Genomic DNA, 54,581 nt, shown 5'->3' on the forward strand with positions numbered 1-54,581 from the left:
CCGCCCTTGAAACGGTGTTCGGTCAGGCAGGTGCCGTTGAGGTCGATGGCGATCAGCGCGCCACCGCGGGCGTGGCGGTAGTCGAGGGTGCTGCGGTCGGGCAGTCGGCAGTGAATCAAGCGACCGACGCTGTCGTAGCGATAACGCAGGGTCGCCCAGCCCTGGTGTTCGGCAACTAAACGGTCCTGGTTGTCGTATTCGTAGGCCAGCGGCCAATGCCCGTCGTCGACGCTGACCAACCGCCCAAGGGCGTCGTAGCGGTAGTCGATGGTTGTGCCGTCTGGCAAGGTCTTGCGCAGCAGGCGACCGGCGCTGTCGCGCTGATAGGCGGTGATCAGTTGGCTGCCATCGGCGCCAAACTCGGTCTTTTCCAGCAGGTGACCGTTGAGGTCGTAGGCATAACCGGTGCGCTGGCCGTCGAAGCCGGTTTCCTGTCGGATCAGTCCGTTGGGCGTGTAGTCCAGCCGATAGTGTTCGCCGGATTCGTTCTCGATGTCCGTCAGCAACAGCCGCGCCGAGTCGTAGCGATATTTCAGTTCGCTGCCGTCGGGGTTGAGGCGACGGCTGATCAGGTGCAAATCGTCGGCGTATTCGTAGCGGGTGGTGCGGCCCAGTTCATCCCGCTCGGCGATGACCTTGCCGTAGGCGTTGTAGCTCCAGGCGCGGGTGGCGCCACCGGGCAAGGTGGTTTGCAGCAAGCGGCCCACGGCGTCCCATTGGTAATGGGTGGTGGCGCCGTGTTCGTCCTGGCGGCTGGCCTGCCGGCCGAGCGTGTCGTAGGTGTATAGAAGCTGACTGCCGTCGGGCAGGCCTTCTTCAACCAATTGACCGAGGTTGTTCCAGGCCAATGAGTGAGAGCTACCGTCGGGGTGGCTGATGAGCCTCAGGCGCCCCTGGTCGCTGTAGTGGTAGTAGGTAATGTTTCCGTCAGGATCGATCTGCCGGGTTATGTCGCCCTGCCGATTGCGGCGGTATTTCCAGCTGGCTTTGCCGCGATGTACATCGCTCACGAAGCCGTTGATGTGTTCGTAGACGACCGCTTCGTCTTCCGGCGGGATGACGGCTGTCAGCAAACCGTCCTCGTCGTAGCGGTATTCGGTCACGGCGCCCAGCGGATCTTTTTCTGCGATCAGCTGGCCTTTTTCGTTATAGGCCTTGCGATGCTGCGCGCCGTCCGGATCGGTCTTGCTGATGAGCCGGGCCTTGTCGTCGTGGGTATAGACCTCCACGCTGCCGTCGCCATGGGTCACGGTGACGCTGCCCTTATCGTCCCAGGCATACCTCGCATGCATTTGCGAGAAACTGGCCCAGTGACGAACGCAACGGGCCTGCTTTCCTTCGTTTTCCCATTCCCAGAAAAAACTGGCGCCACCGGCTAGCTGTCGCTCGATGATGACGTGTTGCTCGTCGTAGCGATAACGCTCGGTCTCCCCGCTGGCGTTGGTCGCCTCGACCAGACGATGCTGGGCGTCATAGTGGTAGGTGACCAGCGTCTGGACGGTCGTCCAGCGCCGTTCCAGCAAGTTCTGAGCATCAAGTTGTTGGTAATCGACCGCGACGATGCGACTGCCGTTGTAGCGCAAGAGCAGCCCGCGCCCGGCACCGTTGTCCAGGCGCTTGATCTTCCCAAGCACGTCGCGGGTAACGCGCAGCCTGTTGCCATAGCTGTCGCTGATGGCAACCAAGCTCGCGCCATCGTTGTGCAGATGAAAGTGATAGAACGAGGGCCGTTGGCCTGCTTGAGCCACGATCAGCTCGTTGGGGACGTCACCCAGATAAATAGCCGCACGGGATAGACTGTTGGTAATTGCTGGACGCTGCTTGGTCGGGCGCGGAAAGGGAATGGAACGATTTTCATGATCGGTCCAAACGACTTCTTCACCGGTGATTTCAAGCCGATGGGCCAGCGCGTGGCTCCAGCCGTAACCCAGGCCGCAGTCGATTTCCACTGCGCTGGTTCGGTAGAGGCGAGTCCACTCGAATGGCAACAGGCCGTCGAGTTGGCCATCGTTGAGCGTCAACAACTCTTCGCCGCTCACCATCGAGACCGGGCATTTGTCGGTGCAGGTACGGGCGGCGGGCTCGGCGCTCTTGCCGGTCGGCGTCGTCGCCTGCTTCGAAGCATCGTCGACCGTCTTGCCAGCGGCGATCCTGGCGTTCCTCTTGCCGTCGATGCGCAGCTCGACCGCGCCTTTTTTCATGGGCGCCGCCGTGCCCCGCACCGCAACCGGAATGTACTTGGCGACGTACCCCATGAAGCCGTCGATGATGGCAAACACTGACTCTACGAAACCGATCACCGCCTTGAGGATGATTTCCCCGTATTTTTTCAACCGTGCCGCGAGATAGATGACTCCGGTGCCCTCTGCCACCACGGTCAGGACAATTGCCAGCACAATGTCGATCACGATTCCCATGACCGCGGCGGTGGTCATCCTTGCGGTATCGCCGACCGTTTGCATCGGCGGCAGGCTTGCCAGCCAGATCAACGCACAGCGCATCATCAGGAAGAGCGCAGCCTCGTCGCTGGCCAGCAGCATGGCCTTTTTCATGACCTCGGGTGTTTGTCTGGCGACTTCTATGAGGCGATCAGCCCCTCCGCCCAGCTCATCCATGAACTTCGCCGGGTTTTTCAGCATTTCCAGCACCAGGCTGATGCCGTCCCACACCCCCTTGATGGCTTCCCAGCCGCCTTCGAGGATGCCGCTGCCCACCGCCATGGCCGTGCCGGATAAAGACAGGCTCGACCATTGCTGCCTGTGCCCTGCCGGGCCTTCCCATTTATTGCGCAGGAATTTTTCCAGCTCGCCCGTCAGCCTGTCATAAGTGCTGAACAACGCGTCGATCTGGGCGGGCGTGACTTTGCTGTGCACGCGTATCTGGTAGTACTTTCCGGGTACACCGTCGGTCCAGCTGGCCTTTCCCTGGGCGTCGAGCCTGACCTTGCTGGTGGCCCCACTGTCGACGTCGACGATTTCAAGCTCGATGTCGCCGATCGGGATGTCATAGACCGACTCGAATTTGCTCTCGATCAGCAACGGCCCCTTCAGCGGACACCGCGCTACATTCGAGTTGAATTCGCCGTCAGTCATGGCCACGGTTTTTTGGCTGTCACCGACCTTGATGACGCGCTCCATGCCCGTGAGCGAAGGCAAGTCGTTGAGTCTGCTGACATCATCGGCCCACTGTGAATACCAGGCTTGGGTCTGCTCTTGATAGCGCTTCAAACTGTCTTTGAATGTCGCAAGTTCCTCATCGACGAAAGCAATGTGATCCGTTGCGGACATCAACATTGCTCCAGGATCAGCTCGTTCAGTAGGGTTGCCTGCAGTGTTTCCTGAACCTTTGCACGGCTTACGCAGCGGCTGACTTTCAATCTCAGATTGTCCGTGGGCCAAGCGCTATAAAGATCCAGGCGCTCCTCCTCAAGCCACTGCATCAGGCCGTCCACCCGTGCCGAGGGGTTCTGCTCCGCCAGTGCGTCCGACAGCTCCTTCGGCACCTCCCACCACGGCCAATCCTTGACCGCCGGAACCTTTCTCGCAGGGTTCTCCAAGCATTTGCCGTTGATCAAATAACGCTCAAACACCGGCAACATATCCCCGGCGGCTTCACCGAGGTGTTCGAGGATCGGATGGATGAAGCGCCCATCCCAGAACCGGAAGAAGACCTCACTGCTGTCCGGCATCTTCACTTGCGTGAGGCTGCGCAGGTGCGCCAACACTTCTTTCGGATCACACCGGGAAACGGCCAGCCAGCCCCAGTCGAGGCTGTCGGTTTCGGCAATCCAGGACAGGAATGCCGAGCCGGGGTCGAGTTCGGTCACGTAGGGCATCACGGCTTGCCAAGTGGCGTAGGGGGTGTCGCTCCAGACGGGTTGCAACGGATGGAGCGGGACCGAAGTGCGAAGGGCTTGCAGCGCATCGGCCTCGCTCGCCGCACTGATGATCAGATAAAGGTGCTCGTTTTCCTGCAATGGCTGTTGCGCCAGCCATGTCCTGGGGTCGAGTGGTATGAACGTCGGGGTGGCCATTGGGCTCTCCTTGCCGAAGGTGCGAGGCCGGGGATTGCCCCGGTGAGGGCCGCACATCTATCAAGGAATGAGCCAGGTTTCAGGAAGGCCCGTGAACAGCCGGGCTGAAGCGTTTTTTGGATGTTTGAAGGCAAGTCGTGCGGGGCGAAAACGCCTAGTAAATTGCGCAGTGCTGCGTCACTTCTTGCGCAGTTAGGACAAAAACGAAATTCGCCGTCGCTCACTGCAAAAATGACGTCGCAAACGCGTCTTTCCGTGCAAAAAAGTCGTACTGACGAAACTTTTTGTACCGTTTCAAGTACGGCTTGAAATGCTTCAAATACTTTCTCATGGACGCAAATCCTGCACCTACTAGATTAGTCCGCTCAATGCAGTGGAGACCTTTGAAAAATGATCGTTCTGAACAGGGAAGTGGGCGAAGCGCTACGACGAGACAAATACGTCAACGTCCGCGGTGGAGACTTCAATCTCTACGGTCATTTCGGCGACTTTGTCCGGCTGACCAAAAGCTGGGAAAACATGGAGCCCGACAGTTATTACGGCCAGGCCGAGTCAGGCATGCGTTTTCGCCGCTACAGCGACTTCGAATACAACCCCGCGACCCGTGAACTCAAGCAGCTCGAACACCGGGCCTACGTCCAGTCCAAGGCCAACAACAGCTATGTCGGCGGATTGGAGCGGCACTTCCAGGACTTTTCCAATGAAGTGATCAACTCGCCAGTGATGCGCAGCCTGATCGACACGGACTTCGAGGTGTACAAGAACGTCCTGCCGCCGGAGTTGCACGATGAAGTCTGGCAGTGCCAGATCCATCAGATCCGCATCGAGATCAAGCCGGGCAAGCAATTGGAAATCACCCCCGAAGGCATCCATTGCGATGGCTACCCGTTCAGCGGCGTGCACTTCTGGGGCCGCAACAATGTGGCAGGCGCCGAAAGTCGTTTGTACAGCGCTCAGGAAGAGCAACTGGCGGCAACCACTTACGAGGATATCCTCGATACGACATTCTTCCTCGACCGCGACATGCGCCACTATGTGACCCCTGCCCGCAATGTCCATAGTCATGAGATGGCGTTCAGGCAGATTCTGGCGATCTCCTTTTCGCGGCCCGGGACCGCTTTCGACATTGTTCGCTGAGCAGCTCGAGCCCTTGGATGATTCGGTGCAACAAGTGCTGTTGCGCCGGGCCATGGTCAGGGATGCCGAACGACTGGAGCAGTTCTTTCGCGGTTTTGACGAAGTGTCATTCTGCGAGTGGCAGGATGCCCGGTTCTTGCGTGGGGTGTTGTTGCAGGAAACCACGACCGCCTACATGGCCTTCGATGCCCAGGGTGAAGTCGTGGGTGCGGTGATCGGCGGTATGCTCGGCACGCGCGGAACGATCAACCACCTGGCCGTCAGCCCCAGGCACCGAACCCAGGGCCTCGGGCAGCGCCTGGTGGAAGCGGCATCGGCCGACATGAAACGGGTAGGCGTGCTGCGCATGTTCCTGTTTGTCGACGAAAGCAACCTGGCCGGCAAGCGTTTCTGGGCTGCCCAGGGGTTCTGCGAGCCCCGGGGCGAAATCACTTTCGAGAGGGATTTATGAACAAGACTTCCAGCCAGCCGCTGGCGGTCGAACCACAAGCCTCACGAACCTTTGCTGAAGCCAGTCCGGTGGTAGCAGGTTATTTCACGGTTTCGTTTGTGTTCGGTCTGATGGCAGTCAACGCCGGGTTGCCCTTGTGGCTCCCGGTCGCGATGTGCCTGTTCGTGTACGCTGGCGCTTCGCAATTCGCGGCGCTGGCGTTGATTTCCAGCGGCGCGTCGTTGACCACCATCGTGTTGACCACGTTTCTGATCAATGCCCGTCACATGCTGATGTCGGTCTACATGGCCAAGGCACTGCGTGCGCTGGGGCTTAGTCGTTTCGAGCGCTGGTGCTATGCGGTGGGGCTGACGGACGAGTCGTTCGCCTTTCACAGCGTCAAGCTAGGCAGCGGCGCGCCGGTCAGTGTGCGGTACCTGATCGGTTTCAACCTGTTTTGCCATACGTCCTGGGTGCTCGGCGGTTTGCTGGGCGCTGTTTGCGCCCAATATGCGGCGCACCTGATCAAATATCAGCTCGACTACGCCCTGACCGCCATGATGCTTTATGTACTGGTTTCGTTGTGCAACACGCGCAACAAACTGATCGCGGCGATGGCGGCAGTCATCTGCATGGGTGCGCTGAGCCTGGTGGGCAGTTCGCCGTTCAATGTATTCATCGCCACGTTCGTTGGCTGCGGGGTAGGCGTATGCCTGACCAAACGTTCCTGATCCTGGCCGTTGCCCTGATGATGGCCGTGACCTTCCTGCCACGGGCCCTGCCGCTGCAGGTCAATACCGAAAACTGGCCACCCTTCGTCGCCCGTGCGCTGGAATATCTGCCGGTGGCGATCGTCGCCGCGATCAGCCTGACGCCGCTGTTGATCAAGGATCAGCACATCCAGCTCGACCGCCCCGAATTTTATGCCGCGATTCCGACCCTGCTATGTGCGTATTTCAGCCGCAACCTGTTTCTCAGTGTAGCGGTGGGCACGGCGGCGTATATCGCGCTCGGCTCGTTCCTGTAGCGTCAGGTCGACCACGTCGTGCAACGCCTGGTCGGAAAGTTCGGGATTGTTCACCGCCAGGCGGACTTCAAGGAAGTCCTCGAAATCCGGGAAAATAGCCAGGCCGTTGCGAAGCGCCGCGTCGCGGGACACAAGCCCCAAGCCATCGAGCTGGGTGATCAGCGACAGCGTCAGCGTTTCGCTGCAGGAATAAACCATTCGCTGGCTTGGCCCATATTCGCCGAGACCCGCGTCGAGAAAGCGAAGAAAGCTGTGGGAATAAGGACATTCCTGCGCAGGACGCACCTGGAATTTGTCGCCCAGCAGACCCAGGGAATCGTCTTCGTCACCACAGTGGGCGCCAACCACCTGCACCTGTACATCCGGCATCGGAATGCTGGAAAAACCGCTCTGTTGTCCGATCAGGATCGCCAGGTCAAAGTCTTCGTTCTTGAGTTTGCTCAGGTTCTCCATCGATTCGGCGTAGCTGAATTCCAATTGGTAATGAGGAAAGACAGCGATCAGGCGATCGATCATCCGTCGGTTGAACTCGCCAGGCAGGGTGGTATTGAGCGCCACTTTCAGGCTGCGTTGCCTGGGCGTCTTGAGCGCCGTGACTTTCTCTTCCAATTGTCGAGTGGCCGCCAGGACCTGGTCCATGAAGGGCGTCAGTTCCGAGCCTTGGCTCGTCAACGTCAGGCCTTTGTTCGAGCGTCGGAACAACCTGAACCCGAACTGCTCCTCGACCTTGTTCAACTGCGCCGCCAATGCCTGCACCGTAAGGCACGACTGCTCCGCCGCCGCCGACAACGAACCGGTCTGAACGATGCGCATGAGGTTACGTAAGGTTCTGCTATCCATGAGGTAATGCCCTCTGCTCAAGTGGGCTCGCTATTTGTTGTGCACCCGGCCCGGGCCCGGCGGTGCGATGGTGGCTATCATCAAGCACCTTGCCACGGTTGTCGCGGTTTTGTAGCGAAAAGCGCCGGCAGGCGATAACTGGAGCTTAAGTGGGATTTCAGCTTTTTGCTGGTTTGGCTTGCAGGTCGGTCTTATCAAAACAATCACGCCGAGATGAATGAGCCGTTACAGGTCTTTTATTTGTCCGCTTGCGAATTAAAACTTAAATTTTATCCATATGTGTACTACTCTCTAGGCAACAGTCAGCAACAAGGGAGCCAAGACTCATGGCGATTTCCTCCGTCAGCCTCAACGCACAGCAACAATTGGACTCCCCGGATGCGGGTCGAGTCGCGTTGAAGTTTTTCTTCAAGCTCATGGAGCTGTGGGGTTGCAGCGTCGAGCAGCAGCGAACTTTGTTGGGCAAAGTAGGAAACACGACCTTCTACAAGTACAAACAATTGCCCGATAACATCAGGCTGCCGCGAGACACCCTCGAGCGCATTTCCTATCTCATGGGAATACACAAAGCGTTGAGCATCATCTTCAGTAACAGCCGGGACCGTGCGTATCAATGGGTCAGCAGTCCTAACACTGCTGCGCCGTTCAATGGCCAGTCGGCGTTGTCCTATATGCTCGCGGGTCGGGTAGTAGATATCGCCGATGTGCGGCGATACCTCGATGGAGTGCGCGGCTAATGACGCCACCTTTGGCGGACCCGCAATGGAAACGGGCCTATCGGATCGTCAACAGCAGTTTTCCGCCGATCACGTTGTTCGAAGATGTGCTCGATCCTGAAGACTTGCCAACAGCCTATGCCCTGGAAGCATTGACCAACGACCGGCTCATGGAAGAAGCCGGCGTGCTCTCCCGGGTGCGTCCCGAAGACCGCGTCTCCGGGCCGGGCTCCTCACCGGTGATGGCTGCATTTACCCACATCGGCAAAAGCAGCCGCTTCAGCGATGGCACTTTCGGCGTCTATTACGCCGCCAGCAGCCAGGAAGCCGCAATTGCCGAGACGTGTTATCACCAGGCCCGGTTCCTGGGGGCTACCAACGAACCGGATCTGGAACTGACGATGCGCACCTACGTCAACCAGGTCGTCAAACCCCTGCACGACATCCGTCACGATTATCCACATCTGCACAACCCCGACCCCGCCGCCTATGGCCCGTCGCAGGTGTTCGCCCGGGACCTGCGTGAAACCTTGTCATGGGGCCTGCTGTACAACAGCGTCCGCCTGCCCGGTCACGAATGTGTGGCCGCGTTCCGCCCGCCGGCGGTGTCGATCCCGGTGCAGGGCAAGCATATTCGGTATGTCTGGAGCGCCCAGAAGCGGGAGATTTCGTTTGTGTTCGAGGTGAGTCAGGTGTGAGCGAGTCAGCAACGCACCTCACTTCGCCAATAGCCCGTGGCGAGGGAGCTTGCTCCCGCTGGGCTGCGTAGCAGCCCCCGGCTGTCAAATCTTGAACTGCTGCACCGAAGCCTGCATCGAACCCGCCGCGTCGTTCAACTGATCCGCCGTTTGCGTCAGGTTGTGAATCGAACGGGTGTTCTCGCGGGATTGCTCGGCAATCGACTCCACCCGCTGGGCCATCTCATCACTGGCTTTGGATTGCTCGGCAATGGTCTGGGAAATTTCTTCCACCACCTCGGCCGCATGTCGGGCGCCGGTGCGGATTTCGCTGATGGACACCCCGGCCTGCTGCGCCAGGTTGACGCCTTCGTCCACGCGGCTGACGCATGCCTGCATGTTCGCTACCGCGTCCCGGGCGCTGGACTGGATGCGTTCGATCATCGCAGTGATTTCCTGGGTGGACTGCGTCGTGCGCGCCGCCAGGTTGCGCACTTCGTCGGCCACTACCGCAAAACCACGCCCCGCCTCGCCGGCGCGGGCGGCCTCGATGGCAGCGTTGAGTGCCAGTAGATTGGTCTGTTCGGCGATGCTCTTGATCACCTGGATGATGGAATGAATGTCCTCGGATGACGCGTCCAACGCCGTGATCTTGCTGGACGATTGGTTGACCACCTCGGCGATCCGGTTCATGCCTTCGACCACCCCGAGAATCACCTGGCCGCCGCTACTCGCCAAGTGCTCGGATTGCGCCGAGATAGTCCGGGCGCTGTCGGCGTGCTGATGGATCTGGCTGATGTTTGCCATCATCTGCTCCATGCTCGCCGCCATGCTGGTCGCGCTCTGGGCCTGCTGATCGGCGCTGGACACGATCTGCCGCGCCGTATCGCCCAGGTTCTGGGACGTGCCGTGCAACTCATCGCTCTGGCTGCGGATCGTGGCGATCATCTTCCGCAGGTTGCTCTGCATCTGTTCGATGACGCCCTGCAATTGACCCAGCTCATCCTTGCTTTGGGCACCCATGGAACGCTGCAAATCGCCTTGGGAAATCGCCTGGGTATTTAGGATGATCTTGTTGAGTGGCGTGAGCACGGCCTTGAGCAGGCTCCATGACAACAGCGCCAGGGCGACACAGGTCGCCAGCAAGGTCACGATCAGCCAGCGTTCCGAGGTTTGAATGCTGCTGTCCTGATATTCGCGGGATGACTGCGCCTGGTTTTCGATCAGTTCGCTGACGGCCTCGTTGCGTTCTTCCAGCGCTGAGAATGCGCTGTCGAACTCTGCCCGCAGCGCATGGGCATCCTGGGCGCCGCCCAGCGCCTTGCCGATGATCTGCTTGGCTTTATCGATGTAAGTTTCGACCTGGGGTTTGAGCTCGCCAATCGCCTTGGCGACATCCCCCGGCAACTTCGCTTCGGCATTCTCGGCGATGACCTTGCGCATCCGCTGCGTATGCTCATCGAACCCCTCCAGCACTTCTTTCCCCGCCTGCGCATCCCCCGGTGCCACCAACAGGGCGGCCAGCACATCGGCACGAATGGCGTCGTGCATCATGTCCGCCTCCATGTGCTTGCGCATGGCCGAAATACTGGTTTCGTTCTGCACCAGCGCCTCGGTCATGGAGTGATAACCCCACAGCCCGATTCCACCAAGCAGCAGCGCAAAAGAAAGACTGACCAACCCCGAGCCTATGACCTTGGTGCGGATCTTCATTGCTAACTGCTCCTGGAGCGAGATGTCTGGGCAAGTGTAGTCGAGCGCCAGCAGAGCCTTGGGATAGTCCGGACTCATATCTGAAGCTATCGGCGGAGGAAAGGATTAGATGAGCTTGTGGCGAGGGAGCTTGCTCCCGCTGGACTGCGAAGCAGTCCCTTTTTCGGAAGCAAGCCTTTTAGAGTGGGTTCAGAGTGCCCTTTGCAACGATCTCATCCCACACGGTAGGAGTGGGAAATAGCTCATTCAGAAAACCCACGAATGCCTTGACGTTCGGGCTTCCCCGGCGACTTTCCGGCCATAACGCCGTAATGGAGGAGCGGTCGACGGCAAATTGTGGAAACAACGGCGTCAGTTCACCCCGGGCGACATAGGGCGCCGCGACATAGGTCGGTGAAATGCCAATGCCACCGCCCGCGGCGAGCACCGCAGCCACTGCATCGCTGGCGTCGATGACGATGGGGGCGTCGGGCGCGATCTCCACCAGTCTGTCTTCCACGTGGAATGGCCAACGCAACGCTTGCCCCGAGCTCTGATAGCGAAAATTCACGCAATCGTGATCGGCTAGGTCGCTCAGTTCCAACGGCGTGCCGCGTTTGGCCAGATAGGCTGGCGAGGCAAAAGCGCAAATTCGATGCGGTCCCAGCGTGCGAGAGATAAGCCGCGAGTCGGCCAGGTTGCCCACGCGCACGGCCACATCGATGCCTTGCTCGACGATATCGGCAAACTGATCGCCCAAGCGCAGGTCGATGGCGAGCTTGGGGTAGCGCTCCCGAAACCTGGGAATTGCCGGCGCCAGAATGTTCAGCCCGATAGGCGGTGGCGCTGTCACTTTCAAGGTGCCGGAGGGCTCGGCGCGCGAGGCCACCGCGGCCTGCTCGATGTCTTCCACCTCCCGCAAAATCCGCAGCGCCCGTTCGTACAGATCCCTGCCTTCGACGGTCAGGGTCAGCGAGCGAGTGGTGCGGCTGAACAGACTCAGTCCGAAATGCTGCTCCAGCCGCTGCACGCTCTTGCTGATGGCAGACGGCGACACCGACAAATCGCGCGCCGCAGCGGTATAGCTGCCCAAAGAGGCGGCGCGGGCAAAGGCAATGAGACCGGTCAGGCGGTCCAACCCTATTTGTTCCTTCATGGCATTAGTAAAGCGACTTGCACCCCAATTATCAACGTTGGCTCGGATCTTTAATCTTTGCCCATCGACGCAATCCAGGCGACCAAGGAGATAGACCGTGAGCCATTCATTTACCCAACCATTGCCCGCCCAACTGCAGGACCGCACCGTAGTGATATTCGGCGGCACCTCCGGCATCGGTCTTGCCGCCGCGATTCAAGCCAAGGCCGCCGGCGCATCCGTCATCGTGATCGGTTCCAACGCCGAGCGCGCCGAGCAAGCCGCCCTGGAACATGGCCTCGCCGGCTGGCGCGCCGCCGACGTCACCCAAAGCGAAGCCATCTACGCCGCGTTGGCGGACATCCCGCACGTGGACCACCTGGTTCTGTTCGCCGGCACATTCGTGGCAGGCAAAGTGCTCTACGCAGAAATCGACTACCTGCGCCGGGCGTTTGAAGAGCGCATGTGGGCCTCCATCCATGTGATCCGCGCGTTCGGGGATCGCTTGTCCAAGGATGGCTCCATCACGTTTATTTCTGGCTGCTTGGCCGATCGACCCAATGCCCATGGCACCGCTGTAATCGCTGCAGCCTCGGCTGCAATGGAAGCATTGGCCCGTGGCCTGGCCTTGGAATTGGCGCCCATCCGCGTCAACACCCTGTCTCCAGGCCCAATCGATACGCCTATCTTCAGCAAAGCCCTGGGCGAGGGGCGCGATGCGTACGTTCGCGCATGGGAACAAGTGCTGCCGCTGCATCGCGTAGGCACTGCCGCTGAAGCAGGCGCGGCTACGGTTTTCTTGATGACTAACACGTTCATGAACGGCGCCACGCTGAACATCGATGGCGGCGCTCGGTTGGTCTGACTCAAACCCGTGGCGAGGGAGCTTGCTCCCGCTGGGCTGCAAAGCAGCCCCTCTTTATCCGCTCAAGCCAATGCTGCCCCGTTCAGCAAGCAGCATTGGACTCGCTACCCTTACGCCGGATTACCCCCCGGCGCCTCCAGCACCTTCACCACGTCATCAATGACGGCCTTGCTCATATCCTGCAAATAATACGAAGCCCAGGCATACCGATCCGTACCGCGAATCATCGCCGCTTCCTCGGCGAGGACCTTGGCGACGTGAAGCAGGTCGGAAGCGTGGGACAGGGCTTCGCCGATGGGGATGCCGCCGTTGACGCGGAATAGCGGGCGGTCGGAGTGGTAGGAGAAGGGGGTTAGGCCTGGGGTTTTGAGGTCTTTGGGATGGGTCATTGCGCACCTCCGATCGCCAATTGACGGTGGGTGGCTGGCAAAGTGATAAAGCGAGACTGCAGCAGATCCATGGCGTGCATCGATGAGCTCCCATATCAGATGAGAGCTGCCACGTTCGTTCTCAGGCGAATGGGTGGCAGCTGTGCGCAGGCTGAGAAACCGGAGATACAGGAACCCGGCAGACCCGAAGGTCTCCCACGCACAGCCGCCATTACACGGAATGCGGACATAAAAAAACGCCGCAAAACGTGGTTCGGGCGCTGTAGCGCCTGCATCGTACTCGGGTTCTCAGGCCCGGTCGCTGAATTGGCAGCGACGGTAGGAGAGTAGCGGGCGATTGGGTTGGGTGCAATCGTGGCGCGATGCTGGCGGGGGGCGGTTTAGGTTATTTTGTGGATGGGTAATAGTTAGCGTCTTGGCCGATGTAGCTGCCTATACGACACGCGCGAAAACACGCGTTCAGAGGAAAATTCCAATGGATGATAGATACAAGCAATTTCAGCAGGACGTGCTTGAGGCTGCGCGTCAAACGGGGCGAGGGTCCTCGCAGGTTGTATCCGACCAGGATCAGTTAACGTCCCAGGCCGTCCTGACGAGCGAGGATGATGTGGCTTTGATCTGTAAGGTACGAGAGCGGCTTGCTGGCCCACAACCAGTTAAAGTTTCAATGGATGATCTATGACCCAGAGCTCGGTAGGGGGGCGGAAATGGTGCAGTCGGAAGGATACTGATTATAAGTAATCATGAAGACGGTGCTTGCTGTCGTCGCAACTCTCCAATCAAGCACAGAAAAGCGTGCCGGCCCGAAAACTTTCATCATTGGGAGGGATCATGACCGAAATATCTCTAAACCTGCCGGAACATCCTTCGGACTCTCCTGCTGATCTGCCTAGGAGAGATGGAGTCGACAATCACATCCTTCGTGACTGCACCGAGTATGAGAAGGCTTTGGCAGCGCAGATTGAAATGGTGGTAGACGAGGCTGATCAAGGAATGTTCGCCTCCAATGATCTGGTTGCGGCGATGCGCGCCCGACGCTGGGAGACGAATGTGGCTTGAGCGAGTGGTTTGGGGGAAGTGGATCGGGCTCAAGCACAATCTTTTTACCGCTAGAATAAAACGCGGATTTATCTACTATTTTGGTGGGGTCTGCCCTTGGTACGGATCTTAGCTATAAATAAATCTGCCCCCTTTGTCAGAGCCGCGCCGGGGCTAAATCTATTCCGACTTGCCAGCGGTGCGGGCACCGAAGAGGAAGCCTACGATCATGGTTGTGACGCTATACAACCATTTGCGAGCATCGACTAATTCAACGCTTTGTGTCGGCAAAAAACTCAAGGCGACCAAAACGAAACAAAGAACTAGAAGAAGCCCGGCGATGTTTGTGGGGGCTGAGGCACTCGACCCCCACAGTTTGCCGAGCTGTCCGAGGTTTTGCTGAGCGTGCAGAAGCTTATAGCGCTCTGCGTCTTCAGAATAAAACCTGTCCTCGTCCTGCGCCGAGGCAGCCCCCGGTTTGGGAACACCTTCAGCTTTCGGATCAACAACTAACTTATCAACGCTCTCTGGTACGCGCGCGGGCAACCCGCCGTCAGCACTCAAGGTCAGACCTGAGGCTGCTGAGACTTGGCAACCGCAGCGCCAAACCATCCAACGATACGATCGAACGGGATGTCCATTCCCTTGACGCCTGGGTTTTCATTCCATGTCTGATCCCAAGGAGTACCACTGGCATGCGTCATTTCGGATAACGCGATCCCGGTGTATTTGCCGTAGCTGTTCCACACATTGCTGAGAAACGCGCGGACGTTAGGATCGGCAGGAATAGGAACCTCATACACGCCAGTAAACGTCGCTTCGGTCGCCTTCGTCTTGATATAGCCGGACCCATAGTGACGGAACTCGCGATACAGCGACGGAATAACCGGGCCGTATTGCCACGCTTCAACAGTCTCATCGATAAGAGGCTGGTGGGTGTTGCCTGCATACCAACCGTGCGCGTAATACACGAGTTTTTGCAGTTTCATTGGGGTGATCTTTTCCCCATTCGCCGCTGCCAGGTCGAGGAAGTAATTAGCGATCGATTTTGGGCTGTACATATAAAGCTCCTCCAGATGCACTGGCTGATGGCGCTGTCGCCTGATCCTTTGGTGACATAGTGACCCTAGCTCAGGCGGCGCAGTATGCCACCTAATATTCGGGCCTACCACATAAATCGGGGCAGAGTAAAGTTTTGCAATGCTGTATTTATACACAGTATTTAGGCAGCGTACAGCATTTGCGATCAGGCAGCGTTGCCTGATATTGGGTTAGCTTAATCGGAAGGAATTTTACGTCGAATTTTACGTATTTCAGAAACAACAAAGCCCCCGCATTTCTGCGAGGGCTTCGTTTTGTATGGTGCCGGCACCAGGAGTCGAACCCGGGACCTACTGATTACAAGTCAGTTGCTCTACCAACTGAGCTATACCGGCGTGTGGGCGACGATTATAGCGATTGGGAAGGTTCTGTAAACCCCTGAATTCTGACTATTTTTAGACAAGCAGCAGTTTCGGTGGATGAGCCCTATACAGCGGGGCGCGTAGGGCTTGGCAGCGTGCGGCTGCGCGACTTCCTGTGGGGCGAGCCAAATTGCTTGAAGATCGGGGCGCAAAGGCAACCAGACCCATGCGTTATGCCGGTTTGCTCAGCCGCTTATGCACAATCGAAAGGAAGCTGCGAGGGATATCTTTCTGTTTTGTGACCGCTTTCCCGTTTGCTCGCAAGCTGCTGTTTTCATGGTTTTTTATCCATGTGAACAAAAAATGACCAGCTAGGATTCATTCCAGAAATCGCGGTTTTCTTGGATCCAGCTTTATTTCATCAACAGAGTTATCCACAGGCTGTTTCGCCTCAGCGGCGTTCGGCCAGCAACAGCAGATTGCGCGGTGTCAGAGGCGTCTCGCAGAAAGTACCAAGGCGGACGTCGTAGCCGTTCTGAGTGAGGAATAGCGCCCGATCCAAGACCAGCCAAAGCTCTAAGGGCCGTCGGAAAAGGCCTCGCACCAATTCCAGGTTACGCACTTCGGCCAAACGCTGATGGCCTGCTGCTTCCAGGGCGGCCCAATCAGGCGTGCCGACTGTGGATAAGTCTTTCAGGGCCGCGAGATCGGTGCAGTATTGGGCGAAGGATTTTTCCAGCCAGGCGCTGGGCAGGGAAGGAGTGGGAAGGTAGTCGTCGTGCCCTCTGACTTGCCGTTGCAGCAGGTCGAAGCCCAGGCGCCAGGCCATGGATTGGTCACGTTGTTTTCTTACACGAGCGCCAGCGGTTACGGTTTCGGTCAGCGGTAGGCTTAGATCATCGAGCGACAGGTGTAGGGCAGAACCTTTGGCGGGGTCGGACAGAGGCTGATATTCCGAGGTGCTGATGCGGTTGTAGCAGCATGGCGCTATGGCCAGTTGTGCACAGCCCGCACGGCTAGCCAGGTGCATCAAGCGTACATGCAGATCGCCGCAAGCATGCAGGGCTACAGGTGTGTGTTCGGATTGAAGCGCCTGGTCTGCGTCCGCCGCCAACACGTCTTGTTGCAGGTGTGTGGCGGGCAGATGATGGCGTTGGCTCAGCAACTGGCCGCTGGCGACCAAGGCAGGGTCGTATTCCAGGCAGGTCAGTTGCTGCCCATCATGCAGCAGCCTCCGACCGAGGTGGCCTTTGCCGGCGCACCAATCGAGCCAATGGGTCGGTTGGGTGGTGAAGCGCAGGCGGCTGGCGAAGGCTTCTATCTGCTGCCATTTGCGCCCGGGTACATCGACGTTGAGGCGATGGCTTGGTGCTTCCAATACACGGGCTGGCAATTCTGCGACAGCGCTCAGTGTGCGGGAGACGGTGGCCAATTTCGGAAACGGTGCTGGCACGTCTTCCATCAACCCCGGCTGATGATGGTCGTTTTCCGCCGCTTCCAGCGAGCGCTGGCGTAGCCATCGGGCCAATTCCGGGTGGGATATTTCCCAGGGCAACTGCAGATGAGTGAACGGCCGTGGTTTCCACAGCGCTTGATGCGTTGTGAGAAAAACGTCCAGCGCCGTGAAGCGGGCGAGCAATGCTTCGCCCGTCAGCACGCTGCTGTCAGCGTCCTTGGCAGGCATCGACGCGTAACCAGCGCTCCAGCTGCTTGAAGCCTTGCACCAGCAGGAAGGACATCAGCAGGTAGAACATGCCGGCCGCGAAGAAGATTTCCACCGGCAGGTAGGTCCGGGCAATGATGGTGCGGGCCATGCCGGTGAGCTCCAGCAGGGTCACGGTGCTCGCCAGGGCGCTGGCCTTGAGCATCAGGATCACTTCGTTGCTGTAGGCCGGCAGGCCGATGCGCGCGGCGCGGGGCAGCATGATGTAGAACAGCGCCTTGGGTCGCGACATGCCGAGAGCCCGTGCGGCTTCGATCTCGCCGCGCGGGATGGCCTGGATGGCGCCGCGCAGGATTTCGGCGATATAGGCGGCGGTGTGTAGGGTCATGGTGGCCGTGGTGCACCAGAACGGATCCCGCAGATATGGCCACAGCGCGCTGCTGCGCACGGCATCGAACTGTGCCAGCCCGTAATAGACCAGGAACAACTGGACCAACAGCGGCGTGCCACGGAAAAAGAAGATGTAGGCGTAGGGCAACGCCCGCACGTACCACAACCGAGATGAACGAGCGATGCCCAATGGGATCGCCAGCAGCAAACCGGCGATCACGGCGATGGCCACCAGCTCCAGGGTCAACGTGGCGCCCTGGGCCAGTTTCGGCAGCCATTTGATGATGACTTCCCAGTTCATTGGGTGCTCCTGGCAAAGCCGCGGGCGGCGCGTTGTTCCAGCAGGTGCATGCCGATCATGGCGAACACCGTCAGGCCCAGGTACATAAGCGCGGCGACCATATAAAAGGTGAACGGTTGCTTGGAGATGGTCACGCCGATTTGCGCGTGACGCATGATTTCTTCCAGGCCGATCACCGAGACCAGTGCGGTGTCCTTCATGAGGATCATGAACAGGTTGCCCAGGCCGGGCAGGGCGATGCGCCACATCTGCGGCAGGATCAACCGGGTAAAGATCCGCCATTTCGACAGGCCCAACGCGACACCGGCTTCACGATGGCCCTTGGGTATCGCCAGGATCGCACCGCGAAACACTTCCGTCGCGTAGGCGCCAAAGCACAGGCCAAGGGCGATGACGCCGGCGGCGAAGGCGTTGAGGGCGAGGTCGGGGTTGCCGAAATACTCACCCAGGGCACGCATCAAATTGACGGTGCCGAAATAGATCAACAGCACCCAGAGCAATTCCGGAATACCGCGAACCAGTGTCGAATAGGTGCCGCCAAGCCATTGCAGCGGCTTGTACGGGGAGGTCTTGGCCAGGGCGCCGAGCAGGCCGAGCACGAGCCCCAGGCAAAGGGCCGACAGGGCCAACTTGACCGTCATCAGCGCGCCGGCGGCAAGCGCCGGGCCGAATCCGTAGAGGTCGATCATCATGGGTATTTGTTCATATCGCGGCAGGCTTGGCTAAGGACCGGCGCCGCGCAGGAGCGGGCGCCGGCTGGCACGTCAGTATCAATAGATGCTGAACGGGAAATACTTGTCGTTGATCTTTTTATAGGTGCCGTCGGCAACGATTTCCTTGAGCGCGGCGTTCAGCTTGTTACGCAGTTCGTTGTCACCCTTGCGCACGGCGATGGCGATCTTGTCGCCCTCCACCACCGGATCACCCTTGAACTCGTAGGCACGACCCGCATCGGTTTTCAGCCAGTCGTAGTTCACGTATTTGTCCGCCAGGATGGCGTCGAGGCGGCCGGAGGTCAGGTCCAGATAGGCATTTTCCTGGGTGTCATAGAGCTTGACGGTAATATCGCTGCCCAGTTCGTCTTCCAGCCAGGTGCCGGCGAGGGTCGAGCGCTGTGCGCCGATGATCTTGCCTTTGAGGGATTCTTTATCGGTTTTGAATTCGACGTTTTTCGGCGCAATGAATTGCAGTTTGTTGGAGTAGTACGGGTCGGTGAAATCCACGGCTTGCTTGCGTTCATCGTTGACCGACAGCGAAGAAATCAGGAAATCGAACTTCTTGGCCATCAAGGCCGGAATGATGCCGTCCCAGTCGGACGTGACCACTTCGCACTCGACCTTCATCTTGGCGCACAGCGCGTCACCAATGTCTTTGTCGAAGCCCACGACTTGGCCGCTGGCGTCCTTGTTGTTGAACGGCGGGTAGGCCGCTTCGATGCCCATTTTCAGTTTGTCGGCCGCCATGGCGCTGGCCGAGAAGACCAGGCTGGCGGCAGCAGCCAATAAAAATTTCCTGTAGGTCTGCATAGGTACTGCTCCGTTAGCGGTTGCTGGACATGAATTGTTTGCAGCGTGCCGAAAGCGGGTTCTCGAAGACCTGCTGTGGCGATCCTTGCTCCTCGACCAGGCCCTGGTGCAGGAACACGACTTCGCTGGAGACCTGACGGGCGAAACCCATTTCATGGGTCACCAGCAACATCGTGCGACCCTCTTCGGCCAGGGCGCGGATCACACTAAGTACTTCCTGGACCATTTCCGGGTCAAGGGCGGAAGTCGGCTCGTCGAACAGAATCACTTTGGGCTGCATCGCCAGTGTGCGGGCGATGGCGGCACGTTGCTGCTGGCCGCCGGACAGTTCGGCCGGGTAGGCATGGCGCTTGTCGGCGATGCCGACCTTGGCCAGCAATGCCTCGGCGACTTCGATGGCTTCGGCCTTGCTCTGGCCGAGCACCCGGCGTGGGGCTTCGATGATGTTGTCGAGCACGCTCATGTGCGGCCAGAGATTAAAGTTTTGAAATACAAAACCAATCTCGCTGCGCATGCGATTGATCTGCTTGCCGTCGGCGGCCATCAGTTCACCGTTTTTCGCAGCCTTGAGCTTGAGCTCTTCACCTGCCACGAGAATCTGGCCCTGGTTGGGATTTTCCAACAGGTTGATGCAACGCAGGAACGTGGATTTGCCGGAGCCGGAGGAACCCAGGATCGAGATCACGTCGCCGTCGCGGGCGGTCAGCGAGACGCCTTTGAGCACCTCCAACTGTCCGTAGCGTTTATGCAGGTTGCGGATTTCAAGCGCGGGCGTGGCCTGGGCCATGTGCGGTCCTCATGATATGTGCTCCCTGGCTGTTGGCAGCCTTCCTGGCGAGGCGGCCAAGCTAGCATGCGTCCGAATGACAGCCAACAGCGCTTCGGGCGGTAAGCCGATGATGTGTGGCAGGTTGTCGCATCGACACAGCAGACTGTCGCGCCGTCAACAACCGAACGGCTGTTTGAACCATGCACACCGGCGAAATGCCCGGGGAGTCGCGTAAAAAAAGGCGCGATGGTGCCAGCTTTGGGCGGGGGTGGGAAGGGTTAACCGGATGAGCGTCGCCGCAATGAAAAGTCTGTTGATTATTCAGGAGCGTCCTTAAGATCCCACAGTATCTTTAGAACCTCTTTGAAGCTGGCTTGTGCAGTTTCGAAATCCGCCTGTACTTCAGGGCTGAGAAGCCACTGCTCCGCTGCTTCCTGATCGATATCGTCAGCCCACGTTCGGTAAGCGATCAGGGTGTCCTCGGTCAGAAGCTGGACTGCCATGGCTTCGTTTTCAGCATTTTCATTATCTAGCAGCTCGGGCTGTTCATTCGTCATGGCAAAGAGCAAGCCCATCATCCTGACCATCATATCGACGCGCCCGGTCTCTTCTTCGGCGTCTCGCATCTCATAAAAAAGCGACAAAAAGTCCCTGGGGAGTGCTTCGAACTCATCCTGCAAGGCGTCCGGAAAATACGGATCGTCGTAGTTGGGGAGATCGAAGGTGGCGGAAGCAGGCTTTGTACGACTGACCCGTAGTTGCTTGGCTTTTGCTTTGGCACGCTTGGCGCGCTTCTGTTGCTTGTTTGCGGAGGCCATGGGCGTGGTTCCGTTATTTGTCAGGGAAAGTTAGATGTTTGGTATCGAGCATGACACTCGATCAGCAGGCAGATTCATGCTCCTTTGGCAGGCTGCTTACGTCCCGCCATAAAATCTGCTGTCGCGCTGTCGCCATCGAACCAGCTGTCCCACGTTTCGCCGGCCGGAGTGATAATTCGCGCTCTGCCTATGACGGTTACATCGACGCGTTTAACGTCGCCGGGCATCGCCACTGCTTTGGGTAGCTGGACCGCTTGGCCGCGGTGGCTCATAAAAAGCGTGGTTCGTACCATTTGCGATTTCTCCGCTAAATGCAGTTAAAAGAATAGGTTGATGAAGGGATATACCGGGTGCGATCCGTCCTAATCGCTAGTCCCAATCGATCTAAACGTTAGCGCATGACTGTGCTCCAAGAAGGACTCATGTGAGTTGTTTCCAGGACCTGGAGTTCTCCCCATGAAGCTCACTCATTATTTAGTATTGCCATTCATCGCCATCAGCATGCTGCTGTTTCCCCTCGCGCTAGACGCCACCAACCTCACGCCCATCGACAACACAGGCGTCCAGGTCCAGCCCATGCAGCAGAACGGTATCACCTACCTGTCCGGCGGTATCGGCGAGGATGAAGCCCGAGCCATCGGGCAGGCCCAGGGCTACAACTTGCACATGACCTTTGCGATCGGCCCGGAGAACAAGTACGTCCCGGATGTGGACGTGACTGTGCAGAACGCATCGGGACAGACATTGCTGACGCTTAGCGATGCAGGCCCGTTGGTGTATGTACAGTTGCCACCGGGCAAGTACACGGTGGCGGCGACGCGTAACGGCGAGGAGCGTCGCGACACCGCTGAAGTAGGCAGCGGGGCCGCGCGCAAGCTGGTGTTCCATTGGAACAGCAGCGAGTAGCCGAGGGCTTACTCGCTGGCGGATGTTTCCATCGATTGGCGATAACGGTCCAGCGCCTCGCTGAAGTCCTTGATGAACTCCGGCGTGCTGAGCCAGCGCTGTGCCGCCTCGCGGTCCATGTCGTCGGCCCACATGCGGTAGTCGACGAGCATGTCGGCGGCCAGGTTGGTGGCGGCCATGCTTTCGTTTTCGGCGTTCTTCAGGTCCAGCAGGCCCGGGCGCTCGATGATCATTTCGCTGACGTTTGCCAGCAACGTGTCGAGCATTTCGCTACGGCTGACGGCCTCGGCTTCGCGCAGCTTGGCAAACAGCTCCAGCACGTAGACTGGGGGCTGTGCGGTGGCGTGAGCCGGATCGCCATACATGGGAATGGATTTACGCCCGGTCATGCGGATCTGCTTGGCTTTGTCTTTGGCACGCTTGGCGCGTTTCTGCTGTTTGTTCAGTGAGGCCATTGGGCTTCGGTTTCCAATTCGTTAAGGGACGGTGCCCGGCTCAATCGATTTTCGGCACGGTGAAGCGGAACTCGCTGCCCTTGCCTGGCTGGCTTTCGGCGTGCAGTTTACCGCCATGCGCCTGGACAATCCCCTTGGAAATATACAGCCCCAGCCCGGTGCCGTTCGGGTTGCCTTCCTTGGTCGTCCAGTAGCGATCGAAAACATGAGGCAACTGCTCTGGTGCGATGCCTTCACCGGTGTCACGAACGCTGAAGACGATTTCATCGCCCACTGACATTGCGCTGACGCCGACGCGACCTTGCTGCGGCGTGAACTTGATCGCATTGCCGATGAGGTTGGACAGTACCTGGAACAGGCGCTCCGGGTCGGCGTTGATCTTCAGGTTGGGCTCGGCCTGGAAAGAGATGTCGATCGCCTTGGCGGAGGCCAGCGGCGAGAGCAATGAACACGCGTCCTCGAATATTTGGCTGACGTCCATGGGCTTGGGATGGATGGTGTAGCGCCCGGCATCGATGCGCGAGGTGTCGAGCAAGTCTTCCAGCAGCGCGTTCATGCGGCTGGTGGCCTGTTGCATGGTGTCGATGGCCGAGGCAATTCGCTTTGAGCTGTGGGAGCCGTCGGAGCTGAAGGCCTTTTGCATCATGCCGCAGAGCATGGAAATGACCGTCATCGGGCTGCGCAGGTCATGGGAGACGACAGCCACCAGGTCATCGCGCGCTTGCACCGCCTGGCGTTCCTTGCGCACTTGTCGGGCCAGGTCGTTCTCCAGGGCCGAGCGGCGCAGGTCATTGGCGGCGAACAGGTCTCCGTGGCTCCATTTGGCGCTGATGCCGTCCATCTCGATTTTCCAGATTTCGAATGACGTGCGCGGCCGCAGGCGCATACCGGCCTCGCTGGTTTCCAGGTCCAGGGGTTTTTGTGGGTCGCCGCTCCAATTGATGGTCTGCTTCACTTCGGGGCGGAACCAAAGCACGCCGTTTTCCACGGGCTTGGGCAAATGAATCGCCAGTACGCCACTCGCCACATCCTGATAGGCCTTGGCCGGTGCGAAAACGCTGCCCAGGTTGTGGTGGGAGTAGACCGGCTGGCCTGTTTCCGTGATCCACTTGTGCAGCTCGCGGATCTGCTCCGGTTCCGGGCATTGGCCGTGGCGATGCAGCTTGTTGTCCTCGAGAATCGCTACGCCATTGGCGCCGGTGAGGTCCATCAGGCGTTGCGGCTCGCGGCACAAACCGTCGAAAACGTTTTCGCTGGACTCGGCCATGACGGTGGCAAGCGCCTGTAGGTCCTTAAGCTTGGCGTCCCGTTGGCGGGTCAGCTCAAGGGTTTCCATGGCGCTGATCTGCAGCGACAGGATCTGCCCGATGGTCTGGCAGGCCATGCGCATTTCGTGGGGCACAAGCAGCGGCTGGCGATTGCCGCAGCTGATCAGTCCCCACAAACGATCACCTTTCATCAGCGAGATGCTCATGGACGAGAGCACGCCCATGTTCTTCATGTATTGACGATGGATTGGCGAGACGCTGCGCAAGGTGGAAAAGCTCAGGTCCAGTGGCGCCTCGGTATCGGGACGCAGCTCGGGCACCAGCGGTACCGGCGTGTATTCGGCGTTGGGGATGATGCGCAGCCAGTTGGTGCGGTACAGCTCGCGGGCCTGTTCCGGAATGTCCGACGCAGGGAAAAACAAGCCCTTGTAGAGCTCCATTGACGGCGCGCTGGCCTCGGCGATGACCTGCCCATGACCTTCCTCCTCGAAGCGATAGATCAGCACGCGGTCGTAGCCGGTCATGGCCTGGATTTCGCGCACGCTGATTTCGTAGAGAGCCTGAAGGTTTTTTGCGCTTTGCAGGCGCTGCAGCATGCGGCCCAGGTTGGCCTCGCCGCTGACGCCCTCGGGACGGTAATCGCTCAGGTGTTGTTCTAACTCGATGATCAGGGCGCCCTGATGGCGGTGCACCAAGGCATCAAAACGCTGCTGGTTTGCGACGATGGCCACTGGCGCGCTGTCGTTTTCCGGGGCGGAGCGACAGGCAACGAGGATTGCCTCTGCCTGTTCCAGGCCCAGCAATACATCCAATGTCTGGCCCAACAGCCTGTGGGGATCCTGGCCCATCAACTGCAATACGTTGGCGCTGACCTGGCGGATCGTGAAATCGGGCTCGGACAGCATCAACAACACGCCATGAGGCTGGATGGCCCCGGGGAAGCGGATCGGTTCGTCTGCGCAATTGGCCAGCAGTTCTTCGAAGACTTCCTTGTTTTCCGGGGTCATGACAATACCTTTTGGCTGTCCAGCCAGCGTTCGAAATAAGTAAAGGTCGCCTTGGCGGCGTGTGTGACTTCGAGCGTCTGCGCCACGCCAAGGTTCCTGTCGTCCAGGTAGCGCAGGAAATCCTTCCAGCGCCGACCGGTGAGTTCGCCATAAACGTTGAGAAAGGCCGCGCCACCGGACGCATCGAGACCTAGCTGCTCGGCCACTCTGCGCCGCAGGATCTGCCCGCCTAGGGTCGCCCCTTCCAGCACATAGGAAACGCCAAGGGCGGCGGCCCGGGAATCGATCTGCGGCAGCTCCCGGCAAACAGGAAGAGCCTCGATAGCGGCAGCATCCATGCCCAGCACGATGAGGTCGGCGCGTAACACCGGGACCTTGATGCGCTGGGATTGATCCAGCCCGCTCGGAATCAGCGCCAACATCTGAAGCCGTTGCTCCAATGGCTGATAAAAACCGTAATAGGCCGCCATCACGCGTCGGTACCGATCCAGGTCCAGCTGCTGCGAGAAAAACGGCAGGCGTTTTTCCAGGGCGACGTGCAATTCAGCGGTTTCAGTCCGCAATGCCTGGATCAGTGAGGGAGGAGAGGCGACCGGTGACATGCAGGACGAAGCTCGTTGAATGGCGCGTTGCTGGAAAAAAAGCGCATCAATGTTACATGGGTTTTTCGAGCCTGCGACCATCGGCATCGTTCTGATTTTTCAGGTCGCCGCATCCGATGGTCCTTGCACCAATCGCACCCGTTCGCGATCCAGCGCCTGGCGCAGTTCTTCTTCGGTGGGGAGCACTGTTTGGTACTGGCTGGCAAATAGTTGCTCGTTTCCCTGCAGCACGGAATAGCGCACCACCGACTCATCCTTCTGGGCACAAAGAATGATGCCAACGGTGGGTTTGTCGTCGGAGCCGCGCCTGAGGTCATCGTAAAGCCGGACATACATGTCCATCTGGCCAATGTCCTGGTGGGTGAGCTCGCCACGTTTGAGGTCGACGATGACGAAGCACTTGAGCACGTAGTTGTAGAAAACCAGGTCGAGATAGAAGTCCTTGCTTTCGGTACTGATGCGCTGTTGACGGGCAACGAAGGCGAAACCTTTGCCAAGCTCCAGAAGAAAGCCCTGCAGTTGATCGATCAAGGCTTGTTCCAGATCGGTTTCTTGAAGCATGCCGGCATTGGGTACGCCGAGGAATTCCAGGACCACCGGATCCCTGACGATGTCCCTGGGGCCAAAATCCAGTTTCCCTATATTGGTGATTGCTTCCTGCTCCACCGCACGCCGGTCGCGGCTTGCCAGGAGGCGCTCGTAATAGAAGGTGCCAATCTGGCGTTCCAGGGCGCGGGTGGACCAGTTTTGGGTGGCGGTTTCGTTCATGTACCAATGGCGAGTGCTGTCGCGTTCTATGCGCAGAAGCGTCCGGTAATGAGTCCAACTCAATTCGGTACGCACTGCGTTCCAAATTGGGAATTTTTGATAAAAGTCCCGCATGTGCCGCAGATTGCGCTCATCGAAACCTTTCCCAAACCGCGCCGTCAGCACCTTCGCCAACGAAGGCAGCAACTTTGCTCCGTAGACCGCTCGTTCGGCTCCTCCTTGCTCGAATTCGATGATGTGCCGGCCGATCTGCCAGCAGGTCTGGACCTGGAGGGTGTCCACGGCACGCAGGACTTTCTGGCGTGCCTGGCGAATCAGTTCGCCGAGTTCGTTGATTAAAGGGGCAAGCTGCGGGTCTTCTTGAGGCAGTGACGAGGTCATCGAAGTGTCCAGCCGTTGAGAGGAGGGGGCGGACCAGAAGGATGCTCCAGAGCAAGTTTCGATGATGCCGGACGCGGCTGATTGCTTGGGTGGAAAAGACGCGGATTCGTGCAGGACGGTTTTGACGCGACCTGAGATCGGTTAACCCGGCGTGTGGGAAATGATCCTTAGAGATTGTCATCCACCTTCAGCGCCCTCATTGCGAAAGCGCTGGCGGCGTGATGATCAGTCCTGGCCTTGCGCAATCGCCTGGGACGCAGCCACGTAATCGGCCTGGAATTGCTTGCTTTCCACCCAGTCCAGTGCGGCCTGTTCGTCGACTCCGGTGGTCAGACGACGGTATTCGATCAATGCGGTAATGATGAAGTCGGTCGCTTCTTCTTCACCTTCCTGTTCCAGCACCAGCGCCAGCAGTGGGTGCGCCAGGAATGCTTCGCACATTGCCTGCTGACTGACCTTTTCGGCGGCGCTCATGATTTGGAACAAATCCGACAAGTCCACGGTTTCCAGATCGATGCGTTCATCGTTCGGGTCCAGGAAGTCGTTCGGCGCAGCAGCTCGCTGGATGCGGTTCTTCTTGGCTTTCGCCTTGGCGCGCTGGTTGCGTTTCTGCTGCTTGTTCGCCGATGACATGGTCGGATTCCTGATGAATAAGGCCGCTTATCCTACAGCTTCAGCGCGAGCGCTTCGAATCTCAATCCACTATGAAGAGCGTGGCCCCAGGTGCAGTCGAGGAGCGATGGGGTTCCGCCTGGTCGGCCACTTGGTAGCTCATGCCTGGCTTGAGTAGAAATTGCCGGCCATCGTCGAGCTCGGTGTTCAACTCACCCTTGAGGCAAAACAGGATGTGGCCCTTGGTGCACCAATGATCGGCCAGATAACCCGCCGTGTACTCCACCATCCGTACCCGGATGTTCCCGAACTGCTGCGTGCGCCAATAGGCGGTTCCGGTAATGCCTTTATGTTCGGTGGGCTCGATGGTTGACCAATCGGTGGTGCCGAAGGGGATGCCGGTGATATCCATGTCGACTCGCTTGCGAGGAGGGGAGCGGACGAATGTAGCTGAGTCGCCCGGCCACAGGAAGAAAATCACAGGCAATAAAAAACCCCGATCAATTTCTTGATCGGGGTTTTCGGTATTTGGTGCCCAGAGACGGAATCGAACCGCCGACACGGGGATTTTCAATCCCCTGCTCTACCGACTGAGCTATCTGGGCAACGGGGCGCATTAAACGGGTTTTTCAGGGGGGCGTCAAGCGAGTTATCAAAAAATATTTAATTATTACCGTCGCTTACGATTCGCCCCCGCGCTGGACGGCTTATTCGGACGGCGGCACGTAGCCTTCCGCCTTGGCGTATTCTTCGCCGGAAAAGAACTTTTCCATCTCGCCTTGAAGGTACTTGCGGTCCTCGGCGTTCATCATGTTCAGGCGTTTTTCATTGATCAGCAGGGTCTGGTGTTTCTGCCAGTCGCCCCAGGCCTTGGCAGAAACGTTGTCGTAGATGTCCTGGCCCTTGGCGCCGGGGAATGGTGCGCGCTCCAGGCCTTCCAATTGTTCTTTGTACTTGCGGCACATGATGGTGCGGGTCATTGCAACTCTCCTGCGTTCAATACGGCGGCCGCGCGTTCAAGCAACGTCTTGACCGGGGCGGCGAGGCCCAGGCGCGGCGGGGTGGCGAGGTTATACCAGAGCCAGTCGGCCTCGGCCACGTGATGGCCGGTTTCCCGGACCCGGACCAGCCAGGGTTCGATTGCCAACTGGAAATGGCTGAAAGTATGTATCAGGCTCGGCATTGCCTGCTGGCTGCCCAGTTCCAGCGAGTGTTGCAGGGCCAGGTGCTGGAGGTCGCCGAGATCGTCGAGTTCCGGCAGGCTCCACAGTCCGCCCCATAATCCCGTGGAAGGGCGGCGGTAAAGCAGGATCGCACCCTCGTGGTTGGCCAGCATTGGCATCAACGTGCGCTTTTTAGGCACTTCCTTGCGCGGCTTGGGAATCGGATAACGGGTCTCCAGGCCCAGCATGTGCGCTTCGCAGCCTTGCTTCAGCGGGCAGAGCAGGCAACTGGGCTTGCTGCGGGTGCAGAGTGTGGCGCCCAGGTCCATCATCGCTTGGGTGTAGGCGTTGACGCGATCCTGTGGCGTGAAGCGCTCGGCGGTCGCCCACAGCTGTTTCGCAACCTTGGGTTCGCCCGGGTAGCCTTCCTGGGCGGTGAAGCGCGCCAGCACCCGTTTGACGTTGCCGTCGAGGATCGGCGCCCGCAGGCCCATGCTGATGCTGGCGATGGCGCCGGCGGTGGATAGGCCGATTCCCGGCAGTTCGGTGAGTTTCTCAACGTCCCGGGGGAATTCGCCGCCGTATTGCTCGACAACGATTTTCGCGGTTTTCTGCAGGTTGCGCGCGCGAGTGTAGTAACCCAGTCCGGTCCACAGGTGCAGCACTTCATCCTCCGGCGCGGTGGCGAGGGCTTCGACGGTGGGCAGCGCGGCCATGAAGCGATCGAAATAACCGAGCACGGTGCTGACCTGGGTCTGCTGCAGCATGATCTCCGAGACCCACACCCGATAGGGGGTGATGCCTTGTTGCCAAGGCAGGTCATGGCGTCCGTGACGGTCGAACCAATCCAGTACGGCGGTGGAAAACTGCTCGGATGTCATCGCTTGAACAGCCCCTTGAGCGCGTCTTTCAGCTCAGGACTGACCTTGTCGCCCAGCTTCTCGTCGATCTTGTCGCCGAGACGGTCGCCGGCCAGTTTCGCCGCGACCTTGCCCAGCCCGTCGTTGTCCAGGCGGCACGCCTTCGCTCCCAGCTCCAGTGGGCCACGGCAGCGCAACGGCCACTCTACATCGACGTAGCGTTCGTTGACCTGGCAGGCCGGGTCGGGCATGTCGCTCTTGTCGCCTTCGACGATGACTCCGACGCGGTAGTCCATGCCCAGCACGCGCAAGTCGATGTCGCCATTGCCGTTGACGGTCATGCCGGGGATGCGCACTTTCAGGTCCGGGTTGCTGGCAACACCGTTGTTGAACGTGAGGTTACCGTTGAGCTGTCGGAACGGCGTGTCCTTGCCTCGCGGTTCGCCGCTGAGCGTCTTGCGGTTCAGCGTGGCGATGCCTTTGCACAACTGCTGCTCAAGGTTGGCGTTGAGCAGCACGCCGTCGTTGATGACGAATCCGGCGTTGCCGTTGAGACTGTCGATCAGGGCCTTCTGGCTGTTGCCACTGGCGGTCACTGCGCTGTTGAGCGTGACCAATCCCTTGACGGGTGGACTCTTGCCCTGGCTTTCGATGATCTTTTCAGCTGGCACCCGGTTGATCTTGGTTTGCAGGCCCACTTGTGGCGTGGGCTGACGAACGTCCAGCGTGCCCTTGGCCTCGAAGTTGCCGCTGTACAGGTCGCCCCGCAGATTCTCCAGGGTCAGGAGGCCGCCTTGGCCGGTGGCCTTGAGGGCGGCATTCTGGATTGGCAGCTTGTCGAGGGTTAGTTGGCCGAAGGTCAGGTCGGCATCGATATCCAGCTTGCTCAGGCGCTCCACCGGGAACAACCGGTCATTGCTCCAGGCGCCCTGGGTCGGGGCGTTGGGCAGTGGTGTGCTGCCAGCGCCGGCCATGGCGCTGGCCTCGGTGTTGCTGACTTCCGCTTCACGGGCTGCCTTGGCGCTGTCGGCTTCGGCGGACTTGGGTGGCAAGTAGCGATCGACATTGAAGGTGTCGGCCTTGAGTTGCGCGCGAAGCGACTGTTTGGCGAAGTCCTCCACGGCGATACGGCCGCTGAAGTTGCTGTCATCCAGCTTGAGATTGATGTCGTTGAATTCGACGCTGGTCGGCGTGGCTGCAACGCGGCTCGCCAGTTCGACCTTGGTCAGGCTGCCTTGCGCCATGGCCGGGAGTTTCTGGCCGACACTGTCGACGAAACTCGCGAGGTCGAACTGGGCGATCGAAATGCCGCCGTTCAGTTGCGGCGTCTTGTCGAGATCGTTGACTTTCAGCTCGCCCAACGCGCGCAACTGGTTGAGGGAAAGCTTGATGCCGGTCCATTCCGCGACGTTTGCCGCGCGGTCCAGGGACAATTGGCCTTGGGCTGCGAAGCTGACTGTCTTGCCTTGCAGCGGATCGCCAGTGGCTTCGCCGGACAACTTCAGGTCTTCGAATCGGTAGCGCTGCACGGCGCGTTCGAAGCGCAGCTCACCCGTCATCTCGGTGCGCACGCGCACGGCGGGCTGATTGCTCGACAGGAACGCCGTGAGGGTGACCGGAATGTTGGTCGAGTCATGGACCGGTCCGGTGCTCAGCTGGATACTTTCGGCGGTGAACTGCTTGCCGGTCTGTTCGTCGGTGTACTCGACCCGGGCGTTGTTGACGGTCAGGCTGTCGATGTCCAGGCGCGTAGGCTGCGCGGGTTTTTCTGCCGGTGCGTTGGCCGGTGGGGCGGGCTGCTCGACCGGCGTCGGCGCGCCCTTGGTCGATGCGGATGCGGGCGCTTTGCCGATGTCCTGCCAGTTGCCGTGGCCGTTCTTGTCACGGTTGAGGCGCAGGTTCAGGCCTTCGACTCGGACATCGCTCATCTGCACTTCGCGGCGCAGCAACGGCATGACCCGCACCGACAGGCCGAGCATCTGCAGATCGGCGAAAGGCTGCGTCGGATTGGCCAGGGTGGCGACGCTGGCTTCGTGCAGTTCCAGGCCCAGCCACGGGAACAGACTCCAGCCAATATCCCCATTGAGCGTCAGCTCGATGTGGGCTTTGTCGCGGGCTATCTGGCGAATTTCTTCCTTGTAGTCGTTGGGATCGAAGAGGTGGGTCAGGGCAAAGCCCAGGGCCACAATGATCAGCAACAGCCCGAGAAGTACCAGACCCAGGATTTTGCCGAACGCTTTCATGGGCGAATCCTTGTAGGTTGAGTTCAAGTTTTGCCTGGGAGTATAACGTCCCGGGTTGGTGGAGCGTTGGGTGATCGATTTTTCGACCTGCCGTTAACCGGCCAGACGCGGTCCCGTGCCGAGGGAGCTTGCTCCCGCTGGGCTGCGAAGCGGCCCCAAACCAGGCGAATCGGTATACCCGGTGGATTCAGTTGTGGGGAGCTGCGCTCCCAGCGGGAGCAAGCTCCCTCGCCACAGGTGTGCTAGCAAATATCCAGCGGCAACTTCAATTTCGCCGCCAGTGCCTGGGCTTCCAGATGCCCGGCAGGCGCCTGAAGCCGAAGCTCGGCATTATCTTGCTGGGCCATCCTCCGGGCCTCGCTCACCAACCGCTCAGCCACGCCCCGGCGGCGCGTGATATTTCGTACGCATAGGTGGGACAAGCGCCAGGCGTTCTGGTGCCGTTGCAGCCGTGCGGCACCGAGCAGGCGATCATTGAAACGTGCCGCGATCAACGAACCTTCCTCCAGGCATCCTGCGATCAGTTGCGTGGCGTCGCTGAACGGCGCGAACAGCCAGGCCGGGGCGTCCCGATAGATTTTCTGCAGGTCCTGCTGGTCCTGATGAGTGGCTTGTTCCAGGTGCTCGACAACGATGGGCATGGAAATTCCTGAAAAATAAACGCATGGCCCCCTACAGAAAGCGGGCAGAGGCGCGATAAGACGAATGACAGGAAAAAGGTGATAGCACTTTGGTTTTTCTGTCACGAGCAAATGGTAACCTTTGTCAGTTCGTCCGTCCTTCTGCGACGTGATGTCGCACTAAAATGGAGCTTCACTGCAAAATACAGTCATGCCTGCGTGCAATGAAGGCTGAGGGTGAAGTGTGGCTGGCGAACCATTCTAATAACTGGGGGATACACAATGAGCACAAGCATTACGGCCGGCGGCGTCGCCGACCAGCCTGCGTTCCTCTCCAAGGAACGCATTATTGCCAAGCCCGGCTTCAACCGTTGGCTGGTTCCACCGGCCGCGCTGGCCATCCACCTCTGCATCGGCATGGCCTATGGCTTCTCGGTGTTCTGGTTGCCACTGTCCAAGGCCTTGGGTATCACCAAGCCTGTGGCCTGTGCACCGGACATGAGTTTCATCTCGCAAGTCTTTTCGTCCCAATGTGACTGGCCGATCTCGATGCTCGGCTGGATCTACACCCTGTTCTTCATCTTCCTGGGTTGCTCGGCAGCGATCTGGGGCGGCTGGCTGGAACATGCCGGTCCGCGCAAGGCTGGCGTTGTCTCGGCCCTGTGCTGGTGTGGCGGCCTGTTGATTTCCGCGCTGGGCATCTATACCCACCAGATCTGGCTGATGTGGGTCGGCTCTGGTGTGATCGGTGGTATCGGCCTGGGCCTGGGCTATATCTCGCCAGTGTCCACGCTGATCAAGTGGTTCCCGGACAAGCGCGGCATGGCGACCGGCATGGCAATCATGGGCTTCGGTGGCGGCGCGATGGTAGGGGCTCCACTGGCTGCCGCGTTGATGAGCCATTTCGCTTCGCCGACCGAGGTGGGTGTATGGCAGAGCTTCCTGGTGATGGCTGCGATCTATTTCGTGTTCATGATCGGTGGCGCCCTGTCGTACCGCGTCCCGCCAACCGGCTGGAAGCCTGAAGGCTGGGCCCCGGCACCGAAAAAAGCCGCGAACGCGATGATCACTCATCGCCACGTTCATGTGAACGTTGCCTGGAAAACTCCGCAATTCCGTCTGGTCTGGCTGGTGCTGTGCCTGAACGTATCGGCCGGTATCGGCATCCTCGGCATGGCTTCGCCACTGTTGCAGGAAGTGTTCGGTGGCAAATTGCTCGGCAACGACCTTCCTTTTGGTCAGCTGGACGCTGCGCAACTGGGTCAGATCGCTGCGATCGCGGCCGGTTTCACGGGCCTGTTGAGCCTGTTCAACATCGGTGGCCGGTTCTTCTGGGCGTCCTTCTCGGACTACCTGGGCCGCAAAAATACCTACTTCGTGTTCTTCGCCCTGGGTGTTGCCCTGTACTCGCTGATCCCGAACCTCGGTCACCTGGGCAGCGTCGCGCTGTTCGTGGCGGCGTTCTGCATCATCCTGTCGATGTACGGCGGCGGCTTTGCCACTGTGCCGGCCTACCTGGCGGACCTGTTCGGTACGCAAATGGTTGGCGCAATCCACGGTCGTCTGTTGACTGCTTGGGCGGCAGCAGGCGTGCTGGGTCCGGTGCTGGTGAACTACCTGCGTGAATATCAGCTGAGCATCGGCGTTGAGCGCGCCGCGGCCTATGACATCACCTTGTACATCCTGGCCGGGCTCCTGGTGCTGGGCTTCCTTTGCAACCTGATGGTCCGTCCGGTCGCCGACAAATACTTCATGACCGACGCCGAACTGGCCGCCGAGCAGGCGCTGGGCCATGACAAGGGCGCCGACAGCACCACTTCGCTGGAGTGGAAAGCCGCACCGGGCACCAAGCCCCTGGCGATCGCCGCCTGGCTGGTAGTGGGCATTCCGTTAGCGTGGGGCGTGTGGGTGACCCTGCAGAAGACGGCAGTGTTGTTCCACTAAGCGACAATGTGGATAGGCCCGAATCCATCGGAGACGGGTCAACCCTGTGGGAGCGGGCTTGCTCGCGAAGGCGGTTTATCAGAGACATCAATGTCGGCTGGTACATCGCTTTCGCGAGCAGGCTCGCTCCCACAGTCGTTATGGGTGAGGGCAAACGCTTGTATGCACATGTCTATCCCCGACCACACGGGTTTCAGCCCGTCAGTGATGTCACCTCTTTTGTTTCTGTTTGCCGCTCGCGCCCCTATAATGGCTGCCTTTTTCGCCCAATGATTTTGCGGAGCTGGTGATGGCCGAACGTAAGGCGTCTGTCGAGCGCGACACTCTGGAAACCCAGATCAAAGCCTCGATCAACCTGGATGGCACCGGAAAGGCCCGGTTTGATATCGGCGTGCCTTTTCTTGAGCACATGCTGGACCAGATCGCCCGTCACGGGCTGATCGACCTGGATATCGTCAGCAAGGGCGACCTGCATATCGACGACCACCACACGGTGGAAGACGTCGGGATCACCCTGGGCCAGGCCTTTACCAAAGCCATCGGCGACAAGAAGGGCATCCGTCGCTACGGCCATGCCTACGTGCCGCTCGATGAAGCGCTGTCGCGCGTGGTCATCGATTTCTCCGGCCGCCCTGGCTTGCAGATGCATGTGCCCTACACCCGCGCTACCGTCGGCGGCTTCGACGTCGACCTGTTCCAGGAATTCTTCCAGGGCTTCGTCAATCACGCCAACGTGACCCTGCACATCGACAACCTGCGCGGGCACAACACCCATCACCAGATCGAAACCGTGTTCAAGGCTTTCGGCCGCGCGCTGCGCATGGCCGTCGAGCTCGATGACCGCATGGCCGGCCAGATGCCTTCCACCAAGGGCGTGCTGTAATGCAGACGGTTGCGGTTATCGACTACGGCATGGGCAACCTGCACTCGGTGGCCAAGGCCCTCGAGCACGTGGGTGCCGGCAAGGTGCTGATCACCAGCGATGCCGACGTGATTCGCGAAGCCGACCGGGTGGTATTCCCCGGCGTTGGCGCGATTCGCGATTGCATGGCCGAGATTCGTCGCCTGGGTTTCGACAAGCTGGTGCACGAAGTCAGCCAGGACCGTCCGTTCCTCGGTATCTGCGTGGGCATGCAAGCCTTGCTCGATCGCAGTGAAGAAAACGACGGTGTCGATTGCATTTCCATGTTCCCCGGCCAGGTGAAGTTTTTCGGCAAGGACCTGCACGAAGACGGCGAGCACTTGAAAGTTCCGCACATGGGCTGGAACGAAGTGAAGCAGACGGTCGACCATCCGCTGTGGCACAACATCCCGGACCTGGCGCGCTTCTATTTCGTGCACAGCTACTACATCGCCGCCGGTAATGCGCGGCAGGTGGTGGGCAGCGGTCACTATGGCGTCGATTTTGCCGCGGCCCTGGCCGATGGCTCGCGCTTCGCCGTGCAGTTCCACCCGGAGAAGAGCCATACCCATGGCCTGCAGTTGCTGCAGAACTTCGCGGCGTGGGACGGTCGCTGGTAATGGCCCGCAAGAAACCGCCGATCCTCACCCTCACGCCTGAACAGGAAAGTGAAGCGAACCGCAAGATCCAGCGGTTCATGGAGGAGCGCTTCGAACTGGACCTGGGTTCGTTCGAAGCGGCGGAAATTCTTGACCTGTTTACCCGCGAAATTGCTCCGCACTATTACAACAGGGCGATTTTCGATGTGCAGACGCACCTTAAAGAAAGGTTCGAAAGCATTGAAAGCGACTTGTGGGCGCTCGAGAAAAACTGATTTTCGAGCCAAGCTGAATATTCGTATTTGAAGGTTTGCCAGATGCTGATTATCCCCGCTATCGATCTCAAGGACGGCGCTTGCGTACGTCTGCGTCAGGGCCGCATGGAAGACTCCACGGTGTTTTCCGATGACCCGGTGAGTATGGCCGCCAAGTGGGTGGAGGGCGGCTGCCGTCGCTTGCATCTGGTCGACCTGAACGGCGCCTTCGAAGGGCAGCCGGTCAACGGTGAGGTGGTCACGGCCATCGCCAAGCGCTATCCGAACCTGCCGATCCAGATCGGCGGCGGCATTCGCTCGCTGGAAACCATCGAGCACTACGTCAAGGCTGGCGTGAGCTACGTGATCATCGGCACCAAGGCTGTGAAAGACCCGGCTTTCGTTGCCGAAGCCTGTCGCGCGTTCCCAGGCAAGATCATCGTTGGCCTGGATGCCAAGGACGGTTTCGTCGCCACCGATGGCTGGGCTGAAATCAGCACCGTGCAAGTCATCGATCTGGCCAAGCAGTTTGAAGCTGACGGCGTGTCCTCGATCGTTTATACCGACATCGCCAAAGACGGCATGATGCAGGGCTGTAACGTGCCGTTCACCGCGGCCCTGGCCGCAGCGACGAAGATTCCTGTGATCGCCTCCGGCGGCATCCACAACCTGGGTGACATCAAGGCACTGCTCGACGCCAAGGCGCCGGGCATCATCGGTGCGATCACCGGTCGCGCGATCTACGAAGGCACCCTGGACGTCGCCGAGGCCCAGGCCTTCTGCGATTCCTATAAAGGCTGAGGACTCACCATGGCGCTGGCCAAACGCATCATCCCTTGCCTCGACGTGGACAACGGCCGTGTGGTCAAAGGGGTCAAGTTCGAGAACATCCGTGACGCCGGCGACCCGGTGGAAATCGCCCGTCGCTACGACGAGCAGGGTGCCGACGAGATTACCTTCCTGGATATCACGGCCAGCGTCGATGGCCGCGACACCACGCTGCATACCGTCGAGCGCATGGCCAGCCAGGTGTTTATCCCGCTGACCGTGGGCGGTGGCGTGCGCACCGTGCAGGACATCCGCAACCTGCTCAATGCCGGCGCGGACAAGGTGTCGATCAACACTGCGGCGGTGTTCAACCCTGAGTTCGTCGGTGAAGCGGCCCAGCACTTCGGCTCGCAGTGCATCGTCGTGGCCATCGATGCGAAGAAAGTCTCCGGCCCGGGCGAAACCCCGCGTTGGGAAATCTTCACCCACGGCGGACGCAAGCCTACGGGCCTGGACGCTGTCGAGTGGGCAAAGAAGATGGAAGGCCTGGGTGCCGGTGAAATCCTGCTGACCAGCATGGATCAGGACGGCATGAAAAACGGCTTCGACCTCGGCGTCACGCGCGCCATCAGCGATGCCTTGGGCATTCCCGTCATTGCTTCCGGCGGCGTCGGTAACCTGCAGCATCTGGCCGATGGCATTCTCGAAGGCCATGCCAGCGCGGTGCTGGCGGCGAGCATTTTCCACTTCGGCGAATACACCGTGCCGGAAGCCAAGGCCTACATGGCTCATCGCGGCATCTGCATTCGCTGACTGCTGGACACCATGGCGGGCCCAAGGCACTCTTGAGCACACCATGGATTGCGGTAGCCCGACATGCTCAAACGCCTCGTACTTGCCTTTGCCGGTGCCACGTTGCTGCTCGCCGGCACTGTCCGCGCCGCTGAAACATCGCTGGTGTTGCTGACGGAAAACTTCCCCCCGTACAACATGGCCAAGAACGGCAAGAACTTCGCCCAGGACGAAAACATCCACGGCATTGCCGTGGACATCGTCCGAGAGATTTTCAAGCGCGCCGACATTACCTACAGCCTGACACTGCGTTTTCCGTGGGAGCGAATCTACAAACTCGCGTTGGAAAAACCGGGTTACGGTGTGTTCGTGATGGCGCGGTTGCCGGAGCGTGAAAAACTCTTCAAATGGGTCGGTCCCATCGGGCCAGACGACTGGGTGATGCTCGCCAAGGCTGATAGCAAGATTGCCCTCGATTCGTTGGCGCAGGCGCGCCAGTACAAGATCGGTGCCTACAAAGGTGACGCAATCGCCGAGACGTTGGCCAAGCAAGGGCTCAAGCCGATTGTCGTGTTACGCGATCAGGACAACGCCAGGAAACTGGTCAATGGCCAGATTGACCTGTGGGCTACCGGCGACCCGGCTGGGCGTTACCTGGCGCGTCAGGAAGGGGTGAACGATCTCAAGACGGTGCTGCGCTTCAACAGTGCCGAGCTGTACCTGGCCTTGAACAAGGACGTACCCGACGATGTTGTCGCTCGGTTGCAAAAGGCCCTGGATGAGTTGCGCAAGGAAGGCGCGGTGGACGCGATCATGGCGCGGTATCTGTAAGGGTTTCACTCGCCGTGCGGCCGCCATCGTCGGATCGCCGCCCGGAGCAAGCTCGCTCCCACAAGGTTGCCAGGGCGTTCACAGATGCGGTGCCCACCTCAGGTCCCCTGTGGGAGCGAGCTTGCTCGCGAAAGCGGTGGATCAGCTTGTAGAGATATTGGGTGTGCTGGCCCCTTCGCGAGCAAGCTCGCTCCCACAAGGTCAACCGGGTGTTCACAGATGCGGTGCCCGCCACAGATCCCCTGTGGGAGTCAGCTTGCTCGCGATGGGCTGCTACCGATAAACCCCATCCTTCCCATGCCCGGCCATCGCCCGATTGCTGCGCAGGCTGATCATCGACTTGATGTCGATCCAGTCGATGCCCTGGGCCTTGAGCTTGGGCAGTTCGCGTTCGAGCACCGCCAGGGTCTGCGGGTAGGGATGACCGATCATCACGGCCGAGCCTTGTCGGCGGGCCAGGTCGATGGCGGTCTGGAGCTGATGGGCGATGGCGGCTTCGGTGCGCTCGTCATCCAGGAAAACATCCCGCGACACACTGGCGAGGCCGATCTTCTGGGCTTCGGCGGCAGCTACGGTCTGGGCGCTGGTGCGGCTGTCGACGAAAAACTTGTGCCGCTGCTGAAGATTCGCCATCAACCACGCCATGGCTTGGGGCTGGGCGGTCATGCGGCTGCCCATGTGGTTGTTGATGCCACTGGTGTAGGGCACGGCGGCAAACGCGGCGTCGAGGCGCTTGCCCAGTTCTTCGATGGACAGTTCCGGATGCCACGCGAACGGTCCGGTGGCCGGGTCCATGGGCATGTGCAGCATGACCAGCTTGCCGGCGCGATGGGCTTCGCGGGCGAATTCGGCGGCGTGGGGGGTGTCGGGCATGATTGCCGCGGTCACGGGGCCGGGGAGGGCCAGTACTCGGCGATCCCGGGGCAGGTTTTGTCCCAGGTCATCGATGATCAGGCTCAGGTAAGCCTTGTGCGGCGAGGGGGGCGTGGCGGGGGCCGCGTCAACGGCCCCCGCCAGCAGGCACAGCAGGATGAAGATGCAACGCAGGCCCATCTCAGCGGCCGGACGTGATGTTCAATCCTTTGAGCAGGCTCAAGGCCTGGGCCAACTGATAGTCGTCATCCTGCGGCATCGGCTTGGCCTTGGTGCCGGAACCGGTCGGTTTGTCGGCGCCGCCGTTGCCATTGCCCAGGTGGCCCTGCAGGTCGGCCTCCTTGAAGTATTCGCTGTCCGCCTCACTGGTAATCTTGGCCTTGCGCACTTCAATGTCCGGGACGATGCCCTGGGCCTGGATGGAGCGGCCATTAGGCGTGAAGTACAGCGCGGTGGTGATCTTCAGGGCGCGGTCGTTGTTCAGTGGCAACACGGTCTGCACCGAGCCCTTGCCGAAACTGGTGGTGCCCATGACCACGCCGCGTTTCTGATCCTGCAGGGCGCCGGCGACGATTTCCGAGGCCGAGGCGCTGCCGCCATTGATCAGCACGACCAGCGGAACGGCTTCGCTCAGGTCATTGCCCGTAGCCGAAAAGCGCAGTTCGGAGTTGGCAATTCGGCCCTTGGTGTAGACGATCAGGCCCTTGGTGATGAAGTGGTCGACCACTTCCACAGCTGACTGCAACACTCCGCCGGGGTTGTTACGCAGGTCCAGGACCAGGCCGTTGAGTTTCTTGCCGTTGTCCTTGCGTAGCTTGGCCAGGGCCTTGGCGACTTCTTCGCCAGTCTTGACTTGGAACTGGGTGATGCGGATGTAACCGTAGCCCGATTCCAGCAGTTGGCTCTTCACGCTCTTGACCTGGATGACCGCCCGCGTGAGCGTCACGTCGAATGGCGTACCGCCGTCGCGTACCAGGGTCAGGGTGATCTTCTGGCCGATCTTGCCGCGCATCTTGTCCACGGCTTCGGTCATGCTCTGGCCGCGGGTTGGTTGGCCGTTGATCTTGACGATGAAGTCACCGGCCTGGATGCCGGCCTTGGAAGCAGGCGTGTCGTCGATGGGCGAGACGACCTTGACGAAGCCGTCTTCGCTGCCAACCTCGATACCCAAGCCGCCGAACTCGCCGCTGGTGCTTTCCTGCAGCTCGGCAAAGTCGTCCGGCCCCAGATAGGCAGAGTGCGGGTCAAGGTTGCTGAGCATGCCCTTGATGGCGTTCTCCAGCAGCACCTTGTCGTCTACCGGTTCGACGTACGCGGCTTTGATCCGGTCCATGACCTCGGCAAAGGTGCGCAGTTCGTCCAGCGGCAGCGGGGCCTTGGTGGTCGCGGCCGTGGCGGCGGGTGCCGACGGGGCCGGCTCGGCGGCGAAAGCCAGGGGCGCGCCGATCACGAGGGCGATCGTCAGGGCCAGCGAGGTGAGGCGGGACAAATGCAGCATGTCGAACGAACTCCTGAGTTGGATGGGCGCGCTTATCCTTGCGCACGACACCATTGGGCCGGGTCACTTGGGCGACCCTGCTGGCGAATAGCGAAATACAGTGCTGGCGTATCCTGCCCGCCACTGTTGCCGACCGTTGAGATGGACTCGCCGGCCTTGACCACATCCCCGGCTGATTTGAGCAGGGTCTGGTTGTGGCCGTAAAGGCTCAGGTATCCATTGCCGTGATCGAGGATCACCAGCAAGCCGGCGCCGCGCAGCCAATCGGCAAACACCACGCGCCCGCCATGTACGGCATGCACCTGGCTACCGGCGGAGGCGCTGATCATCACGCCGTCCCACTTGGTGCGGGTATCGTCGCCGCGGGTTTCACCGAAGCGCGCAAGTAATCGACCATTGACTGGCCATGGAAGTTTGCCTCGGGCTGAAGCAAAAGCGCCGCCGAAGGTTTCGCCGTCGCTGGAAACCAGCGCGCCGGGGCTGGATTTTGCCGGTTTGCGCGGCGCCTCGCCGGCGTCAGCGTCGGCCTGGGCTTCACGCAACCGCTTTTTTTCGGCTTCCTGCTGGGCGATCAGCGCTTTCTGGCGCGCTTCTTCTGCCTCTCGGGCCTGGCGAGCCAGGGTTTCTTCGATGGTTTTCAGTACATTGGCCAGTTCGGCCTGGTCTTGCTCGCGGGCCTTGAGCTTGCTGTCGCGGGCCTTGACGTCGTCATTGAGCTTGGCCAGGGCCTCCTGGCGCTCCTTGCGGACCTTCTCGAGTTCTTCGCGCTGGGTGTCGAGGCTGCTTTTCTGCACCAGCAACTGGGCCTGCTGTAACTCGATGTCTTTTTCGACATTGGCCAGTTGGCGCAGGGTTTCGTTGAAGTTCTTCAACTGCTCCAGGCGTGCCTGGCTCAGGTAATCGTAATAAGTGAGAGTGCGGGCAAACTTCTCGGGGTTCTGCTGGTTGAGCAGCAGTTTGAGGTATTCCTGGCGACCGTTCTGGTACGCCGCCCGGGCCTGGATGGCGATCAGCTTTTGCTGTTCAGTGCGCGCGCTCTGGAGTTTTTTTTTCTCTCCATCGAGCCGCTGCAGCTCGGATTCGCTTTTCTTCAGCTCTTTCTGCAGGGCGTCGACCTGCTTTTCCAGCTTGCCCATCTCGGTTTCGGTGCCGCGCAGGTCTTTCTGCACGCTGGACTTTTCTTCCTGCAGCTTGCCCAGCAGTTTCTTCAACTCGGCGATGTCCTGACGCGTGGCTTCCAACTGTTGTTGGGTTTGCGCGCGCTCGTCGGCAAAGGCCGGTTGGAGGAGGCAGGTCAGGGCAAGGGCTATCAGGACGCGAAGCATAGAGGCGGGCGACACCAGGGAAAGGGACGGCCTAGTATGCCCGCCCCACGCTGCAAAAAAAACGCCCATTTGGGGCTGTGTGATAACTGGCCGAAAAAACACCAAAAACCAATGTGGGAGCGAGCTTGCTGTGGCGAGGGAGCTTGCTCCCGCTGGGCTGCGAAGCAGCCCCTCGACAAGATCAAGCCAGAAGCATCTGCGACGGGAGCAAGCTCCCTCGCCACAAAAGCCCTGCTCAATGCTGCGACGCCTGGTCAGACCAGGATCGAGGTCCCGGTCATTTCAGCCGGCTTTTCCATGCCCAGCAACATCAGCATGGTCGGGGCCACGTCAGCCAGCACGCCGCCGTTGCGGACCTTGAAGTCGCGCTTGCCGACATAAATGAACGGCACCGGCTCGGTGGTGTGCGCGGTGTGGGCCTGGCCGGTGGATTCGTCGGACATCTGCTCGACGTTGCCGTGGTCCGCCGTGATCAGGGCTTCGCCGCCGACTTTCTCCAGGGCGTCGACGATGCGACCCACGCAAGTGTCCAGGCATTCCACCGCCTTGACCGCTGCGTCGAATACGCCGCTGTGGCCGACCATGTCGCCGTTGGCGTAGTTCACCACGATCACGTCGTAGCGCTGGTTTTCAATGGCGTCGACGATGCGGTCGGTCACTTCCGGCGCGCTCATTTCCGGTTGCAGGTCGTAGGTGGCAACTTTCGGCGACGGGATCAGGATGCGTTCTTCGCCCGGGAAGGGTTCTTCACGGCCACCGGAGAAAAAGAACGTCACGTGGGCGTACTTTTCGGTTTCGGCGATGCGCAGCTGGGTCTTGCCGTTTTTCGCCAGGTAATCGCCCAGCACGTTTTCCAGGCTGCCGGCGGCGAAGGCCGAGGGCGCGGGAATGCTGGCGGCGTATTGGGTCAGCATCACGAAACCGGCCAGTTTCGGCTGGCGGGCGCGTTCGAATTCCTTGAAATCGTCTTCGACGAATACGCGGGTCAGTTCACGGGCGCGGTCGGCACGGAAGTTCATGAACACCACGGCGTCGCCGTCCTCGACTTTGACCGGCGCGCCAATGGTGGTGGCCTTGACGAATTCGTCGCTTTCGCCGCGTTCATAGGCTGCCTGCAGGCCTTCTTGCGCGGTGGCGGCGTGGAATTCGGCATTGCCGTCGACGATCAGGTTGTAGGCCTGGGCGACGCGATCCCAGCGATTGTCGCGGTCCATGGCGAAGTAGCGGCCGATCAGGCTGGCAATCCGGCCCTTGCCCAGCGCCTTGAACGTGTCATCCAGAACCTTGATCGACGATTCGGCGCTCTTGGGCGGCGTATCGCGGCCATCGAGGAAGGCGTGCAGGTAGATGTTCTGGGCGCCGCGCTTGGCGGCCAGTTCGGCCATGGCGACCAGGTGATCCTGGTGGCTGTGTACGCCGCCATCGGACAGCAGGCCCATGAAGTGCACGGCTTTGCCAGCGGCGACGGCTTTATCCACGGCGGCGCAGATGGTTGGGTTTTCAAAGAACTCGCCATCGCGGATCGACTTGGTCACGCGGGTGAAATCCTGATACACCACGCGGCCCGCGCCGAGGTTCATATGGCCGACTTCGGAGTTGCCCATTTGCCCGTCGGGCAGGCCTACGTCCATGCCGCTGCCGGAGATCAAGCCGTTCGGCACGGTGGCCCACAGGCGATCCAGTACAGGCTTCTTGGCCGCGTATACGGCATTGGATTCGTGGCTGTCACTGTGACCGAAGCCGTCCAGAATCATCAGGACCAAAGGTTTAGGCGTGGTAGTCATGGAATCCACTCGTGGCTGGTTGAAAGAAGACGATGGAAAAGGGACGGGCAGTTTAAAGGTAAGTTCCGGTGCCGTCACCGCCGGGCGGGGTTTGGCCGGCCTTGCGTGCTGTGTATACTGGCCGACATTTTAACGCCCTGGAACCTCCTTCGATGGTTGCTCACCTGATTGAATTTGCCACTAACCACTACATTCTCGTCGGTATCTTCGTCGTACTGTTGGCGTTGCTGTTGGCCCATACGATGCAGGGCGGCGGACGCAGCCTGAGCACTGGCGAGTTGACTGCGCTGGTCAACAAGGATGCCGGCGTGGTGGTCGATATCCGCCCGAGCAAGGAATACGCCGCCGGTCACATTGTCGGCGCGCTGAACATTCCGCAGGACAAACTGATCGCACGCGTTGGCGAACTGGAAAAGCACAAGGCCAAGACAATCATCCTGGTGGACGCCCAAGGCCAGCAGGCCGGTACCCTTGCCCGCGAACTGATGAAGTCCGGCTTCACCGCCGCCAAGCTGTCCGGTGGCGTTGCGAGCTGGAAAGCCGACAATCTGCCCTTGGTGAAGTGACATGCCCCACGTAGTTGTCTACTCCAGCGATTACTGCCCTTATTGCTCCCGAGCCAAGCACTTGCTCCAGAGTAAAGGCGTGGCTTTCGAAGAGATCAAGGTCGACGGCAAGCCGCAACTGCGCGCCGAAATGACCCAGAAGGCCCGGCGTACCTCCGTGCCGCAGATCTGGATCGGCGACACCCACGTGGGCGGTTCCGATGATCTGTACGCCCTGGAGCGCGCCGGCAAGCTCGACGCGCTGCTCAAGGCCTGAATTCCTATTAACAGAACTGAAGTAAGAAGGATCTGCGATGACTGACCAACAGAACACTGCTGCCACTGAAGAAGAAGCCGCACCGCAATTCTCCTTGCAGCGCATTTACGTCCGTGACCTGTCCTTCGAGGCCCCGAAAAGCCCGGCGATTTTCCGCCAGCAGTGGGAGCCGAGCGTAGGCCTGGACCTGAACACCCGTCAGAAAGCCCTGGAAGACGATTTCCACGAAGTGGTACTGACCCTGTCGGTCACCGTCAAGAACGGCGACGAAGTCGCGTTCATCGCCGAAGTGCAGCAGGCCGGTATCTTCCTGATCAAGAATCTGGATGCCGCTTCGATGAGCCACACCCTGGGTGCTTTCTGCCCGAACATCCTGTTCCCTTACGCCCGCGAAACCCTGGATAGCCTGGTGACTCGCGGTTCGTTCCCGGCGCTGATGCTGGCTCCGGTGAACTTCGATGCCCTGTACGCGCAAGAGCTGCAGCGCATGCAGCAGGAAGGCGGCGCGACCGTTCAGTAAACGGCGCTCCACGCGGCACAAAACCTGTGGGAGCGAGCCTGCTCGCGATGGCGGTGTATCAGTTAACATCAAAGTCGACTGACCCAGCGCCATCGCGAGCAAGCTCGCTCCCACAGGTGTTTCTGCCAACAGGTAGGGTTCAGGCGAAGCCGTTCTGCCGCCACGCCTCGTAAACCGCTACCGCCACGGTGTTGGACAGGTTCAGGCTCCGGCAGCCTTCGCGCATTGGCAGGCGCAAGCGTTGTTCGGCGGGCAGGGCGTCCAGCACTTCGGCCGGCAGGCCACGGCTTTCCGGGCCGAACAGGAACGCATCCCCGGCGACGAAGCTGGCATCATGAAACGGCCGCGAGCCCTTGGTGGTGAAAGCGAAAAGACGTGGATGCCCCAAGCTCTCCAAGCAACTGGCCAGATCGGCGTGCCGCTGCAAAGTGGCATACTCGTGGTAGTCGAGGCCGGCGCGGCGCAGGCGCTTGTCGTCCATGTCGAAGCCCAGCGGTTCGATCAAATGCAGGTGGCAGCCACTGTTGGCGCACAGCCTGATGACGTTGCCGGTATTCGGCGGGATTTCCGGTTGAAAAAGGATGACGTGAAACATGCACGGCTCCGCAGATGAAGATGAGCGGCATTCTACGCCGCAAACCGATCGACGTTCGAAGCTAATGCCTCGGGTGATGGGCTCGTTGGCGATTTTCGGCATGATGATCGGGCTGATGATCGGACGCCTGACCACGCCTGAGCCGAGCTTGCTGCAGCAGGTCGAAGTCAACGACGGCGGGCTGGTTGCCTGGTTCAACAATGAACCCAAGTTGCACGGGGAAGTCGTCGACGGCTCGGTGGCGCTGTTGTTCGATGCAGAGGGTTCACCACAGAACGGCCAGCTCAAGCTCAACGGCAAGGATGTGAATTGGCGGGTGCGTCTGAGTGACAAGGGCTTGTTGCTGACGCTGGTAGCGGCGCGTCCGTTGCGAGGGGAGTGGGCCGGCAGCGAAGTCGATGACCGCTGGCGGTTGGAGATCCGTCTCCAAGAGCAATAAAAGAGGGAATCCCCGGCCTGCCTGTACCAAGGTCCCCAAAACGGGAGGGCTCGCGCTCGGCGCAGGGCCCCTGGGTGTAAAGAAGGGAAACCTTGACCTGCCTGTATCAAGGCCCCCAAAACAGTGGGCTCGATGAGCCCGGTATAAAAGAGGGGAATCCCCGGCCTGCCTGTACCAAGGTCCCCAAAACTGGGTAGTGATCTGGCTATTGCAGGGGACGTGCCAGTTTTAAATGGCTTGTCACAAAAAACTTGCTGGAAATGCGCAAAGCCCCGTAATCCGGGGCTTTGGCTTTTGCGGCGGCTGGTTTTTTCGAAGCGGTCCGATGGGTTCGGGCCTGTGGCACATGAGCAATTGCGGTTCGCCGTGCATTGAAGCGGTGCATAAAGCTATAAAAGCATCGTCGGATCGCCGCCCGGAGCAAGCTTCCCACAGGGTTCAGTGGTGTTCACGCGCTCGCGAACACTGGAAATCCATTGTGGGAGCGAGCTTGCTCGCGATTGGCCTTCAAATTCAGCGAAGGGGTTAAAGGCTGATCAGCCCTCATCCCCCTCATCATCGTCCCCGCCATCAACCTTCATCCCCAATTCCTTGATCTTGCGGGTCAAGGTATTGCGGCCCCAACCCAGCAGGACGGCGGCGTCACGGCGGCGGCCGGCGGTGTGCTTGAGGGCGGTTTCGATCATGATCCGCTCGAAACTCGGCACGGCGCTGTCCAGAAGGCTCGACTGGCCGCGGGCCAGCGCCTGGTCAGCCCATTGGCGCAGGGCCTGTTCCCAGTTGGTCACTGGCGCCGAATCCTGTGGCAGGCTCAACAGTTCCGGTGGCAGGTCGCTGATATGCACTTCGCGACCCGACGCCATCACCGTGATCCAGCGGCAGGTGTTCTCCAACTGACGCACGTTGCCGGGCCACGGCAGGTTCTTGAGGTATTCCTCGGTTTCGTTCTTGAGCAGCTTGGGCTCCACCGCCAGTTCCTGGGCCGCGCGGCCGAGGAAGTGTCGGGCCAGGGTCGGGATGTCTTCGCGACGGTCCGCCAGGCGCGGGATGTGGATGCGGATCACATTCAGGCGATGGAACAAGTCTTCCCGGAACTTACCGGCGTGGACCAGGGTTTCCAGATTCTGGTGGGTCGCGGCAATGATTCGAACATCGACCTTGACCGGGGTATGACCGCCCACCCGATAGAACTCACCATCGGCCAGCACGCGCAGCAAGCGGGTCTGGGTGTCTGCCGGCATGTCGCCGATTTCGTCGAGGAACAGCGTGCCGCCGTCGGCTTGCTCGAAGCGTCCGCGCCGCAGGTTTGCCGCGCCGGTGAAGGCGCCTTTCTCATGGCCGAACAGCTCGGATTCCATCAGGTCCTTTGGGATCGCGGCCATGTTCAGCGCAATGAACGGCGACGCCGCCCGTGGGCTGTGGCGGTGCAGGGCGTGGGCAACCAATTCCTTGCCGGTGCCCGACTCGCCGTTGATCAGCACGGTGATGTTGGAGTGGCTCAAGCGGCCGATGGCGCGAAACACTTCCTGCATCGCCGGCGCTTCGCCGATGATCTCCGGAGTGCGGGCCAGGGCCGGTACTTCTTCCAGGCCTTGTTGTTCCTGGGCGTGCTGGTTGGCGCGCTTGACCAGGGACACGGCTTCGTCGACATCGAACGGCTTGGGCAGGTATTCGAACGCACCGCCCTGGTAGGACGCGACGGCGCTGTCCAGGTCCGAATGGGCGGTCATGATGATCACCGGCAGCCGTGGGTGCTGCTCGCGAATCCGCGCCAGCAAGTCCAGGCCACTGGCGCCGGGCATGCGGATGTCGGAAATGATGACGTCCGGCTGCTGACGGGCCAGGCGGCTCATCACCCCGTCTGCGCTGTCGAAGCTCTGGGTGGTCATGCCTTCCTGTTGCAAGGCTTTTTCCAGGACCCAGCGGATAGAACGGTCGTCATCGACGATCCACACGGTTTCACTACGGCTCATGTCGATGTGGCTCCTTGTTCCAGTGGCAGGAAGATCGAGAAAGTGGTGTGGCCGGGGTGGCTTTCACATTCGATCAAGCCCTGATGCTGACTGATGATGTTCTGGGTGATGGACAGCCCCAGCCCGGTACCGTCCGGGCGGCCGCTGACCATGGGAAAGAAGATGGTTTCCTGCAATTCCTGGGGAATGCCCGGACCGTTGTCGATGATCTCGATCTTGGTCACCAGGCGATGGCGCACATGGCCGATGGTGAACTGGCGCATGGCGCGGGTGCGCAGGCTGATGCGGCCCAGGCGCAACTCGTTCTGGGTGCTGATGGCTTGCATGGCGTTGCGCACGATATTCAGCACCGCCTGGATCATCTGTTCGCGATCGATCAAGACGTCGGGAATGCTCGGGTCATAGTCGCGCACCAGGGTGATGCAGCCTTGGCTTTCTGCTTCCACCAGGCTGCTGACGCGTTCCAATACTTCGTGGACATTGCACAAAGCCAGCGAGGGCAGCTTGTTCGAGCCAAGCATGCGGTCCACCAGGTTACGCAGGCGGTCAGCTTCTTCGATGATGACGTTGGTGTAGTCCTTGAGGCTTTCTTCCGGCAGCTCCCGGGCGAGCAACTGGGCCGCGCCGCGAATGCCGCCAAGCGGATTCTTGATTTCATGGGCGAGGCCGCGCACCAGCATCTTGCTGGTTTCCTGCTTGGATATCTGTGCCTCTTCCTTGGTGATGCGCAGCAGGCGATCACGGGGATGGACTTCCAACAGCAGCAGGGTGGCGTGGTTGTTCAGTATTGGCGTTACCGCGTAGTCGACGGTCAGGGTCTGGCCGGTCAGGGCGGTCAGCATCGCTTCGCGCTTGGTGAACGGGTGGGCCTGTTCCACGGCCTGGCGCAGGGAATTGAGCGCTTCGGCGGACTCGGTAAACAGTTCGCTGATGAACTGCCCGTGGCTGCGCTGGCCGCTGACGGCCAGGAGCATCTCCGCCGCCGGGTTCATGTACTCGAGGCGCAGTTCGGCGTCGAGCAGGATGGTCGCGGTGGTGAGATTGTCGAGCAACAAGCGGTGTAGTGCGTCGCTAATGGTCATCAGGACCTCTTTTAAAGCGTAGCGTTCAAGGGCAGGCCCCCAAATCGCGCGCGCGATTAATGCGCTGATACCAGCAAAATGCAAAAACCAAACCAAGGCTCCGAAAAGAAGCGTTTAGAGCCTCAAAAGGCCATTTTTCGCCCAGTTGCGTGGCGTTCTGCCAGCTTTTACGGGTACTTTCGAACCAAAATGGGATTTGAAACTGGGTAGCGTGCAAGGTATTGCACCAATATAGTGCGCGACCCTGAAGGGCATTAGAAGAACGGCAGGATGCTGCTTTTTTCTTCCTCGGGTTTTTCGGCGAGGGGGCATTCGGGACGCTGGCCATAGTCGGCCATGGCGCACGGCTTGACGCGGCGCTTCTGCGCGAGGGACATGCGTTGCATGTGGAAGGGCTGGTTGGCGGTGCGTTCGACGATACGGCCCTGTTCATCCAGGATTTCGACCGCCAGGTGATGAGTGCCCCGGTCGACGTTTTTCAAGGCAAATACCGGGCTTGGCCCTGGCTCGGCGGTAGGGTTGCCGTCCAGCAGCAGACGGTAGCGGTGGCCTCTCTGCAGGCCGGGTTCGCTGGTCGCGGTGACAATCAGCTCCCCGGCGGTGCTGCGTATCGTGGCGTCCGGTTCGGGAATCAACAGTCGGAGCATCTCGTAACGAAACAAGGGCTCGGCTTGTGGCGACTCGACGGGTGTTGTCGAGGTGATACCGGAGGCGGGTGTCGGCATGCGGTTACCGGGCGGAAATTGTACTTTCCTGGCATTGCCGGGGCGTGGCTGGTCGGTGAAGACGCGATTGCCCTGGGCGTCGATGTAGGTGTAGACCTGCGCCAGGCCAGGCATTGCGATCAGCAACAGGCCAAGGGCGACGAGTGGGCGAATCATGGCAGGTGCACTCGCTGCACGGTGAAGGTGACGGTTTCGCTCTGCTGCACGAGACGTTCTCCGTCGATCACCTGGACCGCCAGGCTGTGCTCGCCGCGGTCGATGTTCAGCAATTGCAGGCGCGGCACATTGCTCGGCTGGCCGTAAGGCTGGCCGTCGAGCAGTAATCTGAATAGATGTGGACTCTGCAGACGCGGCTGCGAGCGAACGCCCACCGTGAAAGTGCCGTTGTTGGCACGCAGGGCTTCTTCGGTGGGGATGTCGGTCAGCTCCAACAGCTCGTAGGCTTTGTGCGGCGCGTTGGTGTTCTCCGGCGTCGCGGGCGTGTCGGGGCTGGTCGGGGCTTGGGATTCCACGCTGTTGAGCGGCGGCAGTTCTACGGCCTGGGCCGAAACGCCGTCGGGTGGCTGGTTGCTGTAGGCGGTGTTGCCGTCGGCGTCGGTGTATTTGTAGATCTGCGCGGCGGCGGGCAGCGCCAGCAGCAATAGCAGAAAGATTGAAAAACCGCGACCCATGGAAAAATCGACCGAAAACGAAAAGTGATGGATGCAGCATAGGCCAGGGCAGGCGGTTGGCCCAAATTGTTGCATCAACCTCTTTGGGTTGTTGTGTGCCTGATTTTTGGGCCAACGCAAATCCTGTGTGAGAGCGAGCCTGCTCGCGAAAGCGGTGTGCCAGACGCCGCGATGCTGAAGTTACCGGCCCATTCGCGAGCAGGCTCGCTCCCACAGGGGTTACAAAATGTTGTCAGGATTTCGGGGAGATACACACCCCGGCGGTCGCCCGGATCAGGGCCAGCCGGTGTATCGGGTGTTGCTTGTTGTGGTGAGTGGCACGGGCCAGCCATTGCGGGCACTGCGGGTCGGTGCGGTAGGGCGAGAAGTCGGCCAGTTGTTGCAACAGGCGCTTTTGCAGGCGGTCGAGTTTGGGGCGGATCTCGCCTACCAGGTCCGGGCGCGGCAGATCCGGCGCCTTGCCTTCCAGGGCCCAGTCGGACAAGTCGACGTATTGGATAAATTTGTTGGCCTCTATCTGGGCGGCGAAAAACGCCTCCACGGTTTCACCGCTCAGCTTGTAGACCGGCGCCTGGGCCACGGCGGCGGCAATGACTTCACGTTCGCGCTGACGGTCCTCCACGGGTTTGCCACTGTCCCATTTGCTCAGCGCCACTTGATCGGCGATCAGCAGGCGCTCGCCAATGGCGTTGAGTAGGGGAGTCAAGGCTTCGGGTGCGGTGCGGGCTTCAGCGGCAGAGGCCAGCAGCGCGGCGGATAAGGCAAGGCAGAGCTTGAGGCGAAGCGTCATGGGCGGTCTCGTCTTCTATAGGGAGCGACGACGCATCATGCACGTAACCGGCGCCCATGAAAAAGGCCTCCCGAAGGAGGCCTCTCTTTAGTTCACGCCGTGCGTGGCGGCGCTTATTGGATCAGCAGCTGTAGTACAGCTCGTATTCCAGTGGATGTACGAAGGTGCGAACCTTGATTTCTTCTTCGCTTTTCAGTGCGATGTAAGCGTCGATGAAGTCATCGCTGAATACGCCGCCCTTGGTCAGGAACGCACGGCCCTTGTCCAGCTCTTCCAGGGCTTCTTTCAGGCTGCCACAGACCTGTGGGATTTCCTTGGCCTCTTCAGGCGGCAGGTCATACAGGTTTTTGTCAGCGGCATCGCCAGGGTGGATCTTGTTCTGGATACCGTCCAGGCCGGCCATCATCAGTGCAGCGAAGGCCAGGTATGGGTTGGCAGCCGGATCCGGGAAGCGCGCTTCGATACGGCGGGCTTTCGGGCTGTTCACGTAAGGAATACGGATCGAGGCGGAACGGTTGCGAGCCGAGTAGGCCAGCATCACCGGGGCTTCGAAGCCTGGTACCAGGCGCTTGTAGGAGTTGGTCGACGGGTTGGTGAAGCCGTTCAGGGCCTTACCGTGCTTGATGATGCCGCCGATGAAGTACAGGGCGGTGTCCGACAGACCGGCATAACCTTCGCCAGCAAAGGTGTTCTTGCCGTCTTTGGAGATCGACATGTGCACGTGCATGCCCGAACCGTTGTCGCCGTACAGAGGCTTCGGCATGAAGGTCGCGGTGCGGCCGTAGGCGTCGGCAACGTTGTGTACGCAGTACTTCAGGGTCTGTACTTCGTCAGCCTTCTTCACCAGCGTGTTGAATTTCACGCCGATTTCGTTCTGGCCGGCAGTTGCCACTTCGTGGTGGTGAACTTCAACGGTCTGGCCCATTTCTTCCAGTGCGTTGCACATGGAGGTACGGATTTCGTGGTCGAAGTCGAACGGTGGAACCGGGAAGTAGCCGCCTTTGATACCTGGACGGTGGCCTTTGTTGCCGCCTTCCACGTCCTGGTCGGACATCCACGAGCCTTGTTCGGAGAAGATCTTGAACATGGAGCCGGAGATGTCGGACTTGAACTTGACCGAGTCGAAGATGAAGAACTCAGGCTCTGGACCGAAGAAAGCGGTGTCGCCGATGCCGGTGGACTTCAGGTATTCCTCGGCACGGTGGGCGATGGCGCGTGGGTCGCGGTCATAGCCTTGCATGGTCGAAGGTTCGATGATGTCGCAGACCAGGATCAGGGTCGGCTCTTCGGTGAATGGGTCCAGGACGGCAGTGCTGTCGTCCGGCATCAGGATCATGTCGGAGGCTTCGATGCCTTTCCAGCCGGAGATGGAGGAACCGTCGAACATCTTGCCGATTTCGAAGAATTCGTCGTCCAGCGCATCACGGGCCGGCATGGTCACGTGATGTTGAGTGCCTTTGGTGTCAGTGAAGCGCAGATCAATCCACTTGACGTCATGATCTTTGATGAGTTGAACCGACTTCGACATATGTCCTCCGGGTGGCTTCGGGCGGGTAGTGGAGTGCCCTTAGATATGGGTGATGCCGGCGCGAATACTCTGCCAAGGCAACCTGCCTCACAAGGGAGCAAATTGCATGCCAGTGCCCCACCATGGGTTTTTTGCACCAAATCCACGCTTTTGAAGGCGTAAATCCAAGATTGTCGGACAATAACGCACTGCAATGTGGCGTCGTCAATCGATAATGACCTGTTTTGGTGCATGCGAAGCCAACTACAGATTAATTGGTCAAACCTTGAGCAATTTCCGCTATAATCCGCGCCCCCCTTTTTCGGCTGGCCGTTCGCGCGCTGTTTTCATGAAACTAATCGTAAAAGTCTTCCCCGAGATCACTATCAAGAGCCGCCCGGTACGGATGCGTTTCATCCGCCAGTTGGCCAAGAACATCCGTGCCGTGCTCCGAGACCTGGACCCGGCCGTGGTGGTGAACGGCGTGTGGGACAATCTCGAGCTGGAAACCCGCGTCAGCGAACCCAAGCTGCTGAAGGAAATGACCGAGCGCCTGAGCTGCATGCCGGGCATCGCACATTTCCTGCAGGTCGACGAATACCCGCTGGGGGATTTCGACGACATCCTCGCCAAATGCATGCTCCATTATGGTGATGCGCTGGCCGGCAAGATCTTTTCGGTTCGCTGCAAGCGCGCCGGCAAGCACCCGTTCAGTTCAATGGACGTGGAACGTTATGTCGGCAGCCAGTTGCGCCGGCAGTGCGGCGCCGCCGGTATCTCGCTGAAAGATCCAGAGATCGAAGTGCGGATCGAAATTCGCGACCAACGGTTGTTCGTGATCCACAGCCAGCACGACAGCATCGGCGGTTACCCGCTGGGCTCGCTGGAGCAGACGTTGGTATTGATGTCCGGTGGTTTCGACTCCACCGTCGCTGCCTACCAGATCATGCGTCGTGGCCTGATGAGCCATTTCTGCTTCTTCAACCTCGGCGGGCGTGCTCACGAACTGGGCGTGATGGAAGTGGCGCACTTCATCTGGAAGAAGTACGGCAGCTCCCAACGCGTGTTATTTGTGAGCGTGCCGTTCGAAGAAGTCCTGGGCGAGATTCTCGGCAAAGTCGATAACAGTCATATGGGCGTCATTTTGAAGCGTATGATGTTGCGTGCCGCGACGAGCATCGCCGACCGCCTGCACATCGACGCGCTGGTGACCGGCGAGGCGATTTCCCAGGTATCGAGCCAGACGCTGCCGAACCTGTCGGTGATCGACTGCGTGACCGAGAAACTCGTGCTGCGTCCGCTGATCGCCAGCCACAAGCAGGACATCATCGACACCGCCAATGAGATCGGCACCGCCGATTTCGCCCGGCACATGCCGGAGTACTGCGGGGTCATCTCGGTCAATCCGAAGACGGCGGCCAAGCGCGGGCGTGTGGAACACGAAGAGAAAGAATTCGACATGGCGGTCCTCGAACGCGCGATCGAGAACGCCAGGCTGGTACCGATCGATCGGGTCATCGACGAATTGGGCCAGGACATCCAGATTGAAGAAGTCGGCGAAGCGCTGGCTGGTCAGATCATCATCGACATCCGTCACCCGGACGATGCTGAAGATGACCCGCTGAGCGTTGCCGGCGTCGAGGTACAAACGATGCCGTTCTATGCAGTGAACGCGCGTTTCAAGGAACTGGACCCTACTCGCCAGTACCTGCTGTATTGCGACAAAGGCGTGATGAGTCGCCTGCATGCCCACCATTTGCTCAGTGAGGGGCATGCCAATGTGCGCGTTTATCGACCGAGCTAAGTGCCCGGGGCTGTTTGCCTGTGGCCTGCGTCACCGGCCCCCCGACGCCGCCGACACGCTGTAACTGTCGGACTCTACTGTAAATCGCTGCCACGACCTGTCAGCACACCGAATCCTCTGATCGAGATACACAAGTGATCGAAAATCTACGCAACATCGCCATCATTGCTCACGTTGACCATGGTAAGACCACCCTGGTAGACAAACTCTTGCGTCAATCCGGCACCCTGGAGCGCAACGAGCTCAACGACGAGCGCGTGATGGACTCCAACGACCAGGAAAAAGAGCGCGGTATTACCATCCTGGCGAAAAACACTGCCATCAACTGGAACGGCTACCACATCAACATC

58 protein-coding genes and 2 tRNA genes (1 of these 60 running past the window's edge) are annotated in these 54,581 nt (G+C 59.8%); 22 read left to right on the forward strand and 38 right to left on the reverse strand.

What is annotated here, in order from left to right; translation table 11 throughout:
* Together FHK92_RS26285 and FHK92_RS26290 are read right to left on the reverse strand one after the other, a co-directional pair.
* Positions 1-3,287, reverse strand: a 3,287-nt coding sequence (locus FHK92_RS26285; protein WP_181290701.1) for a DUF6531 domain-containing protein, incomplete at its 3' end; no start/stop codon positions are given.
* A complete protein-coding gene (locus FHK92_RS26290; protein WP_181290702.1) occupies positions 3,287-4,033 on the reverse strand; it encodes a DUF4123 domain-containing protein in 747 nt (248 codons plus the stop codon). The genes FHK92_RS26285 and FHK92_RS26290, both read right to left, overlap by 1 nt.
* Before the next feature lie 390 nt (positions 4,034-4,423).
* Here FHK92_RS26290 and FHK92_RS26295 point away from each other — a divergent pair, with 390 nt between their 5' ends.
* The 4 genes from FHK92_RS26295 (at position 4,424) to FHK92_RS26310 (ending at position 6,627) form a co-directional block, all read left to right on the forward strand.
* A complete protein-coding gene (locus FHK92_RS26295) occupies positions 4,424-5,170 on the forward strand; it encodes a 2OG-Fe dioxygenase family protein (RefSeq protein WP_181290703.1) in 747 nt (248 codons plus the stop codon).
* A gap of 73 nt (positions 5,171-5,243) precedes the next feature.
* Entirely contained in the window at positions 5,244-5,621 is a 378-nt protein-coding gene (locus FHK92_RS26300) for a GNAT family N-acetyltransferase (protein ID WP_030141512.1), read from the forward strand.
* The gene (locus FHK92_RS26305) at positions 5,618-6,331 is read left to right on the forward strand and encodes an AzlC family ABC transporter permease (RefSeq protein WP_181290705.1); all 714 of its coding nucleotides are present in this window, start codon (positions 5,618-5,620) and stop codon (positions 6,329-6,331) included. Before FHK92_RS26300 ends, FHK92_RS26305 begins: the two co-directional genes overlap by 4 nt.
* Positions 6,310-6,627 (forward strand): AzlD domain-containing protein, encoded by a 318-nt coding sequence (locus tag FHK92_RS26310; RefSeq protein WP_030141510.1) that lies wholly within the window; start codon positions 6,310-6,312, stop codon positions 6,625-6,627. The genes FHK92_RS26305 and FHK92_RS26310 overlap by 22 nt, the downstream gene beginning before the upstream one ends.
* On the opposite strand, the gene FHK92_RS26315 is transcribed toward FHK92_RS26310, so the two are convergent.
* Positions 6,544-7,467 carry a LysR family transcriptional regulator gene (locus FHK92_RS26315; RefSeq protein ID WP_181290706.1) on the reverse strand — a complete coding sequence of 308 codons (924 nt, stop codon included), beginning with the start codon at positions 7,465-7,467 and terminating at the stop codon, positions 6,544-6,546. The genes FHK92_RS26310 and FHK92_RS26315 overlap by 84 nt on opposite strands.
* 326 nt (positions 7,468-7,793) lie before the next feature.
* On the opposite strand from FHK92_RS26315, the gene FHK92_RS26320 reads away from it, so the two are divergent.
* A complete protein-coding gene (locus FHK92_RS26320) occupies positions 7,794-8,204 on the forward strand; it encodes an MbcA/ParS/Xre antitoxin family protein (RefSeq protein ID WP_181290707.1) in 411 nt (136 codons plus the stop codon).
* Positions 8,204-8,881: an RES family NAD+ phosphorylase gene (locus tag FHK92_RS26325; RefSeq protein ID WP_181290708.1), complete on the forward strand. Its 678-nt coding sequence runs from the start codon at positions 8,204-8,206 to the stop codon at positions 8,879-8,881. Before FHK92_RS26320 ends, FHK92_RS26325 begins: the two co-directional genes overlap by 1 nt.
* Before the next feature lie 84 nt (positions 8,882-8,965).
* On the opposite strand, the gene FHK92_RS26330 is transcribed toward FHK92_RS26325, so the two are convergent.
* Both FHK92_RS26330 and FHK92_RS26335 read right to left on the reverse strand, forming a co-directional pair.
* Positions 8,966-10,573 (reverse strand): methyl-accepting chemotaxis protein, encoded by a 1,608-nt coding sequence (locus FHK92_RS26330; protein ID WP_181290709.1) that lies wholly within the window; start codon positions 10,571-10,573, stop codon positions 8,966-8,968.
* 178 nt (positions 10,574-10,751) lie between these two features.
* Complete coding sequence (locus FHK92_RS26335; protein ID WP_181290710.1) at positions 10,752-11,708, reverse strand: LysR family transcriptional regulator; 957 nt, start codon at positions 11,706-11,708, stop codon at positions 10,752-10,754.
* A 97-nt stretch (positions 11,709-11,805) separates the two neighbouring features.
* Between FHK92_RS26335 and FHK92_RS26340 the strand changes: the two genes are divergently transcribed.
* Positions 11,806-12,552, forward strand: coding sequence for an SDR family oxidoreductase (locus FHK92_RS26340; protein ID WP_309109620.1), 747 nt, complete (start codon positions 11,806-11,808; stop codon positions 12,550-12,552).
* Between the two features lie 110 nt (positions 12,553-12,662).
* On the opposite strand, the gene FHK92_RS26345 is transcribed toward FHK92_RS26340, so the two are convergent.
* The gene (locus FHK92_RS26345) at positions 12,663-12,941 is read right to left on the reverse strand and encodes a DUF3077 domain-containing protein (RefSeq protein WP_181290711.1); all 279 of its coding nucleotides are present in this window, start codon (positions 12,939-12,941) and stop codon (positions 12,663-12,665) included.
* Positions 12,942-13,772: 831 nt separating this feature from the next.
* Here FHK92_RS26345 and FHK92_RS26350 point away from each other — a divergent pair.
* Positions 13,773-14,000, forward strand: a complete 228-nt coding sequence (locus FHK92_RS26350) for a CopG family transcriptional regulator (protein WP_181290712.1) — start codon at positions 13,773-13,775, stop codon at positions 13,998-14,000.
* A gap of 159 nt (positions 14,001-14,159) precedes the next feature.
* Here FHK92_RS26350 and FHK92_RS26355 read toward each other — a convergent pair whose 3' ends face one another.
* The 10 genes from FHK92_RS26355 to vapB all read right to left on the reverse strand — a co-directional run bounded on the left by FHK92_RS26355 (position 14,160) and on the right by vapB (position 21,142).
* Entirely contained in the window at positions 14,160-14,543 is a 384-nt protein-coding gene (locus FHK92_RS26355; RefSeq protein WP_181290713.1) for a hypothetical protein, read from the reverse strand.
* Between the two features lie 2 nt (positions 14,544-14,545).
* Positions 14,546-15,040, reverse strand: coding sequence for a Panacea domain-containing protein (locus FHK92_RS26360; protein WP_181290714.1), 495 nt, complete (start codon positions 15,038-15,040; stop codon positions 14,546-14,548).
* Positions 15,041-15,339: 299 nt separating this feature from the next.
* Positions 15,340-15,415: transfer RNA gene (locus FHK92_RS26365), tRNA-Thr, on the reverse strand.
* A gap of 418 nt (positions 15,416-15,833) precedes the next feature.
* Positions 15,834-17,066, reverse strand: a complete 1,233-nt coding sequence (locus FHK92_RS26370) for a methyltransferase (protein WP_181290715.1) — start codon at positions 17,064-17,066, stop codon at positions 15,834-15,836.
* Positions 17,047-17,736: an ABC transporter permease gene (locus FHK92_RS26375; RefSeq protein ID WP_181290716.1), complete on the reverse strand. Its 690-nt coding sequence runs from the start codon at positions 17,734-17,736 to the stop codon at positions 17,047-17,049. Before FHK92_RS26375 ends, FHK92_RS26370 begins: the two co-directional genes overlap by 20 nt.
* Positions 17,733-18,428 (reverse strand): ABC transporter permease, encoded by a 696-nt coding sequence (locus tag FHK92_RS26380; RefSeq protein WP_181290717.1) that lies wholly within the window; start codon positions 18,426-18,428, stop codon positions 17,733-17,735. Before FHK92_RS26380 ends, FHK92_RS26375 begins: the two co-directional genes overlap by 4 nt.
* A 78-nt stretch (positions 18,429-18,506) precedes the next feature.
* Positions 18,507-19,262, reverse strand: a complete 756-nt coding sequence (locus FHK92_RS26385) for an ABC transporter substrate-binding protein (protein ID WP_030141496.1) — start codon at positions 19,260-19,262, stop codon at positions 18,507-18,509.
* A gap of 13 nt (positions 19,263-19,275) precedes the next feature.
* Complete coding sequence (locus tag FHK92_RS26390) at positions 19,276-20,049, reverse strand: ABC transporter ATP-binding protein (RefSeq protein ID WP_030141495.1); 774 nt, start codon at positions 20,047-20,049, stop codon at positions 19,276-19,278.
* 299 nt (positions 20,050-20,348) lie between these two features.
* On the reverse strand, positions 20,349-20,849 hold the full coding sequence (locus FHK92_RS26395; protein ID WP_181290718.1) for a hypothetical protein: 501 nt from the start codon (positions 20,847-20,849) through the stop codon (positions 20,349-20,351).
* Between the two features lie 74 nt (positions 20,850-20,923).
* On the reverse strand, positions 20,924-21,142 hold the full coding sequence (gene vapB / locus FHK92_RS26400) for a type II toxin-antitoxin system VapB family antitoxin (RefSeq protein WP_181290719.1): 219 nt from the start codon (positions 21,140-21,142) through the stop codon (positions 20,924-20,926).
* Positions 21,143-21,305: 163 nt separating this feature from the next.
* Here vapB and FHK92_RS26405 point away from each other — a divergent pair, with 163 nt between their 5' ends.
* Positions 21,306-21,755, forward strand: coding sequence for a carboxypeptidase regulatory-like domain-containing protein (locus FHK92_RS26405; RefSeq protein ID WP_181290720.1), 450 nt, complete (start codon positions 21,306-21,308; stop codon positions 21,753-21,755).
* 8 nt (positions 21,756-21,763) lie between these two features.
* Here FHK92_RS26405 and FHK92_RS26410 read toward each other — a convergent pair whose 3' ends face one another.
* From FHK92_RS26410 to panM, 11 genes are all read right to left on the reverse strand, one after another.
* A complete protein-coding gene (locus FHK92_RS26410) occupies positions 21,764-22,210 on the reverse strand; it encodes a hypothetical protein (protein WP_181290721.1) in 447 nt (148 codons plus the stop codon).
* A 40-nt stretch (positions 22,211-22,250) separates the two neighbouring features.
* Complete coding sequence (locus FHK92_RS26415; protein WP_181290722.1) at positions 22,251-24,485, reverse strand: ATP-binding protein; 2,235 nt, start codon at positions 24,483-24,485, stop codon at positions 22,251-22,253.
* Positions 24,482-25,087 (reverse strand): biliverdin-producing heme oxygenase, encoded by a 606-nt coding sequence (locus tag FHK92_RS26420; protein ID WP_181290723.1) that lies wholly within the window; start codon positions 25,085-25,087, stop codon positions 24,482-24,484. The genes FHK92_RS26415 and FHK92_RS26420 overlap by 4 nt, the downstream gene beginning before the upstream one ends.
* A 99-nt stretch (positions 25,088-25,186) precedes the next feature.
* Positions 25,187-26,236 carry a PDDEXK nuclease domain-containing protein gene (locus FHK92_RS26425; protein ID WP_181290724.1) on the reverse strand — a complete coding sequence of 350 codons (1,050 nt, stop codon included), beginning with the start codon at positions 26,234-26,236 and terminating at the stop codon, positions 25,187-25,189.
* Between the two features lie 225 nt (positions 26,237-26,461).
* Entirely contained in the window at positions 26,462-26,869 is a 408-nt protein-coding gene (locus FHK92_RS26430) for a hypothetical protein (RefSeq protein WP_181290725.1), read from the reverse strand.
* 61 nt (positions 26,870-26,930) lie between these two features.
* On the reverse strand, positions 26,931-27,260 hold the full coding sequence (locus FHK92_RS26435; RefSeq protein ID WP_181290726.1) for a DHCW motif cupin fold protein: 330 nt from the start codon (positions 27,258-27,260) through the stop codon (positions 26,931-26,933).
* Between the two features lie 117 nt (positions 27,261-27,377).
* Positions 27,378-27,453 (reverse strand) — tRNA-Phe (locus FHK92_RS26440).
* Positions 27,454-27,555: 102 nt separating this feature from the next.
* Positions 27,556-27,828: an oxidative damage protection protein gene (locus FHK92_RS26445; protein WP_030141485.1), complete on the reverse strand. Its 273-nt coding sequence runs from the start codon at positions 27,826-27,828 to the stop codon at positions 27,556-27,558.
* Entirely contained in the window at positions 27,825-28,892 is a 1,068-nt protein-coding gene (mutY, locus tag FHK92_RS26450) for an A/G-specific adenine glycosylase (RefSeq protein ID WP_181290727.1), read from the reverse strand. The genes FHK92_RS26445 and mutY overlap by 4 nt, the downstream gene beginning before the upstream one ends.
* Positions 28,889-31,114, reverse strand: a complete 2,226-nt coding sequence (locus FHK92_RS26455) for an AsmA family protein (RefSeq protein ID WP_181290728.1) — start codon at positions 31,112-31,114, stop codon at positions 28,889-28,891. The genes mutY and FHK92_RS26455 overlap by 4 nt, the downstream gene beginning before the upstream one ends.
* A gap of 242 nt (positions 31,115-31,356) precedes the next feature.
* Positions 31,357-31,755: an aspartate 1-decarboxylase autocleavage activator PanM gene (panM, locus tag FHK92_RS26460; RefSeq protein ID WP_181290729.1), complete on the reverse strand. Its 399-nt coding sequence runs from the start codon at positions 31,753-31,755 to the stop codon at positions 31,357-31,359.
* A gap of 261 nt (positions 31,756-32,016) precedes the next feature.
* Here panM and FHK92_RS26465 point away from each other — a divergent pair, with 261 nt between their 5' ends.
* The 7 genes from FHK92_RS26465 to FHK92_RS26495 all read left to right on the forward strand — a co-directional run bounded on the left by FHK92_RS26465 (position 32,017) and on the right by FHK92_RS26495 (position 37,823).
* On the forward strand, positions 32,017-33,678 hold the full coding sequence (locus FHK92_RS26465; protein WP_181290730.1) for an OFA family MFS transporter: 1,662 nt from the start codon (positions 32,017-32,019) through the stop codon (positions 33,676-33,678).
* Positions 33,679-33,967: 289 nt separating this feature from the next.
* Positions 33,968-34,561, forward strand: coding sequence for an imidazoleglycerol-phosphate dehydratase HisB (hisB, locus tag FHK92_RS26470; protein ID WP_003186751.1), 594 nt, complete (start codon positions 33,968-33,970; stop codon positions 34,559-34,561).
* Positions 34,561-35,199, forward strand: coding sequence for an imidazole glycerol phosphate synthase subunit HisH (gene hisH / locus FHK92_RS26475; protein WP_181290731.1), 639 nt, complete (start codon positions 34,561-34,563; stop codon positions 35,197-35,199). Before hisB ends, hisH begins: the two co-directional genes overlap by 1 nt.
* Positions 35,199-35,453: a DUF2164 domain-containing protein gene (locus tag FHK92_RS26480; protein ID WP_003186749.1), complete on the forward strand. Its 255-nt coding sequence runs from the start codon at positions 35,199-35,201 to the stop codon at positions 35,451-35,453. The genes hisH and FHK92_RS26480 overlap by 1 nt, the downstream gene beginning before the upstream one ends.
* Positions 35,454-35,495: 42 nt before the next feature.
* Positions 35,496-36,233 (forward strand): 1-(5-phosphoribosyl)-5-[(5-phosphoribosylamino)methylideneamino]imidazole-4-carboxamide isomerase, encoded by a 738-nt coding sequence (gene hisA / locus FHK92_RS26485; protein WP_181290732.1) that lies wholly within the window; start codon positions 35,496-35,498, stop codon positions 36,231-36,233.
* Positions 36,234-36,242: 9 nt separating this feature from the next.
* Positions 36,243-37,013 carry an imidazole glycerol phosphate synthase subunit HisF gene (hisF, locus tag FHK92_RS26490; protein ID WP_003196830.1) on the forward strand — a complete coding sequence of 257 codons (771 nt, stop codon included), beginning with the start codon at positions 36,243-36,245 and terminating at the stop codon, positions 37,011-37,013.
* 63 nt (positions 37,014-37,076) lie between these two features.
* A complete protein-coding gene (locus FHK92_RS26495; protein WP_181290733.1) occupies positions 37,077-37,823 on the forward strand; it encodes a substrate-binding periplasmic protein in 747 nt (248 codons plus the stop codon).
* Between the two features lie 273 nt (positions 37,824-38,096).
* Here the strand turns inward: FHK92_RS26495 and FHK92_RS26500 are convergent, their stop codons facing one another.
* The 4 genes from FHK92_RS26500 to gpmI all read right to left on the reverse strand — a co-directional run bounded on the left by FHK92_RS26500 (position 38,097) and on the right by gpmI (position 43,303).
* Positions 38,097-38,876: a divergent polysaccharide deacetylase family protein gene (locus tag FHK92_RS26500; RefSeq protein WP_181290734.1), complete on the reverse strand. Its 780-nt coding sequence runs from the start codon at positions 38,874-38,876 to the stop codon at positions 38,097-38,099.
* Between the two features lies 1 nt (position 38,877).
* Complete coding sequence (locus tag FHK92_RS26505; RefSeq protein ID WP_181290735.1) at positions 38,878-40,194, reverse strand: S41 family peptidase; 1,317 nt, start codon at positions 40,192-40,194, stop codon at positions 38,878-38,880.
* Positions 40,195-40,226: 32 nt separating this feature from the next.
* Positions 40,227-41,519 carry a murein hydrolase activator EnvC family protein gene (locus tag FHK92_RS26510; RefSeq protein ID WP_181290736.1) on the reverse strand — a complete coding sequence of 431 codons (1,293 nt, stop codon included), beginning with the start codon at positions 41,517-41,519 and terminating at the stop codon, positions 40,227-40,229.
* Between the two features lie 254 nt (positions 41,520-41,773).
* Positions 41,774-43,303 (reverse strand): 2,3-bisphosphoglycerate-independent phosphoglycerate mutase, encoded by a 1,530-nt coding sequence (gene gpmI, locus FHK92_RS26515; RefSeq protein WP_181290737.1) that lies wholly within the window; start codon positions 43,301-43,303, stop codon positions 41,774-41,776.
* Positions 43,304-43,455: 152 nt separating this feature from the next.
* Here gpmI and FHK92_RS26520 point away from each other — a divergent pair, with 152 nt between their 5' ends.
* Genes FHK92_RS26520 through secB form a run of 3 tightly spaced genes read left to right on the forward strand, consistent with a single transcriptional unit; the run spans position 43,456 to position 44,645 of the window.
* Positions 43,456-43,869: a rhodanese-like domain-containing protein gene (locus tag FHK92_RS26520; RefSeq protein WP_181290738.1), complete on the forward strand. Its 414-nt coding sequence runs from the start codon at positions 43,456-43,458 to the stop codon at positions 43,867-43,869.
* A gap of 1 nt (position 43,870) precedes the next feature.
* Positions 43,871-44,125 carry a glutaredoxin 3 gene (gene grxC / locus FHK92_RS26525; protein WP_181290739.1) on the forward strand — a complete coding sequence of 85 codons (255 nt, stop codon included), beginning with the start codon at positions 43,871-43,873 and terminating at the stop codon, positions 44,123-44,125.
* A 37-nt stretch (positions 44,126-44,162) separates the two neighbouring features.
* Positions 44,163-44,645: a protein-export chaperone SecB gene (gene secB, locus FHK92_RS26530; protein ID WP_058546235.1), complete on the forward strand. Its 483-nt coding sequence runs from the start codon at positions 44,163-44,165 to the stop codon at positions 44,643-44,645.
* A 139-nt stretch (positions 44,646-44,784) separates the two neighbouring features.
* Here secB and trmL read toward each other — a convergent pair whose 3' ends face one another.
* Complete coding sequence (trmL, locus tag FHK92_RS26535; RefSeq protein ID WP_039592709.1) at positions 44,785-45,240, reverse strand: tRNA (uridine(34)/cytosine(34)/5-carboxymethylaminomethyluridine(34)-2'-O)-methyltransferase TrmL; 456 nt, start codon at positions 45,238-45,240, stop codon at positions 44,785-44,787.
* On the opposite strand from trmL, the gene FHK92_RS26540 reads away from it, so the two are divergent.
* Positions 45,239-45,679, forward strand: a complete 441-nt coding sequence (locus FHK92_RS26540) for a hypothetical protein (RefSeq protein ID WP_181290740.1) — start codon at positions 45,239-45,241, stop codon at positions 45,677-45,679. The genes trmL and FHK92_RS26540 overlap by 2 nt on opposite strands.
* 536 nt (positions 45,680-46,215) lie before the next feature.
* Here FHK92_RS26540 and ntrC read toward each other — a convergent pair.
* The 6 genes from ntrC to glnA all read right to left on the reverse strand — a co-directional run bounded on the left by ntrC (position 46,216) and on the right by glnA (position 52,448).
* Positions 46,216-47,652, reverse strand: coding sequence for a nitrogen regulation protein NR(I) (gene ntrC, locus FHK92_RS26545; protein ID WP_030141468.1), 1,437 nt, complete (start codon positions 47,650-47,652; stop codon positions 46,216-46,218).
* A complete protein-coding gene (gene glnL / locus FHK92_RS26550) occupies positions 47,649-48,734 on the reverse strand; it encodes a nitrogen regulation protein NR(II) (RefSeq protein WP_181290741.1) in 1,086 nt (361 codons plus the stop codon). The genes ntrC and glnL overlap by 4 nt, the downstream gene beginning before the upstream one ends.
* A gap of 254 nt (positions 48,735-48,988) precedes the next feature.
* Positions 48,989-49,615 carry a DUF4124 domain-containing protein gene (locus tag FHK92_RS26555; RefSeq protein ID WP_181290742.1) on the reverse strand — a complete coding sequence of 209 codons (627 nt, stop codon included), beginning with the start codon at positions 49,613-49,615 and terminating at the stop codon, positions 48,989-48,991.
* Positions 49,612-50,130 carry a DUF4124 domain-containing protein gene (locus tag FHK92_RS26560; protein ID WP_181290743.1) on the reverse strand — a complete coding sequence of 173 codons (519 nt, stop codon included), beginning with the start codon at positions 50,128-50,130 and terminating at the stop codon, positions 49,612-49,614. The genes FHK92_RS26555 and FHK92_RS26560 overlap by 4 nt, the downstream gene beginning before the upstream one ends.
* Before the next feature lie 232 nt (positions 50,131-50,362).
* Entirely contained in the window at positions 50,363-50,920 is a 558-nt protein-coding gene (locus FHK92_RS26565) for a chorismate mutase (protein WP_181290744.1), read from the reverse strand.
* A 121-nt stretch (positions 50,921-51,041) separates the two neighbouring features.
* Entirely contained in the window at positions 51,042-52,448 is a 1,407-nt protein-coding gene (gene glnA, locus FHK92_RS26570; protein WP_030141463.1) for a type I glutamate--ammonia ligase, read from the reverse strand.
* 328 nt (positions 52,449-52,776) lie between these two features.
* Here glnA and thiI point away from each other — a divergent pair, with 328 nt between their 5' ends.
* Both thiI and typA read left to right on the forward strand, forming a co-directional pair.
* Positions 52,777-54,231: a tRNA uracil 4-sulfurtransferase ThiI gene (gene thiI, locus FHK92_RS26575; protein ID WP_181290745.1), complete on the forward strand. Its 1,455-nt coding sequence runs from the start codon at positions 52,777-52,779 to the stop codon at positions 54,229-54,231.
* A 134-nt stretch (positions 54,232-54,365) separates the two neighbouring features.
* A protein-coding gene (gene typA, locus FHK92_RS26580) for a translational GTPase TypA (protein ID WP_030141461.1) crosses the window boundary here: on the forward strand, positions 54,366-54,581 show its beginning. 1,605 nt of this gene lie beyond the right edge of the window; only the first 216 of its 1,821 coding nucleotides appear in the window; its start codon is at positions 54,366-54,368; its stop codon lies off the right edge, out of view.

This window comes from Pseudomonas brassicacearum subsp. neoaurantiaca (genome assembly GCF_013608025.1).
Taxonomy (GTDB): domain Bacteria; phylum Pseudomonadota; class Gammaproteobacteria; order Pseudomonadales; family Pseudomonadaceae; genus Aquipseudomonas.

Excerpts from the sequence above, each read along its gene's own strand:
- FHK92_RS26495 (WP_181290733.1), top strand. The coding sequence starts at position 37,077 with ATGCTCAAACGCCTCGTACTTGCCTTTGCCGGTGCCACGTTGCTGCTC.
- FHK92_RS26500 (WP_181290734.1), bottom strand. The coding sequence starts at position 38,876 with ATGGGCCTGCGTTGCATCTTCATCCTGCTGTGCCTGCTGGCGGGGGCC.
- FHK92_RS26540 (WP_181290740.1), top strand. The coding sequence starts at position 45,239 with ATGCACGGCTCCGCAGATGAAGATGAGCGGCATTCTACGCCGCAAACC.
- FHK92_RS26375 (WP_181290716.1), bottom strand. The coding sequence starts at position 17,736 with ATGAACTGGGAAGTCATCATCAAATGGCTGCCGAAACTGGCCCAGGGC.
- gpmI (WP_181290737.1), bottom strand. The coding sequence starts at position 43,303 with ATGACTACCACGCCTAAACCTTTGGTCCTGATGATTCTGGACGGCTTC.
- ntrC (WP_030141468.1), bottom strand. The coding sequence starts at position 47,652 with ATGAGCCGTAGTGAAACCGTGTGGATCGTCGATGACGACCGTTCTATC.
- hisH (WP_181290731.1), top strand. The coding sequence starts at position 34,561 with ATGCAGACGGTTGCGGTTATCGACTACGGCATGGGCAACCTGCACTCG.
- FHK92_RS26305 (WP_181290705.1), top strand. The coding sequence starts at position 5,618 with ATGAACAAGACTTCCAGCCAGCCGCTGGCGGTCGAACCACAAGCCTCA.
- hisF (WP_003196830.1), top strand. The coding sequence starts at position 36,243 with ATGGCGCTGGCCAAACGCATCATCCCTTGCCTCGACGTGGACAACGGC.
- FHK92_RS26415 (WP_181290722.1), bottom strand. The coding sequence starts at position 24,485 with ATGACCCCGGAAAACAAGGAAGTCTTCGAAGAACTGCTGGCCAATTGC.
- FHK92_RS26430 (WP_181290725.1), bottom strand. The coding sequence starts at position 26,869 with ATGTCATCGGCGAACAAGCAGCAGAAACGCAACCAGCGCGCCAAGGCG.
- FHK92_RS26555 (WP_181290742.1), bottom strand. The coding sequence starts at position 49,615 with ATGATTCGCCCACTCGTCGCCCTTGGCCTGTTGCTGATCGCAATGCCT.
- FHK92_RS26360 (WP_181290714.1), bottom strand. The coding sequence starts at position 15,040 with ATGTACAGCCCAAAATCGATCGCTAATTACTTCCTCGACCTGGCAGCG.
- FHK92_RS26445 (WP_030141485.1), bottom strand. The coding sequence starts at position 27,828 with ATGACCCGCACCATCATGTGCCGCAAGTACAAAGAACAATTGGAAGGC.
- FHK92_RS26560 (WP_181290743.1), bottom strand. The coding sequence starts at position 50,130 with ATGGGTCGCGGTTTTTCAATCTTTCTGCTATTGCTGCTGGCGCTGCCC.
- FHK92_RS26505 (WP_181290735.1), bottom strand. The coding sequence starts at position 40,194 with ATGCTGCATTTGTCCCGCCTCACCTCGCTGGCCCTGACGATCGCCCTC.
- FHK92_RS26405 (WP_181290720.1), top strand. The coding sequence starts at position 21,306 with ATGAAGCTCACTCATTATTTAGTATTGCCATTCATCGCCATCAGCATG.
- FHK92_RS26510 (WP_181290736.1), bottom strand. The coding sequence starts at position 41,519 with ATGCTTCGCGTCCTGATAGCCCTTGCCCTGACCTGCCTCCTCCAACCG.
- panM (WP_181290729.1), bottom strand. The coding sequence starts at position 31,755 with ATGCCCATCGTTGTCGAGCACCTGGAACAAGCCACTCATCAGGACCAG.
- FHK92_RS26310 (WP_030141510.1), top strand. The coding sequence starts at position 6,310 with ATGCCTGACCAAACGTTCCTGATCCTGGCCGTTGCCCTGATGATGGCC.
- FHK92_RS26435 (WP_181290726.1), bottom strand. The coding sequence starts at position 27,260 with ATGGATATCACCGGCATCCCCTTCGGCACCACCGATTGGTCAACCATC.
- FHK92_RS26345 (WP_181290711.1), bottom strand. The coding sequence starts at position 12,941 with ATGACCCATCCCAAAGACCTCAAAACCCCAGGCCTAACCCCCTTCTCC.
- hisA (WP_181290732.1), top strand. The coding sequence starts at position 35,496 with ATGCTGATTATCCCCGCTATCGATCTCAAGGACGGCGCTTGCGTACGT.
- FHK92_RS26410 (WP_181290721.1), bottom strand. The coding sequence starts at position 22,210 with ATGGCCTCACTGAACAAACAGCAGAAACGCGCCAAGCGTGCCAAAGAC.
- FHK92_RS26420 (WP_181290723.1), bottom strand. The coding sequence starts at position 25,087 with ATGTCACCGGTCGCCTCTCCTCCCTCACTGATCCAGGCATTGCGGACT.
- FHK92_RS26425 (WP_181290724.1), bottom strand. The coding sequence starts at position 26,236 with ATGACCTCGTCACTGCCTCAAGAAGACCCGCAGCTTGCCCCTTTAATC.
- FHK92_RS26335 (WP_181290710.1), bottom strand. The coding sequence starts at position 11,708 with ATGAAGGAACAAATAGGGTTGGACCGCCTGACCGGTCTCATTGCCTTT.
- thiI (WP_181290745.1), top strand. The coding sequence starts at position 52,777 with ATGAAACTAATCGTAAAAGTCTTCCCCGAGATCACTATCAAGAGCCGC.
- FHK92_RS26465 (WP_181290730.1), top strand. The coding sequence starts at position 32,017 with ATGAGCACAAGCATTACGGCCGGCGGCGTCGCCGACCAGCCTGCGTTC.
- FHK92_RS26295 (WP_181290703.1), top strand. The coding sequence starts at position 4,424 with ATGATCGTTCTGAACAGGGAAGTGGGCGAAGCGCTACGACGAGACAAA.
- glnL (WP_181290741.1), bottom strand. The coding sequence starts at position 48,734 with ATGACCATTAGCGACGCACTACACCGCTTGTTGCTCGACAATCTCACC.
- FHK92_RS26455 (WP_181290728.1), bottom strand. The coding sequence starts at position 31,114 with ATGAAAGCGTTCGGCAAAATCCTGGGTCTGGTACTTCTCGGGCTGTTG.
- grxC (WP_181290739.1), top strand. The coding sequence starts at position 43,871 with ATGCCCCACGTAGTTGTCTACTCCAGCGATTACTGCCCTTATTGCTCC.
- FHK92_RS26320 (WP_181290707.1), top strand. The coding sequence starts at position 7,794 with ATGGCGATTTCCTCCGTCAGCCTCAACGCACAGCAACAATTGGACTCC.
- FHK92_RS26480 (WP_003186749.1), top strand. The coding sequence starts at position 35,199 with ATGGCCCGCAAGAAACCGCCGATCCTCACCCTCACGCCTGAACAGGAA.
- FHK92_RS26390 (WP_030141495.1), bottom strand. The coding sequence starts at position 20,049 with ATGGCCCAGGCCACGCCCGCGCTTGAAATCCGCAACCTGCATAAACGC.
- FHK92_RS26330 (WP_181290709.1), bottom strand. The coding sequence starts at position 10,573 with ATGAAGATCCGCACCAAGGTCATAGGCTCGGGGTTGGTCAGTCTTTCT.
- mutY (WP_181290727.1), bottom strand. The coding sequence starts at position 28,892 with ATGACATCCGAGCAGTTTTCCACCGCCGTACTGGATTGGTTCGACCGT.
- FHK92_RS26350 (WP_181290712.1), top strand. The coding sequence starts at position 13,773 with ATGACCGAAATATCTCTAAACCTGCCGGAACATCCTTCGGACTCTCCT.
- FHK92_RS26385 (WP_030141496.1), bottom strand. The coding sequence starts at position 19,262 with ATGCAGACCTACAGGAAATTTTTATTGGCTGCTGCCGCCAGCCTGGTC.
- FHK92_RS26370 (WP_181290715.1), bottom strand. The coding sequence starts at position 17,066 with ATGCCTGCCAAGGACGCTGACAGCAGCGTGCTGACGGGCGAAGCATTG.
- FHK92_RS26325 (WP_181290708.1), top strand. The coding sequence starts at position 8,204 with ATGACGCCACCTTTGGCGGACCCGCAATGGAAACGGGCCTATCGGATC.
- FHK92_RS26520 (WP_181290738.1), top strand. The coding sequence starts at position 43,456 with ATGGTTGCTCACCTGATTGAATTTGCCACTAACCACTACATTCTCGTC.
- FHK92_RS26315 (WP_181290706.1), bottom strand. The coding sequence starts at position 7,467 with ATGGATAGCAGAACCTTACGTAACCTCATGCGCATCGTTCAGACCGGT.
- FHK92_RS26380 (WP_181290717.1), bottom strand. The coding sequence starts at position 18,428 with ATGATGATCGACCTCTACGGATTCGGCCCGGCGCTTGCCGCCGGCGCG.
- FHK92_RS26565 (WP_181290744.1), bottom strand. The coding sequence starts at position 50,920 with ATGACGCTTCGCCTCAAGCTCTGCCTTGCCTTATCCGCCGCGCTGCTG.
- trmL (WP_039592709.1), bottom strand. The coding sequence starts at position 45,240 with ATGTTTCACGTCATCCTTTTTCAACCGGAAATCCCGCCGAATACCGGC.
- hisB (WP_003186751.1), top strand. The coding sequence starts at position 33,968 with ATGGCCGAACGTAAGGCGTCTGTCGAGCGCGACACTCTGGAAACCCAG.
- FHK92_RS26290 (WP_181290702.1), bottom strand. The coding sequence starts at position 4,033 with ATGGCCACCCCGACGTTCATACCACTCGACCCCAGGACATGGCTGGCG.
- vapB (WP_181290719.1), bottom strand. The coding sequence starts at position 21,142 with ATGGTACGAACCACGCTTTTTATGAGCCACCGCGGCCAAGCGGTCCAG.
- glnA (WP_030141463.1), bottom strand. The coding sequence starts at position 52,448 with ATGTCGAAGTCGGTTCAACTCATCAAAGATCATGACGTCAAGTGGATT.
- FHK92_RS26395 (WP_181290718.1), bottom strand. The coding sequence starts at position 20,849 with ATGGCCTCCGCAAACAAGCAACAGAAGCGCGCCAAGCGTGCCAAAGCA.
- secB (WP_058546235.1), top strand. The coding sequence starts at position 44,163 with ATGACTGACCAACAGAACACTGCTGCCACTGAAGAAGAAGCCGCACCG.